Origin of the sequence: Vibrio sp. 1-1(7) (assembly GCF_013048485.1) — a bacterium.
Taxonomy (GTDB): Bacteria; Pseudomonadota; Gammaproteobacteria; order Enterobacterales; family Vibrionaceae; genus Vibrio; species Vibrio fujianensis.
The window spans coordinates 1,557,132-1,614,802 of the sequence record NZ_VHSP01000001.1 but is presented as its reverse complement, the minus strand read 5'-3'; the positions used below and the strand labels follow the sequence as shown (position 1 = coordinate 1,614,802).

Sequence of the window (57,671 nt, the reverse complement as noted above, 5' to 3'; positions counted from 1 at the left end):
TCATTTAATTTTACCGTCTGCTATCCTCGGTTGGGCAGATCAGGGGTTAGCCTTTGATGTGGCCGTCCATGTGGGGACTTTAGCGGCTGTGGTGATTTATTTTCGCCATGAAGTGGTGACACTGCTTCATGCTTTTTTTGCCTCTATTTTTAAGGGGGAGCGTGGTAAAGAGGCAAAATTGGCATGGTTAATTATTTTAGCAACCATTCCGGCCTGTGTTTTTGGTTTGCTTATGAAAGATATCGTGGAGTTTTATCTGCGCAGCGCATGGGTGATTGCCAGTACCACGATTATTTTTGGTTTACTGCTGTGGTATGTTGATAAGCGTGCTCGTTTAGTCAGTGATGAATATCAAGCCGGCTGGAAACAAGCTCTGTTTGTTGGGGTGGCCCAAGCTTTTGCCATTATTCCTGGCACCTCCCGCTCGGGAGCGACCATGACCGCGGCACTTTATCTAGGTTTTACTCGTGAAGCGGCGGCTCGTTTTTCTTTTTTGATGTCGATTCCAATCATTACACTTGCTGGTGGTTATTTAGGGGTGCAATTAATCTCGAGTAGTGAGCCTGTTGCGGTGAATTTTTTACTCACAGGAATAATCACTTCTTTTGTGAGTGCTTATCTGTGTATTTTCTTTTTCTTAAAGCTGATTTCACGCATGGGAATGACTCCTTTTGTTATTTACCGACTTATTTTAGGCGGCGGCTTGTTTCTCTTCTTGCTGAGTCAGTAAATGGGGTTACCACTGCGAGCGATAGGGATCGCTCACTCGCCTGAGTTTTTGGCTTATGGTATAAGTGAGCTTTTGCTAGTCGAACAATCGTGACTGTGTTGTCGAACATGGCGCAGTCATGGGTCATAAGTGTGGATGTGATGCGAGTATTTGCAATAACGTTATTATTGTTATTTGGGTGGCTCCAATACCATTTGTGGTGGGGAAAAAACGGTATTGTCGACTATCGGTTAGTGGCGAGTGAAATTGCCGTGCAGGAGCAAGTAAATCACAATTTACAACTGAGAAATCAAGAAATGTTTGCTGAAATTGATGATTTACGCCAAGGGTTAGATGCCATTGAAGAGCGAGCGAGGCACGAGCTGGGGATGGTCAAAGAGGGCGAAACGTTTTTCCGAGTTGTTGGTGAGGAGGCTCGCCCATGATGCCATTGATCACCGCGATTGTCCCGGCTGCAGGCGTTGGTAAGCGTATGCAGGCAGCTTGCCCGAAACAATACCTCCGGCTAGGAGAGCAAACCGTGCTTGAGCACACTGTTGCGGCTCTATTTGCTCACCCAAAGGTCGATAAAGTTGTGATTGCGATCAGTGCTGACGACCCTTATTTTGACTCACTTCCGCTTGCGCATCATCCAAAGGTGATATGTGTTCGTGGTGGTAAAGAGAGAGCCGATTCAGTGCTCAATGCGTTGCGTTTGGTGAGTCAAGCAAAGTTGAGCCATTGGGTAATGGTGCATGATGCCGCTCGTCCTTGCATTACTCAAAGTGATATAACTCGGCTAATTGCTGGTGCAACGGAGCATTCTGTCGGTGCTATTTTAGCCTCTCCGGTACGTGACACGATGAAGCGAGGAGACGCGGGAAATCGTATTGTTCATACGGTTGAACGTGAGGCGCTCTGGCATGCGTTAACACCGCAAATGTTTCCGGTCGAACGACTACTGACCGCATTAGAAAAAGCTTTAGCAGAGCAAGCTACCGTAACCGATGAAGCGTCTGCATTAGAGTGGGTGGGGTTAAAGCCCGCTTTGGTTTGTGGGCGTGCCGATAACATCAAAATTACCCAGCCAGAAGATCTCGCGCTCGCCGAGTTCTATTTAAATCGAAATAAGGAAACAAGATGATACGTATAGGTCATGGGTTTGACGTGCATAAATTTGGCGGGAACGGCCCAATAATGATTGGTGGTGTTGCCATTCCTTATGAGCAAGGACTTATTGCTCACTCAGATGGTGATGTTGCGCTGCATGCTTTGTGTGATGCCTTGCTGGGCGCTATTGCTGCAGGAGATATCGGTCAACACTTCCCTGATACCGATGAGCGCTGGAAAGGGGCGGATAGCCGAGCTTTATTAAGAGATGTGTATCAGCGAGTGAAGCAGCAAGGTTATCGATTAGGGAATGCGGATATTACCATTTTAGCTCAAGCCCCCAAAATGGCTCCGCACATCAATGCGATGTGTCGTACCATTAGTGAAGATTTACAAACAGCGCTTGGCAATATAAATGTCAAAGCTACGACCACTGAGCGTTTGGGGTTTACTGGGCGTAAAGAAGGTATTGCTTGTGAAGCGATTGTCTTATTAGTTAAAGCAGAATAAATATTCATACTGGGCCTACGCCTAAATGACAGGATAAGTTAAATGAGCGATCTTCTCTCTTCGTTGGCCTATTTATATGGTCAGCCTATCGCAAAAGCAAAAATTAAAGCTGCCCCCGAGCACTTTAAAGTGGTTGAAGACCTAGGCTATGAGTTTTCAGGGCAAGGCGAACACGTCATGGTCTATATTCGTAAGACGGGTGAAAATACCAGTTTTGTCGCTAATGAACTGGCGAAAGCATGTGGTGTAAAATCCAAAGATGTTGGTTGGGCAGGCTTAAAAGATCGTCATGCCGTCACCGAGCAATGGTTGAGTGTGTATCTGCCGGGTGGAGGCTTTCCTAACTTAGCGACGTTTGAAGCACAATACCCTAGTATCGAAGTATTAGCGATGACGCGTCATCATAAAAAATTACGTCCAGGCGATTTGCGAGGTAATCACTTTGAGTTGTTATTGACGGACGTTACTGACCTTGATGATGTACTGCAACGCTTGCCTGCTATGGCGAAGCACGGTGTGCCTAATTATTTTGGTTCGCAGCGCTTTGGACGAGAGGGGCATAACGTCACCGAAGCGCGCCGCTGGGGACGGGATAATGTGCGGTCACGTAACCAAAATCAACGCAGTTTATATCTCTCGGCTGCTCGTTCATGGATTTTTAATCATATTATTTCTCAACGTATTAATGCGGGGTGTTTTGAACACTTTATTGAGGGCGACATTGCCTTAAAAGCGGGGCAAACGACCTTAGTCAGTTCTGAGCAATTGGCGGAATTTAATCACCAACTCGCTCAGAACCATGTACAAATTTCAGCTGCATTGGCGGGCGATAATGCTTTACCCACCGAAAAACAAGCACGACGGATTGAGCAGCAAGTGTTGGATGCGGAGCCTGAATTGATGGCTTTGATTCGAGCGAATCGTATGCGTCATGAGCGACGTGCGATTACACTGCTGCCTCAACATTTCCGTTGGGAAGCTGAGAACAATACCATTACACTTAAATTTACCTTAGATGCCGGTAGTTTTGCTACTTCGGTCATTCGAGAGTTAGTTGAAGAAATCCCAGTTGAGCGCGTCTATGAGTAGAGAAAAACTAAAAATATTATTAAGTAATGATGATGGTGTGTATGCTGAAGGGATCGATGCTCTTGCTTGTGCCTTAGCCGATTTAGCCGATATTGTGATTGTCGCTCCTGATCGTAATCGCTCTGGCGCATCAAACTCATTAACTTTAGAGCAGCCCCTAAGGGTGACGAATATTGCAGCGAATACTTATTCGGTGCAAGGCACTCCGACTGATTGCGTCCATTTTGCACTCAACGAGTTGTTGAAAGAAGATTTACCAGATTTGGTACTTAGTGGTATCAATCACGGAGCAAATCTTGGCGATGATGTATTGTATTCCGGTACAGTGGCAGCCGCAATGGAGGGGCATTTTTTGGGGGTTCAATCGATCGCTTTTTCATTAGTGGGCCAACGGCATTTTGCGACGGCGGGGAAAATCGCTCGTCAATTAGTTTTACAGCATTTAGCCTCTCCCATCCCGACCAATCGATTGATTAATGTGAATATTCCCGATCTGCCCTTTGAACAAGTTCAGGGAATCAAAGTCACTCGTCTTGGTGCTCGCCACCACGCTGAGAACATGGTTAAACAAAAAGATCCTCGTGGTCACGACATTTATTGGCTTGGGCCTCCGGGGCGAGAGCAAGATGCAGGTCAAGGAACTGATTTTCATGCCGTGGAGCATAAATTTGTCTCCGTCACGCCTATTTTGGTTGACCTAACCGCGCATGAGTCTCTTACCGCGATGGCAGAATGGGTGAAGGAATAAATCAATGGCAAACCCGAAAGCGGATAAATTGGTTGAATTTTTAATCCATCAGGGCATTGATGATCATCACGTCTTATCGGCGATACATACATTGCCTCGCGAACGCTTTGTTTCTCAGGCAATGATGCATCAAGCGTATGATAATAACGCATTACCTATTGGCTTAGGGCAAACGATTTCTCAGCCTTATATTGTGGCAAAAATGACCCAAATGTTAGCACTAACGCCCTCTAGCCGTGTGTTAGAAGTCGGAACGGGATCAGGGTATCAAACGGCAGTGTTGGCGCAACTTGTTGAGCATGTTTTTTCCATTGAGCGGATTAAAAGCTTGCAGTGGGAAGCGAAGCGGCGTTTGAAGCAACTGGATATTTATAATGTTTCTACTAAGCATGGTGATGGATGGCAAGGTTGGCCAGCCAAAGCGCCCTTTGATGCCATTATTGTGACTGCCGCGGCGCAAGAAATTCCACAAGCGCTACTTGAGCAACTCAATGATGGTGGACGTTTAGTGATCCCTGTTGGCAATGATGAACAACAACTACTAAAAATTGTTCGGCAAGGAGATACTTGGGTGAGTCAGGTGGTCGAAATGGTACGTTTTGTTCCTTTAATTGCCGGTGAATTGGCGTAATGTGGAGCCAGTTCAGGTTCGGTTGGGTCATTGCACTGTGTAGCTTGATGTTCGGCTGCACCTCGCTGACTCCTGCTCCCGTGTCTGGACTGAATAAAGACTATCATTCAATTCCTAGAGGAAGTTATCGAGGAAGTTATTACCAAGTAAAGAAGGGGGATACACTCTACTTTATTTCTTATATTACCGACAAAGATGTGAATGATATAATTCGTTACAATCAATTACAGCCACCTTATACCATCCATCCGGGGCAAAAAATACGTCTTTGGCAGCCAGCTTATACGCCGCCAGCATACGGTGGTACAGGTGCTGGGGCTATTGTATCCACGGCCTCTTCAGCCTCTAATGTCAAAAAAACGGTGGTGGTTCCTCCTCCTATTCCCAGTGTGAGCAAAACCACGAATCCTGTTTCAACTTCTCAAAATCATAAAAAACCAGCATCTTCAGTGAGCAAAACTTCACCAAAATCTATTGATCAGGGAAAAACAAAAGGGTATGTTGGTGGTGAAAGTAAAGTAAATGTTAATAATAAGGTTGTCACTAAACCGAAACAATCTAATGATAAAATCGCTAAGTGGTTGTGGCCAACAAAAGGGAGGGTTATCAAAAACTTTTCGGCAGGAGATCAAGGAAATAAAGGGATAGATATTGCGGGTCAACGCGGTCAATCGATTATTTCTACTGCAGCCGGAACCGTTGTGTATTCAGGCAATGCGCTACGAGGTTATGGAAACTTGATTATTATCAAGCACAATGATCATTACTTAAGTGCTTATGCTCATAATGATCAATTGCTGGTAAAAGAAGGGCAAAGTATTAAAGCTGGACAAAAAATAGCAACGATGGGCAGTTCAGGAACCAACAGCGTCCGTCTACACTTTGAAATTCGTTATCAAGGCAAACCGGTGAATCCACAACGTTACTTACCATAAATTGATGAAGAGTATATCGCGACATTTGACGTTTTAATGTCTTGCTAGCTCGCCAGGGGAGGCGTTATGAGTATCAGCAATACAGCAGTAACTAAAGTCGAAGATTTTGATTTTGGCCCAGAGGTTCTCAATACCCTAGAGTCAGACTCTACCATTGAGCAATCACCCTCCAACACTAACCTCCGAGAAGAATATGACGCATCAAGTAAAAGCTTAGATGCGACACAAATGTACCTTAGTGAAATTGGCTTCTCACCATTACTGACTGCAGAAGAAGAAGTGCTTTATGCTCGAAGAGCATTACGAGGCGACGATGCAGCACGTCAACGTATGATTGAAAGTAACCTTCGTTTAGTCGTGAAAATTTCTCGCCGTTATAGTAATCGAGGGCTCGCTTTATTGGATTTAATCGAAGAGGGCAACTTAGGTCTGATTCGTGCGGTAGAGAAGTTTGATCCTGAACGCGGTTTTCGTTTTTCAACCTACGCCACTTGGTGGATTCGACAAACGATTGAACGAGCACTGATGAATCAAACTCGTACGATACGTTTACCGATTCATGTGGTTAAAGAACTCAATATTTATTTACGTACCGCGCGTGAACTCTCTCAGCGCTTGGATCATGAGCCCACCGCAGAAGATATTGCAGCAGAACTGGACAAATCTGTTGATGATGTTAATAAAATGCTGCGTTTAAATGAAAGAATTAACTCGGTGGACACACCAATTGGTGGCGATGGCGATAAAGCATTGCTGGATATTATTCCTGACTCTAACCATTCAGATCCTGAATTTTCAACTCAAGATGATAATATTCGAGACTCATTGATGAATTGGTTGGATGAGCTGAATCCAAAACAGAAAGAGGTATTGGCTCGTCGCTTTGGTCTATTAGGCTATGAACCATCAACCCTTGAAGAAGTGGGAAGGGAAATTAGTTTGACTCGTGAACGAGTAAGACAAATTCAAGTTGAAGGATTACGCCGGTTACGAGAAATTTTACTCAAGCAAGGGTTGAATATGGAGGCGTTGTTTAGTGTTGAAAATGACAGCTAAACCGATTCGCCCCTAACCGTAATACAGGCACTTATATGAGTGCCTGTATTGGTTGAACCATGTTATTACAGCATTTTCTTTAATCGATATAACGCTTCTAATGCTTGGCGAGGCGTTAGATCGTCAGGAACAATACTAGCTAAAGCTTGCTCTACTTCACTCGGTTCTGGAATTAAACTCAGTTGATTGGCAATATCAATATGGGCGCTTTTTTTCTCTGGTGATAAGCTAAGTTGTTCTAACTGGCTAAGTTTCGCTCTAGCTTGTGTGATCACCGCTTTAGGGACGCCAGCCAAACCAGCAACAGCTAAACCATAGGATTTACTCGCGGCACCTTCTTGCACAGCATGCATAAATGCAATGCTATCGCCGTGCTCAATGGCATCTAAATGGACGTTGGCTAAGTGAGGTAACTGGTTGGGTAATTCCGTCAACTCAAAATAATGGGTGGCAAATAAGGTTAGCGCACCGATCTTTTTTGCTAGCCATTCTGCGCTGGCCCAAGCCAGTGATAGGCCATCATAGGTACTGGTACCTCGGCCAATTTCATCCATTAACACTAAACTACGATGGGTGGCATTGTGTAAGATATTGGCTGTTTCTGTCATTTCAACCATAAAGGTTGATCGGCCCGAAGCGAGATCATCCGATGCACCAATACGCGTAAAAATACGATCAAGTATTCCGATTTTGGCTGATGCCGCTGGCACATAACTTCCGATGTGAGCCATCAGTGCAATCAAAGCAGTTTGACGCATATAGGTTGATTTTCCCCCCATATTCGGCCCTGTTATGATTAACATTTTCCGCTGTGGGTGTAGCTCTACGGGGTTGGCAATAAAAGGAGCATCCATCACTTGTTCTACAACCGGATGGCGTCCTGCTTGAATATGTAACCCTACATTTTCGCTTAAAGTCGGACGGCAGTAATCTAAATTTTCTGCTCTTTCGGCTAAATTTTGTAACACATCTAATTGAGAGAGAGCAGAGGCTAAGTTTTGCATATGTTCTAAATCGGGCAGTAGCTGATCAAATAATTCATCCCATAGCTGTTTTTCTAACGCCAATGCTTTTGATTTCGAGTTTAAAACTTTGTCTTCATGCTCTTTTAGCTCAGGAATAATGTAACGCTCGGCATTTTTTAATGTTTGACGACGCACATAATGGGGCGGCACAAGGTGGCTTTGGCCACGGCTGACTTGAATATAAAAGCCATGCACGTTGTTATAACCCACTTTTAAGGTATCAATGCCATGCCGTTCACGCTCTTCGGCTTCTAATTGGGCTAGGTATTCAGTTGCACCTGCTGCTAAGTTGCGCCATTCATCTAATTCTGCGTTATATCCGTCAGCCAGTACACCGCCATCACGGATCACTACTGGAGGGTTATCTTTGATGGCTCGCTCAAGTAATTGACATAATTCGTCCATCGGTTGCACATCTTGCCGTAGTTGCTGTAAGTAAGGCAGCGTCACAGAGGCTAAGCATTCATTGAGTTCAGGTAACTGTTGCAGTGCATGACGCAGTCGAGCGAGATCGCGTGGTCGAGCAGAACGTAAGGCGAGGCGAGCTAAAATCCGTTCAATATCACCAATCTGCTTGAGTATAGGCTGTAAATCCGCAAACAGGGCCTGCTGTTTAAGTTCGCCAATCGTATCTAATCGTTGATTTAAACGGTCGATGTTGCGCATGGGTTGATGAATCCAGCGCTTGAGCATTCGGCTGCCCATTGGCGTTGCGCAATGGTCTAAAACGTCTGCCAGTGTGTTGTCAGTGCTGCCCGATAAATTTTGTGTCAGTTCTAAATTACGGCGAGTGGCGGCATCAAGAATAACCGACTGATCTTGACTATCGAAAGTGAGTGCCCGAATGTGGGGGAGTGCGGTACGCTGGGTATCTTTGACGTATTGAATTAGGCATCCCGCAGCACAAAGCCCTAATTTTGCTTGTTCGACGCCAAATCCGACTAAGTCTCGGGTACCAAATTGTTGATTAAGTTGCTGCTTTGCGGTGTCGAGTTCAAATTCCCATATCGGACGGCGACGGTTACCTTTACGGTTGGCCATCAATTGAACGGCGGAGAAATCTTCTGGAAACAGCAATTCTCTCGGCGAGGTGCGTTGTAGCTCTGCAGCCATTGATTCTAGAGAGTCCGGTTCGCAGAGTTGAAAGCGCCCAGAGGTAATATCAAGTGTAGCGTAACCAAATTTACCCTCTTGATGATAAATCGCAGCAATCAGGTTATCACTTCGTTCTGAAAGTAAGGCTTCATCGGTAATGGTACCCGGGGTAACAATACGCACGACTTTTCTTTCGACCGGGCCTTTACTGGTGGCCGGATCGCCAATCTGCTCGCAGATAGCGACCGACTCACCAAGCTGAACCAGCTTGGCTAGGTACCCCTCAACAGCGTGGTAGGGAACACCGGCCATAGGAATGGGTTCCCCAGCTGAAGCGCCACGCTTGGTGAGCGAAATATCCAACAGTTGTGAAGCTCGTTTGGCGTCATCGTAAAATAATTCATAAAAATCCCCCATACGATAAAACAATAGGATGTCAGGATTTTCAGCTTTTAGCTTCAGATATTGTCGCATCATCGGGGTATGTTGTTGCTCTAACTCTACTGAAGAAGCCTTGGATATACTCATGTTATTTATCACTCGGTGGCCAAGTCGTGTTGCTGACAGTCAAAGCGCTTTCAGTGGGATAGAAAGTCGCTGTACTACGGCACTTTCTGATCATGCGGCCATCTTTGATCAGAACCTGAAAAGAGTTAAAGAGAATAACAAATTTCGCTATTGCTGAGCAATCAAGCGATGCATCGGAAAATCGGAGTGGTAAAAGGGTACCACTCCTTCGGTGATCAAGTGCTTAAGAAAAAAGCCCAGAAGAGAGGTAACGATCCCCGCGATCGCAGATTATCGCAACCACAACAGAGCCGGGATTGGCTTTAGCAACTTGTAGGGCAGCAAAAACTGCACCTCCAGAGCTTACGCCTGCACAAATACCTTCTTGTATGGCTAAGGCGCGTGCGGTATTGATTGCATCTTGTTCGGTAATATCTAGGATGACATCCACTCGGGACTGTTCAAAAATACCGGGGAGGTATGCTTGGGGCCAGCGACGAATTCCGGGAATCGCGCTTCCTTCGGCCGGCTGTAGTCCAACAATGGTAATGTCGGGGTTTTGTGATTTTAAGTAGCGTGAGGTGCCCATAATGGTGCCCGTTGTCCCCATGCTTGAAACAAAGTGAGTGATTTTTCCTTGGCTTTGTTGCCAGATCTCCGGCCCTGTAGAACGAAAATGCGCATCCGGATTATCGGGATTATTAAATTGATCTAATACTTTGCCTTTTCCTTCACTTTGCATTTGGAGAGCTAAGTCTCGAGCACCTTCCATTCCCTGCGCTTTACTGACAAGAATCAGTTCACAGCCATACGCTTGCATCGCATCTTTGCGCTCTTGGGTTGCATTGTCTGGCATGATTAAAATCATTTTGTAGCCTTTAATCGCAGCCGCCATTGCTAAAGCAATGCCCGTATTGCCACTGGTGGCTTCAATAAGGGTATCTCCGGGCTGAATCTCGCCGCGCTGCTCTGCTTGCACAATCATATTGAGGGCAGGACGATCTTTAACTGAACCTGCCGGGTTATTGCCTTCGAGTTTGACTAAGACTGTGCTGGAGGTGTGTGCGGTCAGCCGCTGTAAACGCACCAGAGGGGTTTGTCCAACATAGGCTTCAATAGTGGGAAAGTCAGCCACGTGCTTATCCTTAATATAAATAGTGGATGGATCCGTTATGATGATCAAATCAACAACTCGCTTTCTATATTACAAGTATGTTACTCAAAGGGGCATACAATTTATTGCTAGATTTTATTCCAAAAAGTTCTATTAGGATGCTTTTTTATAATTCAATTTCCTCATACTCTACTGATTAAGAAAGCCATGCTGGCCATCGTAATTATGGAGTAGGAAAATATGAAATTGATTAAATCAGCGCTAGCTGGTCTATTAATGCTAGGGTCATTGAATGTATCTGCTGCCGATCAAACCATTCTCAATTCGTCATACGATATTGCTCGTGAGCTGTTTTCCGCTTATAACCCATTGTTTATTCAACATTGGAAAGACAAAACAGGTCAAACGGTAGACGTTAAACAGTCGCATGGCGGCTCTTCTGCTCAAGCTCGTTCTATCTTACAAGGTCTAGCGGCTGATGTGGTGACTTTTAATCAGGTTACGGATGTGCAGATCTTACATGATCGCGGTAAGTTGATCGCGGCAAATTGGCAGGAAAAACTGCCCAATACCAGCTCACCCTATTATTCCACCACCGCTTTTTTAGTCCGTAAAGGTAACCCAAAGAATATTCAAGATTGGAACGATCTTGCACGAGAAGACGTTGCTTCTGTTTTTCCTAATCCCAAGACATCAGGCAATGCGCGCTATACCTATCTCGCCGCTTTAGGCTATGCACAAAAAACCTTTGGCCGAGATGCTCAGGCAGCACAAGATAAATTCCTTAAACAATTTTTAGCTAACGTAGCCGTGTTTGATACCGGTGGCCGCGGCGCGACAACCTCATTTGTTGAACGTGGTATCGGTGATGTTTTAATCACTTTTGAATCGGAAGTGAATAATATTCGTCAGCAATATGGCGTCGATGATTATCAAGTGGTGGTTCCCAAAACTTCGATCTTAGCCGAGTTTCCTGTCGCGGTGGTGGAAAAGACGACTCAACGCAAAGGAACCCATGCCGTAGCAACAGAATATTTGTCATATCTCTATAGTGAAAAGGCCCAGCGTTTGTTAGCCGGATTTAACTATCGGGTGCACAATGAAACGGTCAAAAGCGAATTTGCCGATCATTTTCCGGAGGTGGAATTGCTGACGGTTGAAAGTATCGCAGGCGGTTGGGATAACGCGATGAAAATGCATTTTGCGAATGGAGCAAAGCTAGACCAATTGCAACGTCGTTAATCGATCTTGCCACTTGCCAGTCGAGTGGCTCTTTTTGCTTAATAGAGTTTAAGAGGGCTTATGAGTCATACTCTTACTGCCGCTACCGTTCGGCCACGACATCAAAGAGTGCTGCCAGGTTTTGGGATCAGCCTCGGTACATCACTATTTTTTATCAGTTTGATATTACTGCTTCCGGCCAGTGGCTTGATTATGCAAACCAGTCAAATGTCATGGAGTGACTATTGGCAAGTGATTACAGACCCTCGTGTGGTGGCCAGTTATAAAGTGACGATTGGAGCGGCGCTCATGGCTTCGATTTTTAATGGGCTACTTGGTCTGCTGTTAGCTTGGGTACTGGTTCGTTATGATTTTTATGGTCAGCGAATTCTCGATGCCTTGGTCGATTTACCTTTTGCGTTGCCGACGGCCGTTGCTGGGATAACCTTAGCAACACTCTATTCATCAAACGGTTGGGTGGGAAGTATTCTGGAATCATTGGGAATTAAAATCGCTTATACCCCGCTTGGTATTGTGTTGGCAATGACATTTACCAGTATTCCGTTTGTCGTTCGCACGGTTCAACCCGTATTAGAAGACATATCTAAACAAGAAGAAGAGGCAGGGATGACTCTGGGGGCTTCAGATAGCATGGTTTTTTGGAAAGTGATTATGCCGTCGATTCGCCCTGCGCTTTTGGTCGGCGTTGCTTTATCGTTTACACGTAGTTTGGGGGAGTTTGGCGCAGTCATTTTTATTGCAGGCAATATGCCTTATGTGAGTGAAATTACCTCATTAATGATTTTTGTGCGTTTGCAAGAGTTTGATTTCCCTGCGGCCAGTGCGATTGCGTCAGTAGTGTTGATCACTTCTTTATTATTGTTGTTTGCTATCAATGTATGGCAAGGCGCTTATCTGCGTCGTATTCATGGACGTTAAGGAATAAAAAAGATGAGTGGACATCAACCCCGACGTGTCGGTGAAAGCCCTTGGGTTAAATGGAGTTTGATTACATTGGCGCTATTTTGGGTGACCTTATTATTGATTATTCCTTTGGTCAGCATTTTTCAGCAAGCCTTTGCTAGTGGTTTATCCAATTACTTAAAGAGTTTACTTGCCGCGGATACACGTCATGCGATTGGTTTAACCTTGATGGTCGCACTACTGACGGTACCGGTTAATTTAGTATTTGGTGTGTTGCTGGCTTGGGCGGTAACACGCTTTGAATTTCACGGCCGAAAAATACTAGTGACGTTAATTGATATTCCTTTTGCGGTTTCCCCTGTTGTGGCTGGGCTGTTGTATCTACTGTTGTATGGCAGCAGCGGTTGGTTAGGAGCATGGTTGTTTGAACGTGATTTACAAGTCATGTTCGCTTGGCCGGGGATTGTGTTGGTGACCATTTTTGTGACTTGTCCTTTTGTCGCGCGTGAATTAATTCCATTAATGCAGCAACAAGGACGATCTGATGAAGAGGCGGCAGTCATTTTGGGCGCATCGTGGTGGCAACTGTTTCGCCGTGTTACTTTGCCTAATATCAAGTGGGCACTCATTTATGGGGTGATTTTAACCAATGCGCGAGCGATTGGTGAATTTGGTGCGGTCGCGGTCGTTTCCGGTAATATTCGTGGCGAAACCAACACCTTGCCACTGCACGTGCAATTACTTTATGAAGATTATCAATCGGAAGCTGCATTCGCGAGTGCCTCATTATTAGCCTTTATCGCCTTATTAACCCTTATCTTTAAAGCCTATGTGGAATGGCGACAAGAATATAACCAGATAAAAAACAACAGTGAGCAAGGGACGGTATGAGTATACGTTTAGATAATATCTGCAAAAACTTTGGTCAATTTCAAGCCATTTCCCCGCTCTCTTTACATATTGATGATGGAGAGATGGTCGGTCTGCTTGGGCCATCTGGATCAGGGAAAACTACGCTATTACGGATCATTGCTGGTTTAGAAGGAGCGGATAGCGGCACGATTCACTTTGGTAATAGAAACGTGACCAATGTGCATGTTCGTGAGCGTCGCGTCGGATTTGTCTTTCAAAATTATGCGCTCTTTCGCCATATGACGGTGGCAGATAATGTCGCTTTTGGTTTACAAGTGATGGAACGACGCAAAAGGCCGCCAGCTGCAGTGATCGCTCAGCGCGTAAAACAGTTATTAGACATTGTTCAGTTAGGGCATCTCGCTGAGCGTTATCCAGAGCAACTTTCTGGAGGACAAAAACAACGTATTGCATTAGCACGCGCGTTAGCGACCCAACCTGAAGTATTGCTACTCGATGAGCCTTTTGGAGCATTAGATGCCAAGGTACGTAAAGAGTTACGCCGCTGGTTACGTAACCTACATGATGAATTGAGCTTTACCAGTGTTTTTGTTACCCATGATCAAGACGAAGCATTAGAACTGTCAGATCGTGTCGTGGTGATGAGTGATGGACGGATTGAGCAGATTGACTCTCCCGTACAGCTTTATGCTCAACCTAACAGTCGGTTTGTGTTCGATTTTTTTGGTAATGTGAATGTGTTCCAAGCCGAGTGGCAACATGAGCAGTGGGCTAATGGTCAGGCATTTATCTTGCCACCAAAACAACAAGCCATTTGTCACTCTGGCAAGCTTTATGTCCGCAGCCATGAGTTAACTTTGTCGCGCAAGCCTAACAGCCAAGCATCGTTACCATTTGAGGTTATTTCTATCAACCCGGTTGGCGCGGAAGTGCGTGTTGAATTGGCACCGTTAGGATGGCAAAGTGATGATCACTGGGAAGCGAAATTAACCCACCGAGCATTAAGCGAACAACCGTTGACTCGCGGCGATCATACCTTCGCAACACCACAAGTCGGTTATTTTTTTGGTGAGCAGCAAAGTACCCCACACGTGATCCGTTGGCCATTCTTAGATGCTGATAGTCTAATGTTTGAAATATAACTTCATGTTATATATTACAGCCTTGCATGGGTACGCTTATGTTGCCCATGGTATGTTCTCATCACTCGAACTGTGCTAAGGGTATATACCTAATCCGTATCAATGGAGAGAAACATGACAACGCTATTTTCATTAAGCCAGCAATTAGGCCAACAGCTATTACGAAGTCACCAGGTGTTAACCAGTGCCGAGTCGTGTACCGGCGGCGGGGTTGCTTTTGCCATTACCGACATTCCGGGCAGTTCGGCTTGGTTTGATCGTGCTTTTGTTACCTATAGTAATCAGGCCAAACAAGAGATGATTGGTGTGCAAAGCGAAACATTGGCTAAATTTGGCGCGGTTTCTGAGCCGGTGGTACAAGAAATGGTACAAGGGGCGCTGGCGCATTCACGTGCGACAATGGGAGTGGCGATCAGTGGAATTGCTGGCCCGGATGGTGGTAGTGAAGAGAAACCGGTTGGAACGGTTTGCTTTGCTTGGGCTGATACACAAGGTTGGCAAAAAATTGAGACAAGGCATTTTACTGGCGATCGAGCGCAAGTTCGTCAACAGGCGATGATTCATGCATTACAAACCATAGCGGATTATTTACCTGCGCTCAGTTAACTTGAGGTCAAACACAAATTTTTCTACACAGCTCTGGACACTGTATGAATCAACAGTATAATGAGTAGCAACTTGACGAATCTGTCGACACACTATCTAAGCATTCACCGCTCACCATTTAGGTGACAGTCTGGAGAAAGTAATGGACGAGAATAAACAAAAAGCATTGGCCGCCGCGCTTGGTCAAATTGAAAAGCAATTCGGTAAAGGCTCGATCATGCGCCTCGGTGATAACCGAGCCATGGATGTTGAAACCATTTCAACCGGTTCTCTTTCTCTCGATATCGCATTAGGTGCGGGTGGTTTGCCAATGGGGCGAATTGTGGAAGTGTTTGGCCCTGAATCTTCAGGTAAAACCACACTAACCCTTGAATTGATTGCTTCTGCACAGCGAGAAGGTAAAACCTGTGCTTTTATTGATGCAGAACACGCACTTGATCCTGTCTATGCACGCAAATTGGGCGTGAATATTGATGAACTTTTGGTATCCCAGCCTGATACGGGTGAACAAGCGCTGGAAATCTGTGATGCGCTAGCGCGTTCAGGAGCCGTGGATGTTATCGTTGTCGACTCTGTGGCGGCATTAACCCCAAAAGCTGAAATTGAAGGTGAAATGGGGGATAGCCACATGGGGCTTCAGGCGCGTATGCTTTCTCAAGCAATGCGTAAATTAACAGGTAACCTCAAACAGTCTAATTGTATGTGTATCTTCATCAACCAAATTCGGATGAAAATTGGTGTGATGTTTGGTAACCCAGAAACCACAACCGGTGGTAACGCACTAAAATTCTATGCTTCGGTTCGTCTTGATATTCGCCGTACCGGTGCCATAAAAGAGGGTGACGAGGTTGTTGGTAACGAAACTCGTATTAAAGTGGTTAAAAATAAAATAGCGGCACCATTTAAAGAAGCGAATACCCAAATCATGTATGGCCAAGGCTTTAACCGAGAAGGTGAACTTGTCGATCTGGGGGTCAAACATAAGCTGATTGAAAAAGCGGGCGCTTGGTATAGCTACAACGGCGATAAAATTGGTCAAGGTAAAGCCAATGCTTGTAAATTCTTACGAGAAAATCCTGAAGCTGCTAAAACGATTGATAGCAAGTTACGTGAAATGTTACTAAGTCCAGAACAAATTGCAGTTGAAGAGCCTGAGTTTGGGATTGTACCTGAGCAAGACGAATTGTAAGTGCGGTTTTATCTGGTTTATTTAGCCCTGCTTTGCAGGGTTTTTTTACAATTGGAGCATTCGATATGTCTTTTCTTCCTTACAGCGAAGGAGAACTTAAGCCCCAAAGACGTTGCCAAGAGAGTGCGCTGGGATTGTTAAGTCGGCGAGATCATAGCCAATATGAACTGATGCAAAAGCTTTTGATGAAAGGATTTTCGCACTCAGATGTTGAGCAAGCCATTTTATACTGCCAGCACTATGGTTATATCGATGATTTACGTTACGCACTTAGTGTTATTCGTCAGCATATCAGTAAAGGACATGGTGAGAGACGGATTCGTCAATCTTTACAACAAAATCGAGTCAGTGATGATCTGATCGTCATCGCCTTTTCGCAAGTAGAGATCGACTGGTTTGAACTCGCCAAGCAGGCGGCAGATAAAAAATTTAACTCTTGCGCTTCTATCGACAGAAAAACGCAAGCAAAGCGTATTCGCTTTTTACAGTATCGTGGGTTTAGTTTTGAGCAAATTCAGTACGCATTATCTGATTTGAGTGAGATTGAAAATGAGTCTGCTTGACGCTGATGATCCCACCCCAGCCTTGTTTTTGAGAGGCTATGTTTTGCAATTTTCCTCTTTTAATTAAGAAAACTAGTCGAAGCCTTATCCATGCTTTACAATAGCTCAAAATTCTAACTTGAGTCATTCAGGAAGAGCTGCATGTATATGAGCACCGATGAGGTTCGCCGCGCGTACCTCTCATTCTTTGAAAGTAAAGGGCACCAGATCGTTGATAGTTCATCATTGGTGCCTACTAATGATCCGACCCTGCTATTTACTAACGCAGGAATGAACCAATTTAAAGATTGTTTTCTTGGCCTAGAAAAACGCGCTTATACGCGAGCGACAACCGCTCAACGTTGTGTACGTGCTGGTGGTAAGCATAATGATCTAGAAAACGTTGGCTTTACTGCTCGTCACCATACTTTTTTTGAAATGTTGGGTAACTTCAGTTTTGGTGACTATTTCAAAGAAGATGCGATTCAGTATGCATGGGAATTTCTCACCGAAGTTCTTCAGTTACCTAAAGAACGCTTATTGGTTACCGTGTATCAAACGGACGATGAAGCCTTTGATATTTGGCATCAAAAAGTCGGTATTCCACAAGATCGCATTATCCGCATTGGTGACAAACCTGGAGGGAAAGCTTACGAGTCGGACAACTTCTGGCAAATGGGTGATACCGGCCCTTGCGGTCCTTGTACCGAAATATTTTATGATCATGGTGAACACATTTTGGGTGGGCCTCCAGGATCAGCAGAAGAAGATGGTGATCGTTTTATTGAAATCTGGAACGTGGTGTTTATGCAGTTTAATCGCCATGCCGATGGAAAAATGGAGCCGTTACCGAAACCGTCGGTCGATACTGGAATGGGGATTGAACGGATTTCTGCGATTGTTCAAGGCGTCCACTCTAACTATGAGATTGATGTTTTCCAAACCTTGATCAAAGCGGCCGCCGAAGTGATTGGGTATCAAGACCTGACCAATCAATCATTGCGTGTGTTAGCCGACCATATCCGTTCATGTGCTTTCTTAATTGTCGATGGTGTAATGCCGTCGAACGAAGGGCGTGGCTATGTATTACGCCGGATTATTCGCCGTGCCGTTCGTCATGGTAATAAACTGGGTGCTCAAGGCGCATTTTTCTACAAGCTGGTGACACCACTCATTGACGTTATGGGTAGTGCAGGCAAAGAGTTGCATAAACAGCAAGCGTTGGTTGAAAAAATCCTTCGTATTGAAGAAGAAAACTTTGGTCGTACTCTTGAACGAGGACTGGCGATTCTTAATGACGCGTTAGATGCCTTAACGGGTCAAGAGCTGGATGGTGAAACGGTTTTCAAACTGTATGATACTTATGGCTTTCCAGCCGATTTAACTAATGATGTAGCACGTGAACGAGGCTTTACCATTGATGAAGCGGGTTTTGAAACCGCAATGGAAGAGCAGCGTCAACGCGCTCGTGAAGCAGGGCACTTTGGTACAGACTATAATCGTTTGATTAAGGTTGAGGGCCAGTCTGAATTCTGTGGTTATAACGCAGTGCAACAGGCAAGCCCAGTATTAGCGATGTTTGTTGATGGTCAAGAGGTCAATGCGTTATCGGCGGGTGATAAGGCCATTGTGGTACTGGAGAAAACGCCGTTTTACGCTGAATCGGGTGGCCAATGTGGTGATACCGGCGTGTTAAAAACAGCGTCGGGGCTATTTCAAGTCGAAGATACTCAGAAATTAGGTCATGCCATAGCCCATTACGGCTTGTTACAAGAGGGGGTTATGGCCAAAGAAGATCAGGTTGAAGCGATCGTTGATGCCAAGCGCCGTGCTGCAATTTCACTAAACCATTCAGCCACTCACTTATTGCATGCGGCATTGCGTCAAGTGTTGGGTGAACATGTTGCCCAAAAAGGTTCACTCGTTAAAGCAGAAGGCTTGCGCTTTGACTTCTCACACCTTGAAGCGATGACCACTGATGAGCTTAAAGACGTTGAGCGCTTAGTTAATAGCCAAATTCGTCGTAATCATGTGATTGAAACGGCGATCATGGACATTGAAGCGGCGAAACAGAAAGGGGCGATGGCACTCTTTGGTGAAAAGTATGATGAGCAAGTGCGCGTTCTTTCCATGGGTGACTTTTCAACCGAATTATGTGGTGGTATTCATGCCTCACATACAGGAGACATTGGCTTATTTAAGATTCTGTCCGAAGGCGGTATCGCGGCTGGCATTCGTCGCATTGAAGCGGTTACCGGTGAAGCCGCTCTCGATGCTTTAGAGAATCAGCAACGTAAATACGAAGAAAAACTCTCTGAAACTGCCCATAAAGTGAAGCAACTTGAGAAAGAAATCCAGCAGTTGAAAGATAAATTGGCGACCCAAGCAAGCGCATCCTTAACCGATCAAGTGAAAGAGATCGCTGGGGTTAAAGTGCTTGTTGCACAACTCAATGGTGCTGATAATAAAGCACTACGTGGGATGGTTGATGAATTAAAAAATCAGCTAGGTAGCGGTATTATCATGTTAGGTAATGTCGTGGATGATAAAGTCGGCTTGATTGCAGGAGTGACCAAAGATTTGACCAGCAAAGTGAAAGCCGGAGATTTGGTTAATATGGTTGCACTACAAGTTGGTGGTAAAGGGGGCGGCCGCCCTGATATGGCACAAGCGGGAGGGAGTGACGCCAAAGCGCTTCCTTCTGCTTTAGAGTCTGTTGACGCTTGGATTGCAGAGCGTCTATAACATAGTGATAAGTTACGCTCAATCAATTATCTTTTGATTGAGCGTAATTTTATCTGGTTAACCAAGTGGTGTAATTGGCGTTGTTTTAAACAAAACCAGTTATCCACTTGGTTTTGTTGTTTATATCCCTCAATGACTCATCAAGCAATTGATTCATTGTTGGGGCCATGAGACTTTGTCTTGGGAAGGTGAATACTGGTGAAAAATCCCCTTATCGTACAAAAGTTCGGTGGAACGTCGGTCGGCTCTATTGAGAGAATATATACCGTTGCTGAACACATCATTAAAGCAAAAAATGATGGGAATCAAGTTGTTGTGGTTGTATCTGCCATGGCTGGTGAAACGAACCGTCTGTTGGGCCTTGCCCAACAAATTGAGCGTGTACCGAATGCAAGAGAGCTTGATGTTTTACTCTCTGCGGGTGAGCAAATGTCGATGGCATTACTTGCCATGGTTTTAAATAAATTGGGGTATCCCGCTTGTTCCCTTACTGGAACGCAAGCCAACATTGTCACCGATAACCAACACAACAATGCAACGATCAAGTCGATCGATACCCGAACCATTCGCGAATTATTGACTCAAGGGCTTATTGTGGTCATCGCAGGCTTCCAAGGGGTGAATGAGAAAGGGGATATCACCACATTAGGTCGAGGGGGATCGGACACGAGTGCCGTGGCGTTAGCTGGCGTACTCAACGCTGATGAATGTCAAATTTTTACGGATGTGGATGGCATATATACCTGTGATCCTCGCGTGGTGCCATCTGCGCGTAAATTGGCGGTGATCGACTTCCCTTCGATGGAAGAAATGGCCCGTAAAGGGGCGAAAGTGTTGCACTTACCTTGCGTTCAATATGCGTGGAAACATCAAGTCCCACTCAGAGTGTTATCGACCTTTGATACCAATCAAGGGAGCTTAATTAAAGGTGAGCGGGGAACACAGAACATATGTGGCATTGCGATTCAGAGGGAGATGCTACTCGTCAAGATTGAATCTGACGATGCCACCATTCTGGAAAAGCAGTGCCATATGCTGGGGATCGAACTATGGAATGTGATCGAGGAAGCAGAATGGACGGCGATAGTGATAAAACAGGACGCTTATGCGAAGTTAGAACTGGTGTTTAACGGTAAAATCCGCAATAGTGAACCTGTGAGTTTGTTAACCACCGTTGGATTGCAAGCTGCTACGTTGGTGGAGCATTCTTGTGCTTTATTGACCGAACAAGGGATAGATGTGCATTATGTCTCCACAAGCTCGCAATCATTGATGTTAACGCTTGCGCCGCATAAGGTGGATAATGCGGCTAATATTTTGCACAAGGCTTATATTTATTCGGACACTTCGCTGGCGTTTGAGGCAAAGCAGATGCTTTTAGGCTGATTTAGATGCAATAAAGTTTACTGGGAGATAACTTTTAGTAGATAATAGCGTAGTTGCAAGATAATACAGAGATTACTCAAGGAGCAAAGAATGCTAATTTTGACTCGCCGCGTTGGCGAAACACTGATGATCGGTGATGAAGTAACGGTAACAGTTTTGGGTGTAAAAGGTAATCAAGTACGGATAGGTGTTAACGCTCCCAAAGAAGTATCTGTGCACCGTGAAGAAATTTACATGCGCATTCAAGCAGAAAAAGGTAATGGTAACGTTGCTCCTAGCAACTACTAATTATCGAGATAAGGCTGGTATTAACCGGCCTTATTTATTTTTTGTTCGTTAAGAATCACGGTATTGTGCATTTGAAATAGCGTGATAAATCCTAGGCTTTGGTACTTAAGTGTAAAAAGTCAACGCTTTGGTTAAATAGCCAACGGTTAACGTTTTTTTTAAAACTTTTACCAAGAAAGTGTTTGACATATTTTTGGTAAATCGTAATATGTGCCTCCGCAAGACGGTGAGGTGGCCGAGAGGCTGAAGGCGCTCCCCTGCTAAGGGAGTATACGGTTTGTAGCCGTATCGAGGGTTCGAATCCCTCCCTCACCGCCATTCTTGCAAGGCTTATAATAATTAAGCAACCGCGCGTCCTTAGCTCAGCTGGATAGAGTACCTGGCTACGAACCAGGCGGTCGGAGGTTCGAATCCTCCAGGACGCGCCATATAATAGAGAAACATGCTTGTGGTGAGGTGGCCGAGAGGCTGAAGGCGCTCCCCTGCTAAGGGAGTATACGGTTTGTAGCCGTATCGAGGGTTCGAATCCCTCCCTCACCGCCATTTGTTGGTTTATTGCTAACAATTTTGTTTCGAAGAGATTTTAGTGTGATTTATCACATTCTGCGCGCTCATAGCTCAGCTGGATAGAGTACCTGGCTACGAACCAGGCGGTCGGAGGTTCGAATCCTCCTGAGCGCGCCATTATTTTAAGTTAGTGATATCATCACTAGCGCCGTGCGTCCTTAGCTCAGCTGGATAGAGTACCTGGCTACGAACCAGGCGGTCGGAGGTTCGAATCCTCCAGGACGCGCCATTATTTAAGGTCATAAACAACCTTGGTGATTTGACTGTTGTGTAAAGTTTAATTTCACCGAAGCCCTGCGCGCTCATAGCTCAGCTGGATAGAGTACCTGGCTACGAACCAGGCGGTCGGAGGTTCGAATCCTCCTGAGCGCGCCATTATTTCAAGTTAGTGATATCATCACTAGCACCGTGCGTCCTTAGCTCAGCTGGATAGAGTACCTGGCTACGAACCAGGCGGTCGGAGGTTCGAATCCTCCAGGACGCGCCATTATTTAAGGTCATAAACAACCTTGGTGATTTGACTGTTGTGTAAAGTTTAATTTCACCGAAGCCTTGCGCGCTCATAGCTCAGCTGGATAGAGTACCTGGCTACGAACCAGGCGGTCGGAGGTTCGAATCCTCCTGAGCGCGCCACCTTTTAAACCTCGCAATTAAGCGGGGTTTTGTTTTTTACAATCCTGTAGCATTTTTTTATTTCATTTTCACAACATACTGTTTTTATTGGTCTGTTCTCCTTTTACTAGCTGCATCTCAAATTTTATTTCAAATTCCTATTAATCTACTCATATTCACTAAAAACGTGCGAGTTTCTTAGCTCAATTACATCACGTTTTGTGATTTGTATGACGGTTCTTTCACTTGGTTACTCTGATTTGTTTAAAAATCCTAAACAAAATTGACAATTTTTCACAAGTCGAGATAATCCTGTTGGCTTTTGTCGGAATAATAATGGTTTATCGCAGACAATTGCTGTCAGGATGACACAGAAAGGAAGCAACATGACAAATATTGGAAGCCTGCTAGTTGATGCGGCTACCCTGATGGTTACAGGGATGGTCGTCGTATTTCTATTTTTAACCATTTTGGTCTATCTCGTTCGGTTCATGTCTAAATGGGTACCGCAAGAAGTACCTCAGACGATAGTCAGCCCCAAAAAATCGATTCAACCAACCTCTGCTGCAGTTCCCCCTCAGGTGGTAGCGGCTATCTCTGCCGCTGTACATCAGTACCGACACTCAGCTGCTAAGTAGTACCAATTAAAAGGAGTTAATGAGCATGTCTAAAGCACTTGCTATTACCGATGTGGTGTTAAGAGACGCCCATCAATCATTATTTGCGACGCGCATGCGTCTTGAAGATATGTTGCCTATTGCAGCAGAGTTGGACAAAATCGGCTATTGGTCGTTAGAAACTTGGGGTGGCGCTACCTTTGATGCGTGTATTCGATACTTGGGAGAAGATCCTTGGGAGCGTCTGCGTGCGCTAAAAAAAGCGATGCCCAATACCCCAATGCAGATGTTATTACGAGGGCAGAACCTGCTTGGTTATCGCCATTACGCGGATGATGTGGTTGAGAAGTTTGTCGAGCGTGCTCACGTTAATGGGATGGATGTATTCCGTATTTTTGATGCAATGAACGATGTACGCAACTTTCAGCAAGCGATCAAAGCAACGGTCAACGTTGGTGCACATGCTCAAGGAACGCTCTCTTATACCATTAGTCCAGTCCATAATACAGAAACTTGGGTTGATCTGGCGAAGCGATTAGAAGATCTTGGCTGTCACTCATTATGTATTAAAGACATGTCAGGACTTTTAAAACCTTATGAAGCGGAAGAGTTAATATCGCGGATTAAAGCATCGTGTGATGTTCCTCTTGCTTTACATTGCCATGCGACAACTGGATTATCAACGGCAACCGCAATAAAAGCGGTAGAAGCTGGGGTGGATATTCTTGATACTGCCATTTCGTCAATGAGCCAAACCTATGGACACACGCCAACGGAAACGGTGGTTGCTATGTTGCAAGGGACAGCACGAGATACCCAGCTTAATCTCGAACATCTTGCGCCTATTGCAGCGTATTTCCGTGACGTTCGTAAAAAATACGCCCAATTTGAAGGACAACTAAAAGGGGTTGACTCGCGAATTTTGATTGCTCAAGTCCCGGGTGGTATGTTGACTAATATGGAAAGCCAACTAAAAGAACAAGGCGCTGCAGAGCGGCTCGATGAGGTGTTGGAAGAAATTCCTCGTGTTCGGCAAGATCTTGGTTACATCCCTTTAGTTACACCAACATCTCAAATTGTTGGTACTCAAGCGGTGATTAATGTTTTAACGGGTGAGCGCTATAAAAGTATAACCAAAGAAACTGCCGGGGTACTGAAAGGAGAATATGGGGCAACACCTGCTGAAGTGAATCAAGATCTACAGGCGCAAGTGTTAAAAGGAAGTAAAGCCATTACTTGCCGCCCTGCTGACTTGCTTCAAGATGAAATGACACATTTAACCACGGAATTATTAGCTAAAGCTAAAGAGGATGGTATTTCATTAGCGCAAGAGACCGTGGATGATGTACTGACTTATGCTTTATTCCCTCAAGTCGGACTTAAATTTCTGAAAAACCGTCATAACCCCAATGCATTTGAACCCGCACCGGGATCTGAAACGGTCGAATCTGCCGCAGCTCCTGTAGTAAAAGATTCTGTACCGAGTATCGAAACCTATAGTGTCAAAGTTGACGGGCAAGTGTATCAAGTAGAAGTGGGTCCCCAAGGTCAAATTAGCTCGGTGACCGCTAGTCAGTCTACAGCGACAACCTCTGCTCCTGTTCCGGCCTCAGCAGCTGAAGCTGTGCCCGCTCCTCTTGCCGGAAATATTTTTAAGGTTCAAGTTCAACCTGGAAGCGAAGTGGTTGAAGGCGATGTGCTGGTTATTTTAGAAGCGATGAAGATGGAAACCGAAGTTCGGGCTGCGCGTAGTGGTGTTGTTCAAGAGCTGCATGTGAAGGAAGGGGATGCAGTGACAGTCGGTGCGCCGATCTTAAGTTTGGCATAAGGGTGTAACATGGACGGATTATTAACCCTGTGGCACGAAACAGGGATTGCTAACTTTACGCTTGGCCAAATCATGATGATTCTTATCGGCTGCGTATTGCTTTTTTTAGCCATACGTAAAGGTTTTGAACCTTTATTGCTGTTACCGATTGGGTTTGGAGCTATCTTGGCAAATATTCCTAATGCCGGTTTTACTGAGCCGGGTGGGTTGTTGTACTACGTGTACTATATTGGGATCGAATCGGGTATTTTCCCGTTGTTGATTTTTATGGGCGTGGGCGCAATGACCGACTTTGGTGCTTTGATTGCCAACCCTAAAACCTTGTGGTTAGGTGCCGCTGCGCAGTTCGGTATTTTTGCAACATTATTTGGTGCGATCATGCTTAACTATGTGCCAGGAATGGAGTTTTCGTTAGCTGATGCTTCGTCAATAGCCATTATCGGTGGCGCTGATGGTCCGACAGCTATCTTTTTAGCCAGTCAACTGTCACCGAAGTTATTAGGAGCAATCGCAGTTGCTGCGTACAGTTATATGGCATTGGTTCCTATCATTCAGCCACCGATCATGAAGGCATTAACTACACCACAAGAGCGTCAGATTAAAATGGCTCAGTTGCGTCATGTAGGGAAAACGGAAAAAATTATTTTTCCGCTGCTCGTGTTACTGATGGCCATTTTGTTCCTACCTTCGGCTACTCCATTGGTTGGAATGTTCTGCTTGGGGAATTTAATGCGTGAAGCCGGTGTGGTTGAGCGCTTATCGAAAACGGCACAAAATGAACTGATTAATATTGTTACTATCTTCTTAGGTCTTGGAGTGGGTTCAAAACTTCAATCCGATCAATTCCTTAATATTTCGACCTTAGGTATTTTAGTGCTTGGTGCTGTCGCATTTAGCATTGGTACTGCAGGGGGAGTTTTGATGGCAAAAGTGCTCAATAAATTCTCTAAAGAAGATATTAACCCATTGATAGGTGCTGCCGGAGTTTCTGCTGTACCAATGGCGGCGCGTGTTGTTAATAAAGTCGGGTTAGAAGCTAACCCACAAAACTTTTTATTGATGCATGCTATGGGGCCAAATGTTGCTGGCGTGTTAGGCTCGGCGGTTGCGGCTGGGATTTTATTAGCTTTAGTCGGCTAAATAAGGGCATTTTAGGGCTGAGCGTTAATAACGATTGACGGATAGTCTATTAAGTGATGTCGTCGTCGCGCGGTAGCGATGCTTGACTCGCTTGTCGCCTGCCTGCAATTCCAAGTTGTTTGGGTATAGTAATAAAATGATATATATTCAAAGGGATGCTTTAGCATCCCTTTTTTCATCACCAGCCACAGGGACTTAGAATATGGATAATAAGCAGATTGTCATTACCCAATTTGGTGGGCCAGAAGTGCTCGCTATTCAGTCATCACCAATTCCAGAGCCTCAGGAAGGAGAAGTGTTGGTCAAAGTCGCTTTTACCAGTATTAATCCTATTGATACTAAAACTCGAGCTGGACTGGGTTGGGCTGCTGCGCAAAATCAAGATAAATTACCTTGGGTTGCTGGATATGACATCGCAGGGCAGGTGGTGAAAGTTGGACAGGGTGTTTCAGCGCTTGAAAAAGGGATGAATGTCGCGGGGTTTGTTGGTTTTCCTCTCCGTGGGGGTGGTTATAGCCAATATCTTTGTGTTCCTGAAAGAGAGCTGAGTATCGTGCCCGATTCCGTTACGCTAGAAGCGGCTGCGGCATTACCCCTTGCAGGACAAACTGCGGCGCAGGCATTGAGTAAAGCTCAAATTCAAGAAGGTGAACGCGTGTTAATTTTAGCGGGAGCCGGTGGAGTCGGACATATTGCATTACAAGTTGCGATAGCCGCTAAAGCTGAAGTGTATACCACGTGTAGTGAAAGTAACCTTGATTACCTCGCGACGTTAGGGGCTCATGCTATTAACTATCAATTTGCTCCAGTTTCACAACGTTTGGAAGCGGTGGATGTTCTGATCGACCTTGTGGGCGGAGATGCGGCATTGGATGCGCTTAAATGCCTTAATGATCATGCTCGTGTGGTGAGTGTGCCAACATTAAGTGCGGAATTAATCTGTGAAAAGGCGAAGATGTTAGGCTTTCAGGCAACCGGTATGTTAGTTGATCCAAACCCTGAGCAGTTAGATACCTTGTTATACATGGTCAGTGTTGGTTTATTAAAAGTGGAAATTCAACACGTTTACCCAATGGATCAAGTTCGTCAAGCACATGAGCAGATGGAAACTGGGCATACGCGCGGTAAAATTTTGCTTAATATGCAGAGTTAGCATACCTTGGCGATTGACCTTACTCAGATTGCTCAGTTCTTTTCAGAATCGGCACTCTGGGTGCTGTTTTTTGTTAGTTTTCTTAGTGCCACTCTGTTACCGGGTGGTTCTGAAGCTATACTATTGGCCACTTTTTCGATTCAGACATTTTCTCCTATAACCATTATTATGATTGCCACCTTCGGGAATACGTTAGGGGGGATGACTAATTATTGGCTAGGTTGGCTGTTGCCTAATCGAACTCAACAAGAAAAACAGGGTCATAAAGCACTACGATGGTTAAATAAACATGGTTATTGGGCTCTATTGTTGAGTTGGTTACCCATTATTGGTGATCCGCTTTGTTTAGCCGCTGGATGGTTAAGAATGAAAAGCTTCCCCGTATTGAGCATGATTATGCTTGGTAAGGCTTTCCGTTATATCATGCTGGGGGCATTTTTTTATGGTTTTTTCTAAGGAGTTATGATGAAAAAACTTTGGCTAGGTTTGATTACGTGTATTGCGTTGTACGGTTGTACATCTTCAACATCACTTCCCTTTTTCTCATCTTTACCCGATGGCGTCACTTTAATCGAGCAAGTGGATACCCAGTCCGATACGGTGGGCATTCCTTATCGTAAATACCAACTTTCGAATGGGTTAACGGTCATTTTATCCCCCGATCATTCCGATCCTCTTGTGCATGTGGATATGACTTATCATGTGGGATCAGCAAGAGAAGAGGTGGGTAAATCTGGCTTTGCTCACTTTTTTGAACATATGATGTTTCAAGGCTCAAAGCATGTTGCCGATCAAGAGCACTTTCGTTTGATCACAGAGGCGGGCGGATCCTTAAATGGCACCACAAATCGAGATCGAACCAATTATTTTCAAACCGTTCCTGCGAATCAATTGGAAAAAGTACTGTGGTTAGAGTCAGATCGCATGGGCTTTTTGCTTGAAGCGATTTCACAGCGTAAATTTGAAATTCAGCGAGACACGGTTAAAAATGAGCGAGCGCAAAATTACGATAATCGTCCATATGGTTTGATTTGGGAAAAAATGTCAGAAGCGCTTTATCCAGAAGGCCATCCTTATTCTTGGCAAACGATAGGCTATGTGGAAGATTTAGATCGAATTGATGTGAATGATCTTAAGGCTTTCTTCTTACGTTGGTATGGGCCAAATAACGCGGTATTGACGATCGGGGGGGATATTGATATTGCACAAACCTTAGCCTGGGTAAACCGTTATTTTGGATCTATACCTAAAGGCCCACAGGTTGATAGTGCCCCTAAACAGCCCGTTCATTTAGAGCAAGATCGCTATATTACTCTTGAAGATCGAATTCAGCAGCCGATGGTTGTGATCGGTTGGCCAACCGCTTATCAAGGCGCAGAGCAGCAAGCTTCACTCGATACGTTAGCGCAAGTATTAGGCAGTGGTAGTAATAGCTTGCTCTATCAAAATTTAGTGAAAACCCAGCAAGCGGTTGACGCTGGGGCATTTCAAGACTGTGCAGAGTTGGCTTGTACGTTTTATGTTTACGCAATGGCTCCATCAGGTGAACCGTCGCAATTAGCACCACTATATCAAGCATTGATGGATACTTTGCAGCAGTTTTCTCGGCAAGGCGTCAGCAACTCGCGGTTAGCGCAGATCAAGGGTCAAGCAGAAGCTAATGCGATTTTTGCTTTGCAAAGTGTACAAGGGAAGGTGAGTCAGTTAGCCAGTAATCAAACATTTTATGGTCAACCGGATCGCATTGAGCAGCAGTTAAATCAGTTGCGGGCCGTTTCTTCTGATTCTATCACCAAGGTGTTTCAGCAATATATTGACCAGCATCCCAAAGTGACATTAAGCGTGGTTCCCAAAGGGAAAACAGAATGGGCCGTCCAACGCGCTACATTTGTTACCCCTAAACGACAGCTCCCTGAATATAAAAAAATAACAGAGGAGCAGTTAGCGTATCGTCATGTTAATGATTCGTTTGATCGCTCTATCATTCCCGATGCCGCTCAAGCCGTTCAAATAGAGATGCCTGTACTTTATGACTGGTATTTTGATAATGGCTCAGAGTTATTAGGAACAAAGATGACCGAGACACCAACCGTGCTAATCGACATACGGCTTCCCGCCGGAGAACGTCATGTTGAGGTTGGGAAAGAAGGACTTGCCCATTTAACGGCCGCTCTGTTAGAGCAAGACTCTGCGCAACGAAGTGTAGAAAAAATTCAAGCTGAACTCGATAAACTTGGGTCGGTGATTCGAATTAATGCTGGTTCGTATGCAACCAATGTCACTATCTCTAGCTTGAAAATGCACCTACCAGAAACCTTAGCCGTGGTTGAAGAGCGGTTATTAAGTCCAGGGTTTAATAAGCAAGATTTTTCACGTATTCAACAACAGATGATGCAAGGCATCGTCTATCAACATCAGCAACCCAGTTGGTTAGCCGCTCAAGCGACGCGTCAAGTGCTGTTTGGCCACTCGGTATTTGCGCGTTCAAGTGAGGGCACGACGGCCTCTATCGCGGCGCTTACACTTGATGATGTTAAGGATTTCTATCGTCAGCATTATACCCCTAATGGAGCGAAAATCGTTGTTGTCGGTGATATTGATCGCCAAGAGGTGGTAAAACAACTAACATTTTTTGCCCGATGGCACGGGGAGCCAGCTCCGATGATCAATCCTCAAGTCATTGCACCTTCGAGCGAACAAAAAATTTATGTGGTAGATAAACCAGGAGCACCACAAAGTGTCGTTCGTTTTGTTCGTAAAGGATTGCCTTTTGATGCGACAGGGGAACTCTACCTTAGCCAATTAGCAAATTTTAATTTAGCGGGTAACTTTAATAGCCGACTCAACCAAAACCTACGTGAGGATAAAGGCTATACCTATGGTGCTAGCGGCTATTTTACTGCTAACCGAGAAATCGGTGCAGTGGTCTTCAACGCACAAGTGCGAGCGAATGTGACCGTTGACTCAATCAAAGAGATCCAGCAAGAGTTAGCGCATTTTAGTCAACAAGGCTTAACAGATAAAGAAATGGAATTTCTACGCCTTGCGGTTGGACAGCAAGATGCTTTGAGTTATGAGACGCCCTCTCAAAAAGCTCAGCTCATCAGTCAGATTTTGACTTATAACCTCGATCGAGATTATTTACAGCAACGCAATCACTTGGTTCATCAGGTCGATAAAAGCACGTTAAATCAATTAGCGAAGAAATGGTTTCAGCCACAGGATTATCAAATTATTGTGGTTGGGGATATGAAAAAACTGAAGTCGCCATTAGAAAAGTTAGCAATTCCTATAGAAGAGCTTGAAATCATCCGTTAGAGTACGCATATATCCAAGTAATGGCACAGGGAATGGTATTTATTTGGCTGCTTGCTACTCATTTCGAGGCATTGTTGAACTCAGTGAGTTGCCGAGGAAAAGTCAGTTGCTCAACGCTAGGCCATCAAGGAATCCGGTGGTTTAGCATTTTATTTGCAAGAGACAAGTTACTTATTTGCAAGAGACAAGTTACGCTCAGCTGCATTTCAAACATAACCAATATAAGCGAATCTCATTTTGACTAATTTTGCTGCGCGACTTAAACGAGTTGCTAACCAACCTGAAATCTTTCAACAGTTCAGCCGTGGGGTTGAACGTGAAACCTTACGCTACACAGCCGACGGTACTATTGCCCAAACCCCTCATCCACAAAGTCTCGGTTCCCCATTAACACATCGCTGGATAACAACCGATTTTGCTGAATCACTGCTTGAATTTATTACGCCCGTTTCTCATGATGTTTCAACTTTAATGGCTCAGCTTGCTGACGTTCACCATTTTGCTCAGAGTCAAATGGGAAATGAAAAGTTGTGGCCGTTATCAATGCCTTGCTACGTTGGTTGTGAAGATGATATCCAACTGGCTCAGTATGGCCGTTCAAATTCAGGTCGAATGAAAACGCTCTACCGCATGGGGTTAAAGCAGCGTTATGGCAGCCTCATGCAAATTATTTCTGGGGTTCATTTTAACTTTTCATTTCCAGATACCTTTTGGGATGCCCTGTATGGCGAACAGACAGAAGAAGATCGCCAAGATAGTCAATCAGCGGCATATTTTGCAATGATTCGTAACTATTATCGTTTTGGATGGTTGATTCCTTATTTCTTTGGGGCGTCACCAGCCTTATGTTCTTCTTTTATTCAAGATCGTAAAACCGATCTACCGTTCGAATCTATTGGTAAAACTCTTTATTTACCTTATGCAACCTCATTGCGTTTGAGTGACTTAGGGTATACCAATCATGCGCAAAGTGTTTTGAAAATTGGTTTCAACCACATTGAGCAATATTTGGCAGGGTTAAACCAAGCAATCAGAACGCCTTCCGAGCAATTTGCCAAAATCGGGATTAAAGTCGATGGGGAATATCGACAATTGAATAGCAATATCCTACAAATTGAAAATGAGCTGTATGCACCTATTCGTCCTAAACGAGTGGCAAAAGCAGGTGAAAAACCGTCCGATGCTTTAGCGCGTGGTGGGGTGGAATATATCGAAGTTCGTTCGCTGGATGTGAATCCATTTAGTCCGATAGGGATTACCGAGCAGCAGATTCGCTTCCTGGATCTCTTCCTTACATGGACTGCATTGTCCGATTCTGATCCTATGGATAATTGTGAACTGGAATGCTGGCGTGATAACTGGCGCAAAGTGGTATTAGAAGGACGCAGGCCTGGTCTTGAGTTGAAAATAGGTTGTCATGGCGAAAAGTTAACGTTAGCGTCGTGGGCAAAGCGTGTATTCGCTGATCTAACCATAATTGCTGAGCAGATGGATAAAGCTAATGGTGATACTGCTTATCAAGAGGTTTGCCAACAATTAGTTGATTGGATTGATCATCCAGAAAAAACGTTATCAGCTCAAATTCTTCAGCAAACTCTCCAAATGGGGGGATTGGGTAAAGTTGGTCGTAGCTTGGGTGAGGCCTATCAACAGATAAATCTAAATCATACTTATCAGATTTATTCAGCAGCAATCATGGAGCAAGAAGCTAGACGTTCATTGGATGCTCAGTACACGATAGAACAACAAGAAACTCAGACTTTTGACCAGTTTTTATGCGCCTATTTTAGTTATTTAACAGAATAAACTTGCAAGCTAAAACCGGTTGTTAGCCAGGTTGCTACCCTTATGATCTACGAAAACAAAATAGTCTCGTTTAGGGATAGATTCAAGGAGAGAAGTATATGCCATTGCTAGATAGTTTTACGGTTGACCACACACGAATGCAAGCGCCCGCGGTACGCGTGGCTAAGACGATGCAAACACCGAAAGGCGACACAATTACGGTGTTTGATTTGCGTTTTACGTTGCCCAATAAAGCGATTTTATCTGAAAAAGGAATTCACACGCTAGAGCATTTGTATGCTGGATTTATGCGGGATCACTTAAATAGTGATGCCGTGGAAATTATCGATATTTCACCGATGGGATGTCGAACCGGCTTTTATATGAGCTTAATTGGTCGACCTAGTGAAGAGCAGGTTGCCCACGCCTGGCTGGCCGCAATGCACGACGTTCTTAAGGTTGAAAGCCAAGATAACATTCCTGAGCTGAACGAATATCAATGTGGTACGGCTGCTATGCATTCTTTATCTGAAGCTAAAGCGATTGCTAAGCAAGTTATTGATGCCGGAATCCAAGTCAATAAAAATGATGAGTTGGCTTTACCCGCAGCGATGCTTAACGCCTTAAAAATTGACTGATTGAATTGTCTCTGAGATAAAAAGGCTTGGTCTTATGTGACCAAGCCTTTTTGTTTGAAATCGTGCACGAAATCTATTGCGCTTTTTTGACTTTACGAGGAAAAACGCGCACCAGTTTAATGCGATTTTCTTCTAGCTCTATAATTTCCATGGGGTGGTTGGCAACTTTGACACTTAAATGGTTTTCTGGGATCTCTTCAAGATGTTCTAAAATCAAACCATTCAATGTTCTTGGGCCATCCGTTGGAAGGTTCCATTTCAAACTCTTATTAATATCTCGAATATTCGCACTGCCTTCAATTAAGAAACTGCCATCCCCCTGTGGTGTGATCTCTTCCGCCAGACTAGGAGACATTGAGGTGGTAAATTCACCAACGATCTCTTCTAAAATATCTTCTAATGTTACTAAGCCGATAATGTCGCCGTATTCATCAACAATAAGCCCAATGCGCTCTTTATTGCGTTGGAATTTCAGTAACTGCACATTTAACGGCGTACCTTCAGGAATGAAATAAACTTCATCAGCGGCCCGAAACAATCGTTCTTTATTGAATTCATTTTTTTCGAGCATCAAGCGGGCAGCTTCTCGCAGGCGCAGCATACCAACTGCTTCATCAATATTATCGCGGTATAGTACGACTCGCCCATGTGGGGAGTGGGTTAACTGCCGGATGATGGATTTCCAATCATCGTTAATATTGATGCCGGTGATTTCATTTCGAGGGATCATAATATCATTCACCGTGACATGTTCGAGATCGAGAATGGATAGCAACATATCTTGGTGGCGGCGAGGGATGAGTCGGCCAGCTTCATTGACTATTGTACGCAGTTCATCGGAGCTGAGTGGATCATCGCCACCATGTTTCGCTCGAACGCCAAGTAAGCGTAAAAAACCGTTAGTGATCAAATTGACAAAAATCACTAACGGTGCCATTAGCTTCATAAGTAGAGTTAGAACAATGCTGCTGGCGTAAGAAACACGCTCAGGATAAAGCGCCGCCAATGTTTTTGGGGTCACTTCAGCAAACACTAATACCACTAAGGTGAGTGCTCCGGTGGCAATGGCCACGCCAATATTGCCATACAAACGCATCCCGATAATGGTAGCGATGGCGGAAGCGAGAATATTAACTAGATTATTGCCGATTAAAATAAGACCAATTAAGCGGTCTGGGCGGCTGAGTAATCTTTCAACGCGTTGTGCTCCTTTATGTCCGGTACTTGCTAGATGCTTTAAGCGGTAACGGTTAAGAGCCATCATCCCTGTTTCTGAGCCTGAGAAGTAGGCTGAAATAACGATAAGACACGCGAGTAGCGCAAATAAGATACCCGTTGAGATGTCGTCCAAAACGCACTGTTTCCTTATATAAAATTAAAATGAACAATGATCCGTGTGATCTTATCTGAGAATAATTTCTCTGACAAAACGGCTGCCGAAATAGGCCAAGGTTAATAGTGTGGCTCCCGCAATCGCAAACCAAGTGACTTTACGTCCACGCCAACCTTTTTGATAATGTCCCCACAGTAAAACGGAATACACAATCCAAGCAATAAAAGACAAAATGCCTTTATGGGCTTTCCCTTGAGCAAACATATCTTGAACAAAAAACAATCCGGTTAATAATGTTCCCGTTAACAGTAGGTTACCAATTAGAATGATTTTAAATAAGTGACGTTCAACCATCATCAATGGAGGAAGATTTGGATTAATGGATAACCCTTTTTTCTTCTTTAATTTATGGTCAAGCCACGCCAGTTGTAGCGCATAAAGAGCCCCAATCGACAACGTTGAGTAGGAAAATAACGCAAAAGAGATATGCACCATTAATTTGGGATCATGTTCTAAATGGGTAATAAAGGTACTAGGAAGAAATGCCGCTAAGGATAAGTTGATCGCCGAGAAACTATATACCACCGGCAGTAAAAACCACAGACGAGCTTTAAACATCGCTAAACTCATTACCAAAGAAATAATAAAGCTGATCAATGAGGCGACATTAAGAATACTCAGGTTCTGACCGGAGCTGTGTAAAATTAGCCCGACGAGTAACCAGGCATGAAAAAAGAGCCCCAATGCGGCACTAATAAAAACAGTTTTTGCTTTGACGCCTGTTTGATTGACCAGTCCTGGGACAATGGCTGCAATCGACAAAAAATATAAAACAGCGGCAACGATAGCGATTAGGTTATCCATATTTGTCACAAAATTGGTTGCTCAATTAAAGAATTATACCTTGCTAAGCCTCAATGGGCTACGTTGGATCGTTATCGTTTTTAAGTGTTGAGATATTGCCGTATAACCCAATCTTATAAAGAAACCCGTTTGTTACTCCGCAATGGGTATGCCTAGCCAATAGGCTAAGGTATACTCAAGAGTATTGATCGCCTAATCGCGAAGAGAAAAAAATGTTTGAGAATTTAACAGATCGATTATCTAACACGCTGAAAAATATCAGTGGTAAAGGGCGTCTTACTGAAGACAACATCAAAGACACCTTACGTGAAGTTCGTATGGCCTTGCTTGAGGCCGATGTTGCATTGCCTGTGGTGCGAGAATTTGTCAGTCGAGTGAAAGAAAGCGCGGTTGGCGTTGAGGTTTCTAAATCCCTTACCCCTGGTCAAGAATTTATTAAGATCGTCCGTCAAGAACTCGAAGCGGTAATGGGGGCGGCTAATGAGGCTTTAAACCTAGCCGCTCAACCACCAGCGGTGATTTTAATGGCTGGCCTGCAAGGGGCAGGTAAAACCACCAGTGTCGGTAAACTTTCTAAATTACTGAAAGAGCGCGATAAGAAGAAAGTCTTGGTGGTTTCTGCTGACGTATATCGTCCGGCAGCAATTAAACAACTTGAGACACTAGCCAGTGATCTAGCGGTGGATTTCTTCCCCTCTTCAGCCGATCAAAAGCCGATTGATATCGCCACGGCAGCGGTTGAGCACGCCAAGAAAAAGTTTTATGACGTTTTGATTGTTGATACCGCAGGTCGTTTAGCGGTTGACGAACAAATGATGGGTGAAATTCAAGCATTACATCAAGCCATAAACCCTGTTGAAACCTTATTTGTGGTTGATGCCATGACAGGGCAAGATGCAGCGAACACCGCTAAAGCCTTTGGTGATGCACTACCATTGACTGGCGTCATTCTTACTAAAGTTGACGGTGATGCACGGGGTGGGGCGGCGTTATCTGTCCGTTATATCACAGGTAAACCCATTAAATTCTTAGGGGTTGGTGAAAAAACGGATGCCTTAGAACCTTTCCATCCTGATCGCGTCGCCTCTCGGATCTTAGGTATGGGCGATGTGTTGTCGCTGATCGAAGATTTACAGCGTAATGTTGACCATGAAAAAGCAGAAAAACTAGCGAAAAAATTCAAAGAGAAAAAGGGCTTTGATTTAGAAGATTTTCGTGAGCAACTTGGGCAAATGCAGAATATGGGTGGCATGATGGGCATGTTAGACAAGCTGCCGGGTATGTCTCAGCTTCCTGCCGGTGTTAAAGATAAAGTTGATGACCGGATGTTTAAACAGATGGAAGCTATCATCAATTCGATGACCATGAAAGAGAGACAAAATCCTGATTTAATCAAAGGCTCGCGCAAAAAACGCATCGCCGCAGGTTCTGGAACCCAAGTGCAAGATATAAACCGGTTGCTTAAACAGTTTACCCAAATGCAGAAAATGATGAAAAAAATGCAAAAAGGCGGCATGAAAGGCATGATGCGTAATATGCAAGGCATGATGGGAGGTGGTTTTGGTGGTGGTGGTTTCTTTGGCCGTTAAGCTTGGTGAATAAAATGAGCTTGAACAGTAGATTAAGAATCTTTTATTAAACTGCTAACACGCTCACAGTAATTGTTGTTGGGTTTTGGTGGTGAAAAATTGGCTAAAGCCCTTGCAAAGCCTCGGAATAAGAGTAAAATTCCGAGGCTTTATTTTGGCACGAGACCCCAAACTGTTTTTTAATCGAATAGTTGCTGGGGTTAATTTTATTTTTGAGAAAGCAAAGAGGACGACATGGTAACCATTCGTTTGGCACGTCACGGCGCTAAAAAGCGTCCATTTTATCAAATCGTTGTAGCAGACAGCCGCAACGCTTCTACTGGCCGTTTTATCGAAAAAGTAGGTTTCTTTAACCCTACCGCAACAGGTCAAGAAGAAGGCTTACGTGTTGATCTAGATCGCGTGAACCACTGGGTATCACAAGGTGCATCTTTATCAGATCGCGTAGCTAAACTAGTAAAAGACGCTCAAAAAGCGGCTTAATTCAATCATGACTAGTTTATGTCGATGGAAGGCAAAAAAATAATGAGCAAGCAAAGCGAAAAAATTGTTGTAGGCAAGTTTGGTGCTTCTTATGGCATTCGTGGCTGGCTTAAAGTTTTGTCCTACACAGACAACGCTGAAAGCATTTTTGATTATAGCCCTTGGTTAGTAAACCAAAAGGGCGAATGGGTAGAATACAAAGTAGAAAGTTGGAAACGCCATAACAAAGGTTTGGTGGTAAAACTTCAAGGGCTTGATGTTCGTGAAGATGCAAACCTACTGACTAACTTTGAAATTTCAATTAATCCAGCTGCATTACCTGAATTGTCAGAAGATGAGTTCTACTGGCGGGAATTGTTTGGCATGCGAGTGGTAACAACACAAGGTTATGATCTTGGTGAAGTTATCGATATGTTAGAAACTGGCTCCAACGATGTTTTGGTAGTGAAAGCAAATCTAAAAGATGCTTTTGGACAAAAGGAACGATTAATTCCGTTTCTTGAAGAGCAAGTGATCAAACACATTGATCGCACCGCTCAACGGATCGAAGTTGACTGGGATCCTGCGTTTTAACTCTGAATCGATAAGGCGAAGAACACATGTGGGTTGGGGTTATCAGCCTATTTCCTGAAATGTTCCGTAGCGTGACGGATTTTGGAGTAACAGGCCAAGCGGTAAAAAAAGGCTTATTATCTATTGAAAGTTGGAATCCTCGTGATTTTACAAGCGATAAACGTCGCACTGTAGACGATAAACCATATGGTGGTGGTCCAGGCATGTTAATGATGGTGCAACCTTTGCGTGATGCCATTCATGCCGCTAAAGCCGCTGCACCGGGTAAGACGAAAGTGATTTATCTCTCTCCCCAAGGTCGTAAACTCGATCAGCAAGGAGTCGAAGAGTTGGCTAACAATGATAATTTATTACTCATTTGTGGCCGCTATGAAGGGATAGATGAGCGCATTATAGAATCAGAAGTTGATGAAGAATGGTCGATCGGTGATTTTGTAATGACCGGGGGAGAAATCCCAGCGATGACGTTGATCGACTCGGTTTCTCGGTTTATACCGGGAGTCTTAGGCGATTTTGCGTCAGCAGAAGAAGATTCTTTTGCGAATGGCTTATTGGATTGCCCACACTATACGCGCCCTGAAGTATTGGATGGCAGAGCAGTACCAGCGGTACTGATGTCTGGCAATCATCAGGATATTCGTCATTGGCGACTTAAACAGTCGTTAGGTCGAACTTGGCTAAGAAGACCAGAGCTCCTGGAAAACCTAGCTCTGACTGACGAACAGGAACAATTATTGGCCGAGTTTATTAAAGAAACTCATCACCAGTAACCTATTAAATTTAGTATCAGTTTATTCTAGGAATTTTAAAAATGAGTAATATCATCAAGGCTCTAGAACAAGAGCAAATGAAGCAAGACCTACCTAAGTTCGCACCAGGTGATACTGTTGTGGTTCAAGTTAAGGTAAAAGAAGGTGACCGTGAGCGTCTACAGGCCTATGAAGGTGTTGTAATCGCAATCCGTAACCGTGGTCTACACTCAGCGTTTACCGTTCGTAAAATCTCTAACGGTGAAGGTGTTGAGCGTACGTTCCAAACTCACTCTCCAGTTGTTGATAGCATTGAAGTGAAACGCCGTGGTGCAGTACGTCGTGCCAAATTGTACTACCTACGCGATCGCTCTGGTAAAGCTGCTCGTATTAAAGAGAAGCTTGCTAAGAAGTAATGCTAGAACTCGCGTTCTCATAAAAAACGGAGCCATTAGGCTCCGTTTTTTTATACTAATTATCGGCTTATTAATTATCGGACGTAATGGTTATTCTCTAGTATCTTCCGCGATAGTGACGGGGACAATGATTTCTTGACCTTTACGAAGCAGAGTAAATTCAACTACGGTGCCTGGACGTAAATCCGTAACTGTATCCATCACACTTTGCCGACCATTAATTTTTTGTCCATCGATTTTCAAAATGATATCACGAACCATAAACCCTGCTTTTGCCGCAGGGCCAGTTGGATCGACACCCAAAATCACGATGCCACCAATATGTTCGCTACCCAGTAATCGCGAGGTGACGGAATTAATATCTTGCCCATCCACACCGATATAACCACGGATAACCCGTCCATCGGCAATGATTTTTTCCATAATTTTATGTGCAAGATCGAAAGGGATGGCAAATGAAATACCGTAGGTTTCAAGATCTGTTGCTTGTTGAAAAGAAGCGGTATTAATTCCAACTAACTCACCTTGGGTATTAACCAAAGCTCCGCCTGAATTGCCCTCATTAATAGCCGCATCGGTTTGAATAAAGGCTTGTCTGCCATCTGCGCTAATCGATGAACGTCCCGTTGCAGAAATAATACCAAAGGTAGTCGTTTGCCCTAAGTTATAAGGATTTCCAATGGCTAAAACGACGTCGCCGACTTTAGCTTGGTAGTGAGGGTTTTGTGGAATAACGGGTAAGTTATTGCCTTCTATTTGTAAAATTGCAATATCTGTGCGGCGATCTTGCCCGACTAACTGAGCCGCTGCGATACGACCATCTTGCAAGGCGACGATAATTTGATCCGCTTGAGCGATGACATGATAATTGGTAATAAGGTAGCCTTTTTCATTCACAATAACTCCGGAACCTAACCCTTGGGTGGATAGCTTACTTCGGTCACTTTCTGAATATTTTCGGCTATAGATATTGACGACGGCAGGAGCGGCTCGTCGCACGGCCTCATTAAAGGAAAGTTGCAATGAACCTATGTGTGTTGGAACTTCACTTGCTTGAGGAAAAATAGGGGCACGTAAAGAGGGAACGGCGAGAATCACCACAATGGCAGCAAGCAAGCCAAATCCAACAGAACGAACCAGAAATTTCAGCATGTTTTCCCCAAATCAATAAAGTGTTATAAGACGAGTTTAACCCATATAGATAGGTTATATTAGTCAAAAAGTCTGTTGGTAGTAATACGCTTTGGTTGCGCATCAATAGCTATTTTCCCACCAATACAGTGTGACAGAGTTAATGGGCCGGTATTAAACATGAAGAATAACATTGCTTAGAAAAATCACAAAAGGGCAGTATAACCCTGCCCTTTGCTGTATGTTATTTATCCACTTTTTTACCGAACAACAAGATAGATAGTCCGATCACCTCGCTGAATATTAAGCGCTAATATTGAGGGAGATTTATCTAAAATTGCACGCAACTCTGCAATGTTTCTGACTCGTTGACGGTTGACTCCTATAATAATGTCGTCTTTTTGAATTTGATAAGCTTCCGCCGGAGATCCTTTTTCGACTTGAGTAACTTTCACCCCTTGGATGACATCATTTTCTGTCGTATTAGTGAGTTCTGCACCGGACAGCCCTTGGTGTAGGTTATCAGCTTTGGTTTTACTATTAGCTTGCTCACCAAGCGTGACATGGTAGGTCTTTTCTTTACCGTCACGAATGACACCGAGTTTAACCTGCTTACCTGCGCCTAATGTTGCAATCGTGGCTCTCAGTTCTGAAAAAGTATCCACTTTTCGACCGTTAATTGAAACGATAATATCACCGGCTTTTAAACCAGCTTTGTCTGCGGCGCTGTCTGGTACCACTTGGCTGACAAAAGCGCCTTTACTGGATTCGTAACCTAAAGCATCGGCTAATTCCGAAGATACCTCTCCACCTTGAACCCCTAGCATGCCACGTTTTACTTCACCAAATTCTAAAATTTGGTCGGTGAGGTTCTTCATCATATTGGCTGGAATGGCAAAACCAATTCCAACATTCCCGCCATTCGGACCAAGAATGGCGGTGTTAATACCAATTAATTCACCGTTTAGGTTGACTAATGCTCCGCCAGAGTTGCCGCTGTTGATCGCCGCATCGGTTTGAATGAAGTTTTCAAAGTTTTCAATGTTTAATCCGCTGCGACCCAGAGCAGATATAATGCCGGAAGTGACCGTTTGCCCTAGACCAAAAGGGTTACCGATTGCAACGGCAAAATCACCGACCCGTAGTGCGTCTGAGTCTGCAATCGGCATTTGAGTGAGTGATTTAGCCTTATTGAGTTTTAGCAGCGCGATATCTGCCATTTGATCGCCACCAACCAGTTCCGCATCAAACTCTCGGCCATCATGCAGTTGGACTCGAATTTTTTCCGCACCATTAATCACATGATAATTGGTCACGACATGACCTTGTTTAGCATCAATAATAACGCCGGAGCCCAACCCTCGGAAAGGGCGCTCACGGAACTGTTCGGTAGGGAAATCTGGGCCAAAGAAAAAGCGAAATTGATCGGGAATACGCTGGCGAGAAACCTGAGTTCCTTCAACTGCGATACTAACCACTGCGGGGGTGATTTTTTCTAGCATCGGGGCTAGGCTTGGTAATTGCTCACCTTGTACAGAGAGAGGCAACGCAGCACTGACTTGTAACGGGGTGATGAGGGAACTTAAACTTAAGGTTAATGCTGTGAAAACAAGCAAAGGTTTTTTCATCGTAACACTCCTCAATGAATTAAAGCCTGATGTCGTTTATATGTGTCTTTTTATAAAAACTTCAACAGACAGAATGAGAGTTATGACTTAAAAACCTTTGCAAAGTTCATTACTTTTTACTGCGCTTTGGCCGTACTTTAATTAAAGCAAGGCTAGTTCGTTTTACTGTTGATCACCTCTGAAGAGTGAAGGATGGCTTTTTCTTCATTTTTTAATAAGCCTGTTGCACCTAATGCATAATCCTTAGGGGGCTGTTCTAGATTTTCCTCGTTATCTTCTGATATTGCTGTGTCTTTATTTTGCTGCGCAATTTTTTTTAAAAATGGATTATCTTGCTCTGGGAGATTAGAAAGCAGCTCTGAAGAGGATTTTGTCATATGCTGATAGAGTTTGGTGTAATCTTTTCCCAGTATATCGAGCATTTCTGCCGTATGAGCAAAATGATCCGCTAGCTCTTGACGTTGCTGTTCCATGGCAAACTTTGTGTTATCTAATTCTTTTTGTAGAGATTTCTGATTTTTATAGTGTGGTGTGGTAAGACGAGCAATGACAATCCCAACCACCATCCCCACTAATAGCCCGACAACGGCATAGATCCAAGGCATAACGACTCCTTATTGTTGTTATTTAACATGTTTTTTACTAGCTGGTTACACATGCTTGTGAGACATGTTACTATGAGAGCTCTGTTGGATAAAGCAAAATGCATGTGCGCTAGATGGCAGTTTCTGCCCTTTATAGATGTAGTAGACAGTCATGACACCGAAACAACGATATGAACAAGATCTAAAACGCTCCGGTTTTCAACAAGATGATTCGCAAGCTCGTGCGATTGATGCACTGGATTCTCTCTATCATCAATTGATGGAATTTTTCTCCCAGTCAGTGATAAAACCATCCTTTTGGCAGCAATGGTTTGGAAAAAAAACAGCAACGCTACCCGCTCCAAAAGGGCTTTATTTTTGGGGGGGCGTAGGGCGTGGCAAAACCTATTTGATGGACACCTTTTTTGATGCGTTACCCAGTGAACACAAAATGCGAGTTCATTTTCATCGTTTTATGTATCGAGTACATGATGAACTGAAACAACTGCAAGAGGTCAGTGATCCGCTGGAGCGGGTTGCTGATAAATTTAGTCAGGAAGCCACAGTGATCTGCTTCGATGAATTTTTTGTGTCAGATATTACTGATGCAATGATCTTGGCAACGTTATTACAAGCCTTATTTAAACGAGGGGTTGTGTTAGTGGCAACGTCTAATATTCCTCCTCATGAATTGTATCGTAATGGCCTACAGCGAGCTCGTTTTCTCCCCGCGATAGATTTAATTGAAGAGTATTGCTTGGTGTTTAATATTGATAATGGTATCGATTACCGATTAAGAACATTAACTCAAGCTGAAATTTATCACTATCCTCTTGATCAAAAAGCACAAGACAACCTGAATAATTACTACAAGCAATTAACCGGTAGAGATAAAAACACAGGCAATGAAATTGAGGTTAACCACCGCCAGATATCGGTTCTCCAAGCTAGTGATGGGGTTCTTTTTGCCACTTTTGCGCAACTATGCCAAACGGCTCGTAGTGCAAATGATTATATTGAGCTATCACGCCTTTATCATACGGTATTATTGGCTGAGGTGAAGCAAATGGGAGCATTATCTGACGATGCTGCTCGACGTTTTATCGCTTTGGTAGATGAGTTTTACGAACGCCACGTTAAATTGATTATTTCTGCGCAAGTGTCATTAGATAAATTGTACACAGAAGGGCGACTCAATTTTGAATTTAAACGTTGTCAATCTCGATTAATTGAAATGCAAAGCTATGATTATTTAGCAAAACCACATCTACCATAACAAAGAAATAAAAAGCAGCTGAGGAAGAATTTTTTGTGTTTTTACACAAAAAAAGGTGATTTTTTCTGCGCTCTTCTCTATAATCCTGCGACCCACCGTTACTGCAGGTCTTTTTAGGCCGAGAGTGCCATCCACTCGAAGGGGTGATGTCTGGGCTCTTAGACAGTGGGAGCAAATGTGCTCCTTTAAGTGTAAATTTTAATTAACGGGTTATTATTAGCATGAAAACTTTCGTTGCTAAACCAGAAACTGTAAAACGCGACTGGTATATTGTAGACGCTGAAGGTAAAACTCTTGGTCGTCTAGCAAGTGAAATTGCATCTCGTCTACGTGGCAAACACAAAGCTGAGTATACTCCACACGTTGACACTGGTGATTACATCATCGTGGTTAATGCGGAGAAAGTTACTGTAACTGGTAACAAGGCTAAAGACAAAATGTACTACCGTCACTCTGAGTTCCCAGGTGGCCTAAAATCTTTCAGCTTTGAAAAGCTGATCGAACGTAAGCCTGAAATGGTACTTGAGCTAGCGGTTAAAGGTATGCTTCCACGTGGTCCTCTAGGCCGAGCTATGTACCGTAAGCTAAAAGTTTACGCTGGCGCTGAGCACAACCATGCTGCTCAACAACCAAAAGTACTAGACATCTAATTGGGGATTTCGGAAATGGCAGAGAATCAATACTACGGCACTGGCCGTCGCAAAAGCTCAGCTGCGCGTGTTTTCATTAAACCAGGCAGCGGCAACATCGTAATCAACAAGCGTAGCCTTGATGAATACTTCGGTCGTCCAACTTCTCGTATGGTTGTGAAACAACCTCTAGAGTTAGTTGAAATGACAGAGAAACTTGATCTATACATCACTGTTAAAGGTGGTGGTATTTCTGGTCAAGCAGGTGCTATCCGTCACGGTATCACTCGCGCTCTGATGGAATACGATGAATCTCTACGTCCTGCTCTACGTGCAGCTGGCTATGTGACTCGCGATGCTCGTCGCGTTGAACGTAAGAAAGTTGGTCTACGTAAAGCACGTCGTCGTCCACAATTCTCTAAACGTTAATCTTTTCAAGATTATTGTTTTTCAACTTCGGTTGAATTGTGGTTGCAAAGCTCGGTTTTATACCGAGCTTTTTGTTTTTTAATTTCCTCTATATTCCTTTCCAGTATGCTAGCCTTCGTGGATATTGCTCCACGTTCCTTTGTTATCCATTCCTTTGGTTATTAAACTCGCCGTATTCTTTTGAGTCGGGCCTCTTTATGTGACTTCACATACGAATTATTCGATGAATGTTAATAAAAGGTAGCTTTATCTTGTCAAAAAGTGGGGTTTTATTTATCATTTGCTATCAAATAAATACAACTAATTAGTATTTTTGTTAGCCATGCTCTTAAACGGAATAGCAGCAATCCATAAGGAGCAAGTGGGAGAATGTCTGGATGAGCAATGCGCCTTTAAATCATGGTCGCAGACGGTTCTTAACTGCAACAACAGCCGTTGTCGGTGGTTTAGGAGCAGTCGCAGTGGCTGTACCCTTTATTAAATCTTGGAATCCAAGTGCAAAAGCGAAAGCAGCAGGGGCTCCTGTTGAAGTCGATGTGAGTAAACTCGAAGAAGGGCAAATGGTTCGTGTCGAGTGGCGAGGCAATCCAGTATGGGTCGTTCGGCGTTCGCAAACGGTTGTCGATAGCCTTAAAAATCATGATACACAGTTGCGAGATCCAAACTCTCAGGAACAGCAGCAGCCAGATTACGCACAAAATACTTACCGTTCGATTAAACCAGAATATTTTGTTGCAGTAGGAATTTGTACTCATTTAGGTTGCTCACCCACTTATTTACCTGATTCATTTAATGAGCAAGTTAAAGGGGTAAGAGCTGGTTTTTTCTGCCCTTGCCATGGCTCTAAGTTTGATATGGCAGGCCGTGTATTCCAAAGTGTACCTGCACCACTCAATTTGGTTGTCCCTAAACACATGTATCTTAGTGAGACTCAAATAATTATCGGCCTAGATGAAAGTGGGGAGGCATAATGCAAGCGCTACTTGATTGGGTGGAAAAACGCATACCGGCTATGAATGCGTATAAAAAACACCTTTCTGAATACCCAATGCCAAAGAACTTTAACTTTTGGTATTTATTTGGCTCTTTAGCGATGTTGGTGTTGGTTAACCAGCTTTTAACCGGCATCTGGCTCACTATGAATTATGTTCCTTCCGGTGATGGTGCCTTTGCATCGGTTGAATATATTATGCGAGATGTTGAGTATGGTTGGTTGTTGCGCTATATGCACTCAACAGGAGCTTCGGCTTTTTTTGTCGTGATTTATCTGCATATGTATCGCGGTCTGATTTATGGTTCGTACCAAAAACCACGAGAATTATTGTGGATTTTTGGCATGCTGATCTTCCTTGTGTTGATGGCAGAAGCTTTTATGGGCTATTTATTACCTTGGGGGCAAATGTCGTATTGGGGCGCTCAGGTGATTATTTCACTATTCGGCGCAATACCTGTGATTGGCGATGATCTTACCTTGTGGATTCGCGGAGATTATGTGATCTCTGGAGCAACACTTAACCGCTTTTTTGCCTTACATGTGATAGCGTTACCGATTGTACTATTATTGCTTATTGTGTTGCACATCTTGGCGTTGCATGAGGTTGGTTCAAATAACCCTGATGGCATTGAGACCAAATTGCCTAAAGGGGCAATGGGCGAGCATTATCAGTCACAGTTTAAATTCCACGAATATTATACCAAGAAATACGACATCATTGATTCAATTCCTTTTCACCCTTATGGTACGGTGAAAGATCTTATTGGTGTCGCGGGTTTCCTATTTCTATTTTGTTACGTTCTGTTTTTTAATCCGGAGATGGGGGGATATTTTCTTGAGCCGCCTAACTTCGAAGCTGCTAATCCATTAAAAACCCCCGAACATATTGCTCCTGTTTGGTATTTCACGCCCTTTTATGCCATTTTGCGTGCTGTTCCTGATAAGTTGCTTGGTGTCATTGCAATGGGGGCATCCATCATTATGCTGTTTTTATTACCATGGCTGGATCGCTGCAAAGTCCGTTCGTACCGCTACCGTAGTAAATTTCATTTAATTAATATTATTCAATTCACCATCAGTTTTATTGCCTTAGGGATATTAGGCGCTTTACCTGCAACACCAACCTATACATTGCTAGCTCAGCTGTTTAGCTTAGGCTACTTTATGTTCTTTGTTTTGTTGTTCTTCTACAGCAAAAATGAGGCAACGAAGCCGCTACCAACGAGGGTGACATTCAAATGAAAAAATGGATTGTAATGTTGTTTGCACTGTTACCTTCATTAGCCATAGCTGCTGGAGTTAATGTCGTGTTGGATAAAGCGAACAATGATTTACGCGATAAAGCTTCATTGCAAAATGGTGCCAAGTTGTTTATGAATTACTGCTTTGGTTGCCATGCAACACAATATCAGCGTTATGAACGCGTGGCGGACGATCTTGGTATCCCGCATGATCTAATGAAAGAAAACTTGATTTTTGATCCACAAACAAAAATTGGTGAGTTGATGATTAATGCGATCCCTGAAAAGTCGGCCGCACAATGGTTTGGAGCACCACCACCAGATTTAACCTTGGTTGCTCGAGTTCGAGGGGTAGATTGGCTGTACACTTACCTACGTTCTTTTTATGTCGATCCAAGTCGACCTTTTGGCGTGAATAATATTGTCTTTCCTAGTGTCGGAATGCCTCATGTGCTTGAAGAGCTGCAAGGAACGCCAGAACCCATTTTTGCTACTCATAGCGTAGATGGCGAAGTAGTGAAAACTGTCGTTGGGATTAAGTCGAAAGGTAATGGTGAGTTGAATGCGGAAGAGTATGATAATGCGGTTCGTGATTTGGTGAATTTTTTGGAGTACTCCGGTGAGCCGGTCAAATTAGAAAGACAAACATTAGGTTGGTGGGTAATGGGGTTTCTGGTGTTATTCGCGATAGTTGTGATTGCCTTGAAGAAAGAGTATTGGCGTGATGTGCACTAATTGTGCTATTATGCCATGCTAATTTTTGATTCATCGAATCATCAATGGAGGCTAAGCCTCCATTGTTTTTTATATTTGTAAGTGTGTGCTGGAGGGCTCCATGGCTGTAGCTGCCAATAAACGTTCTGTGATGACTCTATTTTCAAGTGCGTCTGATATGTATAGCCATCAGGTACGTATTGTGCTGGCCGAAAAAGGTGTCAGTGTTGAAGTTGAACTGGTTGATGAAGATAACCTACCAGGTGAACTGATTGAACTGAATCCATACAAGTCGGTCCCTACTCTAGTTGACCGTGAGCTTGCGCTTTATGACTCAAAAATCATTATGGAATATTTGGATGAGCGTTTTCCTCATCCACCCCTGATGCCAGTTTATCCCGTGGCTCGTGGTAATAGCCGTCTTATGATCTATCGTGTAGAAAGAAACTGGTATTCACTGGCGGAAAAAATTGTTAATGGTAATGCGAGTGAAGCGGAAGCAGCACGTAACAAATTACGCAATGATCTTCTTACTCTAGCTCCCGTATTCGCCGAGTATGAGTATTTTATGAGTGAAGAATTTAGCCTTATTGACTGTTATTTAGCGCCGCTGCTATGGCGTTTACCTGTCTTAGGGATTGAATTAATTGGTCCGGGCTCAAAAGAGCTGAAAGTTTATATGAATCGCGTATTCGAACGTGACTCATTCCTTGCTTCGCTAACCGAAGCAGAGCGTGAGATGCGCCTGTCTCGTTAATAGGTGTGTGATGAATATTGAACAAATGACACCTCGTCGACCATTTATACTTCGTGCCTTTTACGATTGGTTACTCGAAAATGAATTAACCCCTCATTTGGTTGTCGATGCGACCTTAAATGGTGTTCGAGTGCCGATGGAATACGTGCAAGATGGGCAAATCATTTTGAATGTGGCTCCTCGTGCTGTAGGCAATTTGGAGTTGGGTAATGATGAGGTCACCTTCAGTGCTCGATTTGGTGGTCGACCTCAGTTGGTGATTGTGCCCTTGTATGCGGTACAAGCGATCTATGCACGTGAAAACGGCGCTGGAACAATGTTTGATCCTGAACCTGCTTACCAACAGGTGCTTGATGAGATCAATCATGATAATTCCGCTGAAGACGTTGACCGTTCTGAACACTCATCGATTGATGAATCTCCTAAGCCTCAAGGTAGGCCGAGTCTTCGGGTGATTAAGTGATTGAAATAAAAAAGCAGCAATGACGCTGCTTTTTTATTTGGTTGAGCTAATTATAACCTGATCGAAACGAGCACCCATTTAATCAGCATATTCAAACGCTTTAATGACCTGTTTAACTCCAGATACGTGGCGCGCAACATCGGTAGCAATCTCTGCATGCTCTCGAGTGATATAACCAAATAAGAATACTTCGCGATCTTCCGTGATAACGGAAACTTTTACCCCATTGAGTTCGGATTTTGCTAATAAAGCGGATTTGACTTTGGTTGTTACCCAGCTGTCGTTACTAATTTTAGCAAAAGAAAGAGGCTCTGTTATTCTGACTTGATCGTGTAATTTATTCACCCCTTTTATTTGCTTGGCTTGCTGGATAAATTGATTGAGTAATTCAGTATTGAGCGATTGGCCGATTAGCACGACTGATCCTCGAAATGCATAAGCCGTAATACGCATTTCTCCTCGATATGGTGGTTTGTTACTTAGCCCGGTGATCTCGAGCGCGAGATTCTGATCCTGCCAGATTTCAGTTGTTGTACGAGGATCGGTTGCGATATTAACGGTGGTCGCTGCTCCTGCGACAAAGAGTCCGGCACAGCCAGACAGGATCGGAAGGATTAATAGTATTGGCAATAGATATAAGTGGAAAAACCGTAAATTTTTCATGATTTACTCTTCATGAGCTGGAAATAAAACTTGGTCAATGAGATCACATAAACAGTGTAATGTGACCATATGTACTTCATGGATACGCGCTGTTCGATGGGACGGAATCCGAATTTCGACGTCATTTTCGCCTAACAACCCTGCCATTTCGCCTCCATCTTTACCGGTTAACGCGATAATCGTCATGTCACGCGTAACGGCTGCTTCCATCGCTTTGATGATATTCTTGCTGTTACCGCTAGTCGATATCGCGAGTAGAATGTCACCAGTTTGTCCAAATGCTCTCACTTGTTTAGAAAATATTTCTTGATAGTGATAGTCATTGGCTACTGCAGTTAAGGTGGTGTTGTCTGCGGTGAGTGCCATTGCTGGAAGGCTAGGACGCTCTGTTTCAAAACGATTAAGCAGGCAAGAGGCAAATTGTTGGGCATTTGCTGCTGAGCCGCCATTGCCACAGCACAGAATTTTTTGGCCATTAAGCAAGCTAGCAACCATAATTTGGGCGGCATGCATAATGGCATCCGGGAGAGCTTCTGCTGCGGCGATTTGAATTTGAATACTTTCGGTAAAACTATCTTTTATGCTGTCGAGCATGGATTATCCTTGGGTAATTGCGTTTTTTATCCACTCAATGTGTTGGCCATGTTGATGGATGGCAACCACATCAAAGCGAAAGTCAGTGTTTTCGATGTGGCAACCACGCTTGAGCATCCACCAATTTGCGGTTTTAATCAAGCGAGCTTGTTTGCGGGGAGTGACGGTTTCTGCAGCATGGCCATGATGTTGATTTTTACGATATTTGACTTCAATAAAGACCAAACAGGCTCCATCTTGCATGATCAAATCCAATTCACCGCTTCGTGCGTGGAAATTTTGTTCTAAAATCTTTAGCCCTTGGCGGCTTAAATATTCTGCCGCCAATTGCTCGTAATGTTGTCCGGTTTCTCGGTGGCTAAAGAGCCCCATGTTCAGCCCAACTAATTTCTCGTTGTACAACACACTGCTCATCGATACCAAGTAGGCCGGTTTGGCCTTGAATCGTGTAACCTTCGACTACTTTCATCTGTGGAAGTTCCACCATTAATCGATAGGCATCCATACCCAGGGCTTGTAAGCGGCGATCCGCATTCGACGATTTGGGCCATAACTGTTCAACCTGCTTGGCGATGCTTTGTGTGGGCTGGATCAGTAATGGAATATCACTGTAAGTGATGCCAGAAAGGTCTTCAAACTGACGACCGCTAGCATGACTGGTTGAATTAGAAAATAGTTTCGGTGGCCGAGTATCTGGGTTTATAGCGACCTCAATAAAAGGTTTAATTAGAATAAGATCTGAACTACTGGCGGCAATATATACGGCATCAATGTCTCTACGACTACGCGGTTGGCTCTCAAAACTCATGCCTAATAATGCATTCATTTGTGCTATATTTTGCTGGCTGTCCTGTAGACCAAAAACACGGTTAATATTGCGTTGTAACTGCCGTTTGTCTCCGAATAGGTTACTGGTTACGGCATTTTTGCTGAACTTACGCCACTCTTGTGTAAATGCATCAACCACACGTTCGCCATAGCTGCCTTGTGGCGCGAGAACTAATGGATATTGGTAGCCTTGACTAAATAAGTATTTCGCAGCTTGCGCAACTTCTTGCTCGGGAGATAGCGTTAAATAACAAGTGTTGGCTTGTTCATCCATTTGTTCTGGAATATTTAAGGCTAAGGTCGGAATGCTTTGCCCGCGTTGTTTCTGGAATGATTGCAATTTTTCTATATTATCTTTGACCAATGGCCCGACAATAAAGTCTATTTTCTTTTGTGTCAGGATAGTATCAATCGATTCTAATGTTTCTGCATTGGTATCTAAAATGGTCAATGTGGCATCAGGCTGACGTTGTGAGTCATTCATCATTGCCATAATAAACCCGTCACGAATTAATTGAGCTTGCTTAGCAAAGCGGCCTGTTAACGGTAATAAAAGAGCGGTATGAGTCGGTTGAACCAGATCAAGCGCTAAAATATCTTGGATGGCCTGAGGCGTATATTGTGCTGCGGGATGCTGAGGGTTTTCGTTTAACCACTTTTCTAAGGTATTTTTTAGTTGAGGTAAATCGTTAGCCAATGTTTTGACATAAATAGTGAGTTGTAACCAGCCGTCTAAGATCTCTTCATCAGGTTGTGCTGAAAATTTAGTAATGGCGTAACTAGAATAATGATTGAGGTTTAGCCAAATTTGATCCGCAATCGCTTCTTGCTGCTCGACGGGAGTAAGATCATAAAGGGCCACCAGTTCTCGGCTAGAGTCAAACGCTCGATTAAGCGTAGTAAAAATATCGGCTCTTAATTGATGGTAAGTTTGCCACTGTTGAGGGGCCACTGACCAGTTTGCTTTGAAATTCAGCTGAGCTAAGGCTTGCTGATACTGCTCATGGTTAACCAATAACTGGGCTCTGGCCAATTGCCACTCGGCTTGCTGTGATGTGGTTAAGTGCTGTTTAGAAAGCCGACGAATCAGTAATTCTGCTTGTGTGCTTTCTCCTTCAGCAACCGCAGATTTTAATGCCATGATTAACCAGTCATTTTGCAATTGACCTTGGCTGCTATCCGCCCGCATGAGATACGTTTGTGTTGCCAGTTCAGGTTGGCTGGTAATATCGACCGATTCAGGAATCGAAGAGGTCGTTGAACAAGCTGCAAGCATGATCGCCAATGCAACAGGAGTAAGTAAGCGTGTTACACTGCGTCTCTGATGGTTCTTCATAGCCATGAGTTCTTTCATTATTCCGTGTAAGATGGTCTCTATATTAATCGTTGAAGTGATGGTAAACAAATGACAGATAACAAAACCTTGCTTGCTGAGGTCCCAACGCTCTATATCGTTCCCACGCCGATTGGCAATTTAGGCGATATAACTCAGCGAGCACTCGATGTACTTTCCCGTGTTGATGTTATCGCAGCGGAAGATACGCGTCATACTGGTAAATTATTGGCTCACTTCAATATTCAAACGAAGACGTTTGCCTTGCATGATCACAACGAACAGCAAAAAGCTCAAGTGTTAGTTGATAAATTATTGTCAGGTTTTTCTATTGCGCTCGTTTCCGATGCAGGGACGCCTCTGATTAGTGATCCAGGTTATCATTTAGTCACGCAATGTCGTCAAGCGGGTGTAAAAGTTGTCCCTCTTCCTGGCGCTTGTGCCGTGATTACCGCATTAAGTGCCTCTGGTTTACCTTCTGATAGGTTTAGCTTTGAAGGTTTTCTTCCGGCTAAAAGCAAAGGTCGTAAAGATAAATTGTTAGAGATCGCTAAAGCAGAGCGAACCTGTATTTTTTATGAGTCGCCACATCGTATTAGTGAATCTTTGCGAGATATGTTAGAAATCCTTGGGCCAGATCGTCAGGTGGTGCTCGCTCGTGAACTGACTAAAACCTTTGAAACGATTCAAGGCTTACCACTTAGTGAATTGATCACCTGGATAGAAGAAGATGAAAATCGTAAACGTGGCGAGATGGTATTGCTTATTCATGGTCATCGAGAAGAAAAAAATAACGCATTGCCGGATCAAGCCTTAAGAGCATTAGCCATCTTAACGAAAGAGTTACCACTGAAAAAAGCAGCAGCCTTAGCGGCAGAAATTTATAATTTGAAAAAAAACGCCTTATATAAATGGGGGTTGGATCATTTATCATCGTGATGTTTTTTTGAACGGTTAATCTGATTTCTGTCTGATGTTTGGATTGTTGCTAGACAGCCTCTGTGGTTATCTATAGAATCCGTGCTCGGAGTTGACTGGGTAGTCGCTGCCTTATTGACGTCCCTTAACCGTGTGTTAGGGAGACTGATAAGGGGGAGGAAAGTCCGGGCTCCATAGAGCAGGGTGCCAGGTAACGCCTGGGGGGCGCAAGCCTACGACAAGTGCAGCAGAGAGAAGACCGCCGATGGCCCTTCGGGGATCAGGTAAGGGTGAAAGGGTGCGGTAAGAGCGCACCGTGCGTCTGGCAACAGTTCGTAGCAAGGTAAACTCCACCCGGAGCAAGACCAAATAGGCTTCCACATAGCGTTGCTCGCGTTAGGAGGCGGGTAGGTTGCTTGAGCCAGTGAGTGATTGCTGGCCTAGAGGAATGGCTACTACCGCGCAAGCGGAACAGAACCCGGCTTATACGTCGACTCCACCTATTCAGACCCATTATAGCCCTCGGTTATAATGGGTTTTTTGCTTTTTATTGACTTAGTCGATGGTAAAACCATTAAACTTAGCGCAATGTCACGTCCTATCTATGTTTATGGGTAGCGATGAAGTGGAAAATCGGTACACTAACTTAATCACCAAGGCCGCTTAACTGAGCGAAACGAGAATCTTATGACTGAATCTTTCCAACATATTTCGGTGCTGCTTCATGAATCTATCGAAGGGCTTGCTATTAAACCGGATGGAATTTACATCGATGGAACTTTTGGCCGGGGAGGGCATAGCCGGACTATTTTATCTCAACTTGGTGAAAATGGGCGCTTATATAGTATTGACCGCGATCCACAGGCGATTGCAGAAGCAAAAAAAATAGACGATCCGCGTTTTACCATTATTCATGGTCCTTTTTCTGGCATTGCTCAATATGCGATCCAATATGGGTTACAAGGCAAAGTGGATGGTGTGCTGTTTGATTTGGGGGTTTCCTCACCACAGCTTGATGATGCTGAGCGTGGATTTAGCTTTATGAAGGATGGTCCACTGGATATGCGCATGGATCCCAGTTCAGGTATTCCTGTTTCGCAATGGTTATTGGAAGCTGATCTTGACGATATCACTTGGGTTATTCGGGAATTTGGTGAAGATAAACATGCTAGGCGCATTGCCAAAGCCATCATCGCCTATCAAGAAAATCCAGAGAATGCACCACTGACCCGAACCAGTCAGTTAGCGAAGTTGATTTCAGAAGCTGCGCCTAAGAGTTTTAAAGAGAAAAAACATCCCGCGACTCGCGCATTTCAAGCATTCCGAATTTATATCAACAGTGAATTGGAAGAGATTGATACCGCTTTACAAGGTGCAGCCAATATTCTGGCTCCCCAAGGTCGGCTTTCTGTTATTAGCTTTCACTCATTGGAAGATAGAATGGTCAAACGCTTTATCCGTAAAGAGAGTAAAGGCCCTGAAGTTCCACATGGTATTCCACTGACTGAAGCTCAAATTAGCGCACTTGGGCGAGCGAAATTGAAAACGATCGGCAAAGCGATTAAACCTTCTGAGCATGAAGTATCACTGAATCCACGTTCACGAAGTTCAGTGTTACGTGTAGCCGAAAAACTTTAACGTTACTATGTCGTCATCTCAACCGAATCTCACTAAATTAATTGCCCTCGACCTATTGACGGTAGGTCGACTACCGCTTCTGCTCATGATGACTATCTTCGTGAGCGCCATGGCCATTGTCTTTACTACACATCATACTCGTCAATCGATCACCGAGAAAAACACTGCGTTGCAACAGCGAGATCATCTAGACAATGAATGGCGAAATTTAATTTTAGAAGAAACCGCTTTATCTGAGCACAGCCGAGTACAGGACTTAGCAAGCAAGGAACTAATGATGAAGCGACCGGATGCTGATAAAGAGGTTGTGATTGAGTTGAAATGAGTAAAACGCCATCAAAGAAAAAAGCCCAATCAAATTTGAAGGCGAAGACAACAGAAAAATCGTCTCCGGTATTTATCCGCTGGCGATTTTTTCTCATTATTTTTTTTGTGTTGTTGGCCTTTGGTGCTCTGGTAAGTCGACTTGCGTTTATTCAAATCATTGAGCCGGATAACTTGATTCGTGAAGGTGATCTACGTTCTGTTCGAGCGGAAACTTTACATTCAGCTCGCGGCATTATTTCTGATCGGAATGGTGAAGCCTTAGCCGTTAGTGTTCCTGTTGAAGCTGTGTGGGCTGATCCGGTAACAATCTTTAAACAAGGCGGTTTGGTTGAGAAAGATAGGTGGCATGCCTTAGCGGATGTACTTGGGCTGGATCGACAAGAAATGCTAAAAAAAATCGAAACCAACCAAACTCGTCGCTTTGTTTATTTACAGCGTCAAGTCAGTCCCGCGATGGCGAAATACATTCGTGAGCTTAAGCTCACGGGCGTTGGGCTAAAATCAGAATCTCGTCGCTATTATCCTGCTGGAGAAGTTAGTGCTCACTTGATCGGCGTGACTGGTATTGATGGTCATGGTTTAGAAGGGGTAGAGCGCAGTTATGACAAATGGCTTACTGGAGAAGCTGGCAAGAGCATTATTCGCAAAGATCGTTATGGTCGTGTGGTTGAAAATATTGCCTTAGAAGAACGAGAAGAAGGTAAACCATTACCATTAACCATTGATCAACGCTTACAAGCGATTGCTTTTCGTGCGGTAAAGCAAGCCATGGCCGATTATCGGGCGACCTCTGCCTCTGCGGTGATGCTTGATGTCAAAACGGGCGCGGTGTTAGCTATGGTCAATGCGCCTTCCTATAACCCGAATAATCGTAGTGATTGGCAAAGTTTTAAAATGCGTAACCGAGTGATTACCGATGCATTTGAACCTGGATCAACCGTCAAACCGTTTGTGGTTTTGACGGCATTAGCCAACGGTACGGCTGATGAGACCACGATTATTGATACTGGTGATGGGGTTATGCAGGTCGGTGGGAGTCGAGTCAGAGACACATCTAAGGTTGGCAAAGCAAACTTACAGCTGATCTTGAAAAAATCGAGCAATGTAGGCGTTGCGAAATTAGCGTTAGGTATGCCACTTGAGGACTTACTCGCAATGTACAGTGCGGTTGGGCTTGGTGAAGTGTCAGGGTTAAATCTCGTCGGTGAAAGCAGCGGTATTTTTCCTAATCGTCGGCGTTGGTCTCCCTTTGAAATTGCCACGTTAGCATTTGGTTATGGCATTTCCATTACCCCCATTCAACTTGCTCATGCTTATGCCACATTAGGTAATTTAGGTGTTTATCAGCCGGTGCATATTATTGATAGTAATCAACAAAATTTGGCGCAGCGAGTGGTTGAAGAGCAATATGCCAAGCAGGTGCTCACCATGTTAGAAACCGTCACTCAACCGGGAGGGACAGCCACTCAAGCTGCTGTTCCTGGTTATCGTATTGCCGCTAAGTCTGGCACATCACGGAAAGCCGTTGCTGGTGGTTATAGTGACGAATATTTTGCTTATACCGCAGGGGTTGCTCCGGTGAGTGACCCTCGCATTTCGTTAGTGGTGATGGTGAATGAACCGCAAGGGGATTCTTACTATGGTGGTGCAGTGGCTGGCCCTGTATTTTCTGAAATCATGCAAGGAGCGTTACAAATTTTAAATATCGCCCCTGATGAAAACCGCTTTCAATCATCAAATTAGCCAGTCAATTATGCGCACGATATGGAATAACGGATGAATACTTCCCTCTCTTTAGCTCAATTACTTGCTCCTTGGCTTTGCGTCAATGATTCACGTTTAGATGCTTTACGTATCCAGCACTTAAAGTTGGACAGCCGTCATATCAGGTTAGGTGATACTTTTATTGCGATTCAAGGACACTCTGTTGATGGGCGGCAATTTATCGATAAAGCGATTGCGCAAGGCGCACAGTTAGTTTTAGCCCAAGCGAGTGAAGAGGCTGCGCATGGCTTATTACAATTGAGAGATTCGGTGCCCGTTCTTTTTCTTGAGGCATTACCTGATATGTTATCTGAACTGGCTGGGCGAGTGTATGGCGGCCATCACAATCAAGTCATTGCAGTGACAGGCACCAATGGTAAAACGACCATTAGCCAGTTAATCGCTCAATGGCTTGAGGCGATTGGACAAAAATCGGCCGTGATGGGTACGACTGGCAATGGTTTTTTATCATCATTACAAGCGAGCCAAAATACCACAGGCAATGCTATAGACGTACAAGCGACATTACGTGAATTCGCTGATGCCGGCGCAACTTATACTGCGATGGAGGTATCATCTCATGGTTTAATCCAGGGACGGGTAAGGGCTGTTCCTTTTGTGGCTGGTGTCTTTTCTAACCTAAGCCGTGA

General features: G+C 44.1%; 56 protein-coding genes, 8 tRNA genes and 1 other RNA gene (2 of these 65 cut by a window edge). 54 read left to right on the top strand and 11 right to left on the bottom strand.

What is annotated here, in order from left to right; genetic code table 11:
* The 9 genes from FKN05_RS07405 to rpoS form a co-directional block, all read left to right on the top strand.
* A protein-coding gene (locus FKN05_RS07405; RefSeq protein WP_161427327.1) for an undecaprenyl-diphosphate phosphatase crosses the window boundary here: on the top strand, positions 1–730 show its 3' portion. Its footprint begins 74 nt before the window's first position; the window shows 730 of its 804 coding nt (coding positions 75–804); the start codon falls outside the window, past its left edge; the stop codon is at positions 728–730.
* A 140-nt stretch (positions 731–870) separates the two neighbouring features.
* Complete coding sequence (gene ftsB, locus FKN05_RS07400; protein ID WP_099612023.1) at positions 871–1,155, top strand: cell division protein FtsB; 285 nt, start codon at positions 871–873, stop codon at positions 1,153–1,155.
* The gene (ispD, locus tag FKN05_RS07395) at positions 1,155–1,853 is read left to right on the top strand and encodes a 2-C-methyl-D-erythritol 4-phosphate cytidylyltransferase (RefSeq protein ID WP_099612024.1); all 699 of its coding nucleotides are present in this window, start codon (positions 1,155–1,157) and stop codon (positions 1,851–1,853) included. Before ftsB ends, ispD begins: the two co-directional genes overlap by 1 nt.
* Entirely contained in the window at positions 1,850–2,329 is a 480-nt protein-coding gene (gene ispF / locus FKN05_RS07390; protein WP_170887177.1) for a 2-C-methyl-D-erythritol 2,4-cyclodiphosphate synthase, read from the top strand. Before ispD ends, ispF begins: the two co-directional genes overlap by 4 nt.
* 42 nt (positions 2,330–2,371) lie before the next feature.
* Entirely contained in the window at positions 2,372–3,418 is a 1,047-nt protein-coding gene (gene truD / locus FKN05_RS07385; protein WP_170887176.1) for a tRNA pseudouridine(13) synthase TruD, read from the top strand.
* Complete coding sequence (surE, locus tag FKN05_RS07380) at positions 3,411–4,166, top strand: 5'/3'-nucleotidase SurE (protein ID WP_099611775.1); 756 nt, start codon at positions 3,411–3,413, stop codon at positions 4,164–4,166. The genes truD and surE overlap by 8 nt, the downstream gene beginning before the upstream one ends.
* A 4-nt stretch (positions 4,167–4,170) precedes the next feature.
* A complete protein-coding gene (locus tag FKN05_RS07375) occupies positions 4,171–4,797 on the top strand; it encodes a protein-L-isoaspartate(D-aspartate) O-methyltransferase (protein WP_170887175.1) in 627 nt (208 codons plus the stop codon).
* Positions 4,797–5,732 (top strand): murein hydrolase activator NlpD, encoded by a 936-nt coding sequence (nlpD, locus tag FKN05_RS07370; protein WP_170887174.1) that lies wholly within the window; start codon positions 4,797–4,799, stop codon positions 5,730–5,732. Before FKN05_RS07375 ends, nlpD begins: the two co-directional genes overlap by 1 nt.
* Positions 5,733–5,798: 66 nt before the next feature.
* Positions 5,799–6,788, top strand: coding sequence for an RNA polymerase sigma factor RpoS (rpoS, locus tag FKN05_RS07365; protein WP_161427323.1), 990 nt, complete (start codon positions 5,799–5,801; stop codon positions 6,786–6,788).
* Positions 6,789–6,853: 65 nt separating this feature from the next.
* Here the strand turns inward: rpoS and mutS are convergent, their stop codons facing one another.
* The gene (gene mutS / locus FKN05_RS07360) at positions 6,854–9,436 is read right to left on the bottom strand and encodes a DNA mismatch repair protein MutS (RefSeq protein ID WP_170887173.1); all 2,583 of its coding nucleotides are present in this window, start codon (positions 9,434–9,436) and stop codon (positions 6,854–6,856) included.
* Positions 9,437–9,659: 223 nt separating this feature from the next.
* The gene (gene cysM, locus FKN05_RS07355; protein ID WP_099611780.1) at positions 9,660–10,550 is read right to left on the bottom strand and encodes a cysteine synthase CysM; all 891 of its coding nucleotides are present in this window, start codon (positions 10,548–10,550) and stop codon (positions 9,660–9,662) included.
* 219 nt (positions 10,551–10,769) lie between these two features.
* Here cysM and cysP point away from each other — a divergent pair, with 219 nt between their 5' ends.
* The 26 genes from cysP to luxS all read left to right on the top strand — a co-directional run bounded on the left by cysP (position 10,770) and on the right by luxS (position 33,103).
* Positions 10,770–11,771, top strand: coding sequence for a thiosulfate ABC transporter substrate-binding protein CysP (gene cysP, locus FKN05_RS07350; RefSeq protein WP_170887172.1), 1,002 nt, complete (start codon positions 10,770–10,772; stop codon positions 11,769–11,771).
* Between the two features lie 60 nt (positions 11,772–11,831).
* On the top strand, positions 11,832–12,689 hold the full coding sequence (cysT, locus tag FKN05_RS07345; protein WP_170887171.1) for a sulfate/thiosulfate ABC transporter permease CysT: 858 nt from the start codon (positions 11,832–11,834) through the stop codon (positions 12,687–12,689).
* Positions 12,690–12,701: 12 nt separating this feature from the next.
* The gene (gene cysW / locus FKN05_RS07340) at positions 12,702–13,565 is read left to right on the top strand and encodes a sulfate ABC transporter permease subunit CysW (protein ID WP_099611782.1); all 864 of its coding nucleotides are present in this window, start codon (positions 12,702–12,704) and stop codon (positions 13,563–13,565) included.
* The gene (locus FKN05_RS07335; protein ID WP_099611783.1) at positions 13,562–14,689 is read left to right on the top strand and encodes a sulfate/molybdate ABC transporter ATP-binding protein; all 1,128 of its coding nucleotides are present in this window, start codon (positions 13,562–13,564) and stop codon (positions 14,687–14,689) included. Before cysW ends, FKN05_RS07335 begins: the two co-directional genes overlap by 4 nt.
* A 114-nt stretch (positions 14,690–14,803) precedes the next feature.
* Positions 14,804–15,295, top strand: coding sequence for a nicotinamide-nucleotide amidase (gene pncC / locus FKN05_RS07330; RefSeq protein WP_099611784.1), 492 nt, complete (start codon positions 14,804–14,806; stop codon positions 15,293–15,295).
* A 142-nt stretch (positions 15,296–15,437) separates the two neighbouring features.
* A complete protein-coding gene (gene recA / locus FKN05_RS07325) occupies positions 15,438–16,484 on the top strand; it encodes a recombinase RecA (RefSeq protein WP_099611785.1) in 1,047 nt (348 codons plus the stop codon).
* A gap of 65 nt (positions 16,485–16,549) precedes the next feature.
* Positions 16,550–17,047, top strand: coding sequence for a recombination regulator RecX (gene recX / locus FKN05_RS07320; protein WP_170887170.1), 498 nt, complete (start codon positions 16,550–16,552; stop codon positions 17,045–17,047).
* A 141-nt stretch (positions 17,048–17,188) separates the two neighbouring features.
* A complete protein-coding gene (gene alaS / locus FKN05_RS07315) occupies positions 17,189–19,771 on the top strand; it encodes an alanine--tRNA ligase (protein ID WP_170887169.1) in 2,583 nt (860 codons plus the stop codon).
* Between the two features lie 198 nt (positions 19,772–19,969).
* Positions 19,970–21,157, top strand: a complete 1,188-nt coding sequence (locus FKN05_RS07310; protein ID WP_170887168.1) for an aspartate kinase — start codon at positions 19,970–19,972, stop codon at positions 21,155–21,157.
* 90 nt (positions 21,158–21,247) lie between these two features.
* Positions 21,248–21,445 (top strand): carbon storage regulator CsrA, encoded by a 198-nt coding sequence (gene csrA, locus FKN05_RS07305; protein WP_099611788.1) that lies wholly within the window; start codon positions 21,248–21,250, stop codon positions 21,443–21,445.
* A 225-nt stretch (positions 21,446–21,670) separates the two neighbouring features.
* Positions 21,671–21,763: transfer RNA gene (locus FKN05_RS07300), tRNA-Ser, on the top strand.
* A gap of 33 nt (positions 21,764–21,796) precedes the next feature.
* Positions 21,797–21,873 (top strand) — tRNA-Arg (locus tag FKN05_RS07295).
* Between the two features lie 22 nt (positions 21,874–21,895).
* Positions 21,896–21,988 (top strand) — tRNA-Ser (locus FKN05_RS07290).
* A gap of 64 nt (positions 21,989–22,052) precedes the next feature.
* Positions 22,053–22,129, top strand: a tRNA-Arg gene (locus FKN05_RS07285).
* A 35-nt stretch (positions 22,130–22,164) separates the two neighbouring features.
* A tRNA-Arg gene (locus FKN05_RS07280) sits at positions 22,165–22,241 on the top strand.
* Positions 22,242–22,310: 69 nt separating this feature from the next.
* Positions 22,311–22,387: transfer RNA gene (locus FKN05_RS07275), tRNA-Arg, on the top strand.
* A gap of 35 nt (positions 22,388–22,422) precedes the next feature.
* Positions 22,423–22,499, top strand: a tRNA-Arg gene (locus tag FKN05_RS07270).
* A 69-nt stretch (positions 22,500–22,568) separates the two neighbouring features.
* Positions 22,569–22,645, top strand: a tRNA-Arg gene (locus FKN05_RS07265).
* A 365-nt stretch (positions 22,646–23,010) separates the two neighbouring features.
* The gene (locus tag FKN05_RS07260; RefSeq protein WP_099611789.1) at positions 23,011–23,262 is read left to right on the top strand and encodes an oxaloacetate decarboxylase subunit gamma; all 252 of its coding nucleotides are present in this window, start codon (positions 23,011–23,013) and stop codon (positions 23,260–23,262) included.
* A gap of 25 nt (positions 23,263–23,287) precedes the next feature.
* Positions 23,288–25,069 carry a sodium-extruding oxaloacetate decarboxylase subunit alpha gene (gene oadA, locus FKN05_RS07255; RefSeq protein WP_161426863.1) on the top strand — a complete coding sequence of 594 codons (1,782 nt, stop codon included), beginning with the start codon at positions 23,288–23,290 and terminating at the stop codon, positions 25,067–25,069.
* 9 nt (positions 25,070–25,078) lie between these two features.
* Positions 25,079–26,209, top strand: coding sequence for a sodium ion-translocating decarboxylase subunit beta (locus FKN05_RS07250; protein ID WP_099611790.1), 1,131 nt, complete (start codon positions 25,079–25,081; stop codon positions 26,207–26,209).
* A 202-nt stretch (positions 26,210–26,411) separates the two neighbouring features.
* Positions 26,412–27,362: an NADP-dependent oxidoreductase gene (locus tag FKN05_RS07245; RefSeq protein WP_099611791.1), complete on the top strand. Its 951-nt coding sequence runs from the start codon at positions 26,412–26,414 to the stop codon at positions 27,360–27,362.
* Between the two features lie 6 nt (positions 27,363–27,368).
* Positions 27,369–27,818, top strand: coding sequence for a YqaA family protein (locus tag FKN05_RS07240; RefSeq protein WP_099611792.1), 450 nt, complete (start codon positions 27,369–27,371; stop codon positions 27,816–27,818).
* Between the two features lie 9 nt (positions 27,819–27,827).
* On the top strand, positions 27,828–30,680 hold the full coding sequence (locus FKN05_RS07235) for a M16 family metallopeptidase (protein WP_170887256.1): 2,853 nt from the start codon (positions 27,828–27,830) through the stop codon (positions 30,678–30,680).
* A gap of 237 nt (positions 30,681–30,917) precedes the next feature.
* Positions 30,918–32,486, top strand: coding sequence for a glutamate--cysteine ligase (gene gshA, locus FKN05_RS07230; protein WP_099611794.1), 1,569 nt, complete (start codon positions 30,918–30,920; stop codon positions 32,484–32,486).
* Positions 32,487–32,584: 98 nt separating this feature from the next.
* The gene (gene luxS / locus FKN05_RS07225) at positions 32,585–33,103 is read left to right on the top strand and encodes an S-ribosylhomocysteine lyase (RefSeq protein ID WP_099611795.1); all 519 of its coding nucleotides are present in this window, start codon (positions 32,585–32,587) and stop codon (positions 33,101–33,103) included.
* 73 nt (positions 33,104–33,176) lie between these two features.
* Here luxS and FKN05_RS07220 read toward each other — a convergent pair whose 3' ends face one another.
* Together FKN05_RS07220 and FKN05_RS07215 are read right to left on the bottom strand one after the other, a co-directional pair.
* Positions 33,177–34,454 carry an HlyC/CorC family transporter gene (locus FKN05_RS07220; protein WP_161427576.1) on the bottom strand — a complete coding sequence of 426 codons (1,278 nt, stop codon included), beginning with the start codon at positions 34,452–34,454 and terminating at the stop codon, positions 33,177–33,179.
* 51 nt (positions 34,455–34,505) lie between these two features.
* Complete coding sequence (locus FKN05_RS07215; RefSeq protein ID WP_170887166.1) at positions 34,506–35,300, bottom strand: cytochrome C assembly family protein; 795 nt, start codon at positions 35,298–35,300, stop codon at positions 34,506–34,508.
* A 212-nt stretch (positions 35,301–35,512) separates the two neighbouring features.
* On the opposite strand from FKN05_RS07215, the gene ffh reads away from it, so the two are divergent.
* The 5 genes from ffh to rplS all read left to right on the top strand — a co-directional run bounded on the left by ffh (position 35,513) and on the right by rplS (position 39,110).
* Positions 35,513–36,889, top strand: a complete 1,377-nt coding sequence (ffh, locus tag FKN05_RS07210) for a signal recognition particle protein (protein ID WP_161427177.1) — start codon at positions 35,513–35,515, stop codon at positions 36,887–36,889.
* Between the two features lie 234 nt (positions 36,890–37,123).
* Positions 37,124–37,372 (top strand): 30S ribosomal protein S16, encoded by a 249-nt coding sequence (rpsP, locus tag FKN05_RS07205; RefSeq protein ID WP_099611797.1) that lies wholly within the window; start codon positions 37,124–37,126, stop codon positions 37,370–37,372.
* A gap of 18 nt (positions 37,373–37,390) precedes the next feature.
* Entirely contained in the window at positions 37,391–37,945 is a 555-nt protein-coding gene (rimM, locus tag FKN05_RS07200) for a ribosome maturation factor RimM (protein ID WP_099611798.1), read from the top strand.
* Between the two features lie 26 nt (positions 37,946–37,971).
* On the top strand, positions 37,972–38,715 hold the full coding sequence (gene trmD / locus FKN05_RS07195) for a tRNA (guanosine(37)-N1)-methyltransferase TrmD (protein WP_099611799.1): 744 nt from the start codon (positions 37,972–37,974) through the stop codon (positions 38,713–38,715).
* Between the two features lie 41 nt (positions 38,716–38,756).
* Positions 38,757–39,110 (top strand): 50S ribosomal protein L19, encoded by a 354-nt coding sequence (gene rplS, locus FKN05_RS07190; protein WP_099611800.1) that lies wholly within the window; start codon positions 38,757–38,759, stop codon positions 39,108–39,110.
* Between the two features lie 90 nt (positions 39,111–39,200).
* On the opposite strand, the gene degS is transcribed toward rplS, so the two are convergent.
* The 3 genes from degS to zapG all read right to left on the bottom strand — a co-directional run bounded on the left by degS (position 39,201) and on the right by zapG (position 42,474).
* On the bottom strand, positions 39,201–40,262 hold the full coding sequence (degS, locus tag FKN05_RS07185) for an outer membrane-stress sensor serine endopeptidase DegS (RefSeq protein WP_170887165.1): 1,062 nt from the start codon (positions 40,260–40,262) through the stop codon (positions 39,201–39,203).
* A 239-nt stretch (positions 40,263–40,501) separates the two neighbouring features.
* Positions 40,502–41,869, bottom strand: a complete 1,368-nt coding sequence (locus FKN05_RS07180) for a Do family serine endopeptidase (protein WP_099611801.1) — start codon at positions 41,867–41,869, stop codon at positions 40,502–40,504.
* Positions 41,870–42,021: 152 nt separating this feature from the next.
* Positions 42,022–42,474 carry a Z-ring associated protein ZapG gene (gene zapG, locus FKN05_RS07175; RefSeq protein WP_099611802.1) on the bottom strand — a complete coding sequence of 151 codons (453 nt, stop codon included), beginning with the start codon at positions 42,472–42,474 and terminating at the stop codon, positions 42,022–42,024.
* A 151-nt stretch (positions 42,475–42,625) separates the two neighbouring features.
* Here zapG and zapE point away from each other — a divergent pair, with 151 nt between their 5' ends.
* The 8 genes from zapE (at position 42,626) to sspB (ending at position 48,956) form a co-directional block, all read left to right on the top strand.
* Complete coding sequence (gene zapE / locus FKN05_RS07170) at positions 42,626–43,729, top strand: cell division protein ZapE (protein WP_099611803.1); 1,104 nt, start codon at positions 42,626–42,628, stop codon at positions 43,727–43,729.
* Positions 43,730–43,950: 221 nt separating this feature from the next.
* Positions 43,951–44,379: a 50S ribosomal protein L13 gene (gene rplM / locus FKN05_RS07165; RefSeq protein WP_099611805.1), complete on the top strand. Its 429-nt coding sequence runs from the start codon at positions 43,951–43,953 to the stop codon at positions 44,377–44,379.
* 15 nt (positions 44,380–44,394) lie between these two features.
* On the top strand, positions 44,395–44,787 hold the full coding sequence (gene rpsI, locus FKN05_RS07160; protein WP_078925572.1) for a 30S ribosomal protein S9: 393 nt from the start codon (positions 44,395–44,397) through the stop codon (positions 44,785–44,787).
* Positions 44,788–45,164: 377 nt separating this feature from the next.
* The gene (gene petA, locus FKN05_RS07155; RefSeq protein ID WP_099611806.1) at positions 45,165–45,758 is read left to right on the top strand and encodes a ubiquinol-cytochrome c reductase iron-sulfur subunit; all 594 of its coding nucleotides are present in this window, start codon (positions 45,165–45,167) and stop codon (positions 45,756–45,758) included.
* Positions 45,758–47,023 (top strand): cytochrome b, encoded by a 1,266-nt coding sequence (locus FKN05_RS07150; RefSeq protein WP_170887164.1) that lies wholly within the window; start codon positions 45,758–45,760, stop codon positions 47,021–47,023. The genes petA and FKN05_RS07150 overlap by 1 nt, the downstream gene beginning before the upstream one ends.
* Positions 47,020–47,757: a cytochrome c1 gene (locus FKN05_RS07145; RefSeq protein WP_099611808.1), complete on the top strand. Its 738-nt coding sequence runs from the start codon at positions 47,020–47,022 to the stop codon at positions 47,755–47,757. Before FKN05_RS07150 ends, FKN05_RS07145 begins: the two co-directional genes overlap by 4 nt.
* Before the next feature lie 100 nt (positions 47,758–47,857).
* Complete coding sequence (sspA, locus tag FKN05_RS07140; protein WP_099611809.1) at positions 47,858–48,493, top strand: stringent starvation protein SspA; 636 nt, start codon at positions 47,858–47,860, stop codon at positions 48,491–48,493.
* Positions 48,494–48,503: 10 nt separating this feature from the next.
* A complete protein-coding gene (gene sspB, locus FKN05_RS07135) occupies positions 48,504–48,956 on the top strand; it encodes a ClpXP protease specificity-enhancing factor (RefSeq protein WP_099611810.1) in 453 nt (150 codons plus the stop codon).
* Between the two features lie 78 nt (positions 48,957–49,034).
* Here the strand turns inward: sspB and FKN05_RS07130 are convergent, their stop codons facing one another.
* Genes FKN05_RS07130 through FKN05_RS07115 form a run of 4 tightly spaced genes read right to left on the bottom strand, consistent with a single transcriptional unit; the run spans position 49,035 to position 52,377 of the window.
* Complete coding sequence (locus FKN05_RS07130) at positions 49,035–49,619, bottom strand: BON domain-containing protein (protein ID WP_099611811.1); 585 nt, start codon at positions 49,617–49,619, stop codon at positions 49,035–49,037.
* Between the two features lie 3 nt (positions 49,620–49,622).
* Positions 49,623–50,213, bottom strand: a complete 591-nt coding sequence (locus FKN05_RS07125) for a phosphoheptose isomerase (RefSeq protein WP_099611812.1) — start codon at positions 50,211–50,213, stop codon at positions 49,623–49,625.
* Between the two features lie 3 nt (positions 50,214–50,216).
* Entirely contained in the window at positions 50,217–50,585 is a 369-nt protein-coding gene (locus FKN05_RS07120) for a YraN family protein (protein ID WP_099611813.1), read from the bottom strand.
* Positions 50,572–52,377, bottom strand: a complete 1,806-nt coding sequence (locus FKN05_RS07115) for a penicillin-binding protein activator (RefSeq protein ID WP_161427235.1) — start codon at positions 52,375–52,377, stop codon at positions 50,572–50,574. The genes FKN05_RS07120 and FKN05_RS07115 overlap by 14 nt, the downstream gene beginning before the upstream one ends.
* Before the next feature lie 69 nt (positions 52,378–52,446).
* Here FKN05_RS07115 and rsmI point away from each other — a divergent pair, with 69 nt between their 5' ends.
* The 6 genes from rsmI to murE all read left to right on the top strand — a co-directional run.
* Positions 52,447–53,313 carry a 16S rRNA (cytidine(1402)-2'-O)-methyltransferase gene (gene rsmI / locus FKN05_RS07110; RefSeq protein ID WP_170887163.1) on the top strand — a complete coding sequence of 289 codons (867 nt, stop codon included), beginning with the start codon at positions 52,447–52,449 and terminating at the stop codon, positions 53,311–53,313.
* 87 nt (positions 53,314–53,400) lie between these two features.
* Positions 53,401–53,794: RNase P RNA component class A (rnpB, locus tag FKN05_RS07105), an RNA gene on the top strand.
* A 185-nt stretch (positions 53,795–53,979) separates the two neighbouring features.
* Positions 53,980–54,930 (top strand): 16S rRNA (cytosine(1402)-N(4))-methyltransferase RsmH, encoded by a 951-nt coding sequence (rsmH, locus tag FKN05_RS07100; RefSeq protein ID WP_170887162.1) that lies wholly within the window; start codon positions 53,980–53,982, stop codon positions 54,928–54,930.
* A 7-nt stretch (positions 54,931–54,937) separates the two neighbouring features.
* The gene (ftsL, locus tag FKN05_RS07095; protein ID WP_170887161.1) at positions 54,938–55,255 is read left to right on the top strand and encodes a cell division protein FtsL; all 318 of its coding nucleotides are present in this window, start codon (positions 54,938–54,940) and stop codon (positions 55,253–55,255) included.
* On the top strand, positions 55,252–57,000 hold the full coding sequence (locus FKN05_RS07090; RefSeq protein ID WP_161427225.1) for a penicillin-binding transpeptidase domain-containing protein: 1,749 nt from the start codon (positions 55,252–55,254) through the stop codon (positions 56,998–57,000). The genes ftsL and FKN05_RS07090 overlap by 4 nt, the downstream gene beginning before the upstream one ends.
* 33 nt (positions 57,001–57,033) lie before the next feature.
* Positions 57,034–57,671: the 5' portion of a UDP-N-acetylmuramoyl-L-alanyl-D-glutamate--2,6-diaminopimelate ligase gene (murE, locus tag FKN05_RS07085; protein WP_170887160.1), read on the top strand. It continues 847 nt past the right edge of the window; only the first 638 of its 1,485 coding nucleotides appear in the window; its start codon is at positions 57,034–57,036; its stop codon lies beyond the right edge, outside the window.

Excerpts from the sequence above, each read along its gene's own strand:
- rpoS (WP_161427323.1), top strand. The coding sequence starts at position 5,799 with ATGAGTATCAGCAATACAGCAGTAACTAAAGTCGAAGATTTTGATTTT.
- FKN05_RS07090 (WP_161427225.1), top strand. The coding sequence starts at position 55,252 with ATGAGTAAAACGCCATCAAAGAAAAAAGCCCAATCAAATTTGAAGGCG.
- rsmI (WP_170887163.1), top strand. The coding sequence starts at position 52,447 with ATGACAGATAACAAAACCTTGCTTGCTGAGGTCCCAACGCTCTATATC.
- cysP (WP_170887172.1), top strand. The coding sequence starts at position 10,770 with ATGAAATTGATTAAATCAGCGCTAGCTGGTCTATTAATGCTAGGGTCA.
- trmD (WP_099611799.1), top strand. The coding sequence starts at position 37,972 with ATGTGGGTTGGGGTTATCAGCCTATTTCCTGAAATGTTCCGTAGCGTG.
- luxS (WP_099611795.1), top strand. The coding sequence starts at position 32,585 with ATGCCATTGCTAGATAGTTTTACGGTTGACCACACACGAATGCAAGCG.
- ftsB (WP_099612023.1), top strand. The coding sequence starts at position 871 with ATGCGAGTATTTGCAATAACGTTATTATTGTTATTTGGGTGGCTCCAA.
- FKN05_RS07260 (WP_099611789.1), top strand. The coding sequence starts at position 23,011 with ATGACAAATATTGGAAGCCTGCTAGTTGATGCGGCTACCCTGATGGTT.
- alaS (WP_170887169.1), top strand. The coding sequence starts at position 17,189 with ATGTATATGAGCACCGATGAGGTTCGCCGCGCGTACCTCTCATTCTTT.
- ftsL (WP_170887161.1), top strand. The coding sequence starts at position 54,938 with ATGTCGTCATCTCAACCGAATCTCACTAAATTAATTGCCCTCGACCTA.
- zapG (WP_099611802.1), bottom strand. The coding sequence starts at position 42,474 with ATGCCTTGGATCTATGCCGTTGTCGGGCTATTAGTGGGGATGGTGGTT.
- pncC (WP_099611784.1), top strand. The coding sequence starts at position 14,804 with ATGACAACGCTATTTTCATTAAGCCAGCAATTAGGCCAACAGCTATTA.
- cysT (WP_170887171.1), top strand. The coding sequence starts at position 11,832 with ATGAGTCATACTCTTACTGCCGCTACCGTTCGGCCACGACATCAAAGA.
- csrA (WP_099611788.1), top strand. The coding sequence starts at position 21,248 with ATGCTAATTTTGACTCGCCGCGTTGGCGAAACACTGATGATCGGTGAT.
- zapE (WP_099611803.1), top strand. The coding sequence starts at position 42,626 with ATGACACCGAAACAACGATATGAACAAGATCTAAAACGCTCCGGTTTT.
- rplM (WP_099611805.1), top strand. The coding sequence starts at position 43,951 with ATGAAAACTTTCGTTGCTAAACCAGAAACTGTAAAACGCGACTGGTAT.
- FKN05_RS07150 (WP_170887164.1), top strand. The coding sequence starts at position 45,758 with ATGCAAGCGCTACTTGATTGGGTGGAAAAACGCATACCGGCTATGAAT.
- FKN05_RS07215 (WP_170887166.1), bottom strand. The coding sequence starts at position 35,300 with ATGGATAACCTAATCGCTATCGTTGCCGCTGTTTTATATTTTTTGTCG.
- FKN05_RS07115 (WP_161427235.1), bottom strand. The coding sequence starts at position 52,377 with ATGAAGAACCATCAGAGACGCAGTGTAACACGCTTACTTACTCCTGTT.
- FKN05_RS07375 (WP_170887175.1), top strand. The coding sequence starts at position 4,171 with ATGGCAAACCCGAAAGCGGATAAATTGGTTGAATTTTTAATCCATCAG.
- FKN05_RS07250 (WP_099611790.1), top strand. The coding sequence starts at position 25,079 with ATGGACGGATTATTAACCCTGTGGCACGAAACAGGGATTGCTAACTTT.
- recX (WP_170887170.1), top strand. The coding sequence starts at position 16,550 with ATGTCTTTTCTTCCTTACAGCGAAGGAGAACTTAAGCCCCAAAGACGT.
- rsmH (WP_170887162.1), top strand. The coding sequence starts at position 53,980 with ATGACTGAATCTTTCCAACATATTTCGGTGCTGCTTCATGAATCTATC.
- ispD (WP_099612024.1), top strand. The coding sequence starts at position 1,155 with ATGCCATTGATCACCGCGATTGTCCCGGCTGCAGGCGTTGGTAAGCGT.
- surE (WP_099611775.1), top strand. The coding sequence starts at position 3,411 with ATGAGTAGAGAAAAACTAAAAATATTATTAAGTAATGATGATGGTGTG.
- cysW (WP_099611782.1), top strand. The coding sequence starts at position 12,702 with ATGAGTGGACATCAACCCCGACGTGTCGGTGAAAGCCCTTGGGTTAAA.
- rplS (WP_099611800.1), top strand. The coding sequence starts at position 38,757 with ATGAGTAATATCATCAAGGCTCTAGAACAAGAGCAAATGAAGCAAGAC.
- FKN05_RS07245 (WP_099611791.1), top strand. The coding sequence starts at position 26,412 with ATGGATAATAAGCAGATTGTCATTACCCAATTTGGTGGGCCAGAAGTG.
- sspA (WP_099611809.1), top strand. The coding sequence starts at position 47,858 with ATGGCTGTAGCTGCCAATAAACGTTCTGTGATGACTCTATTTTCAAGT.
- petA (WP_099611806.1), top strand. The coding sequence starts at position 45,165 with ATGAGCAATGCGCCTTTAAATCATGGTCGCAGACGGTTCTTAACTGCA.
- ffh (WP_161427177.1), top strand. The coding sequence starts at position 35,513 with ATGTTTGAGAATTTAACAGATCGATTATCTAACACGCTGAAAAATATC.
- rimM (WP_099611798.1), top strand. The coding sequence starts at position 37,391 with ATGTCGATGGAAGGCAAAAAAATAATGAGCAAGCAAAGCGAAAAAATT.
- degS (WP_170887165.1), bottom strand. The coding sequence starts at position 40,262 with ATGCTGAAATTTCTGGTTCGTTCTGTTGGATTTGGCTTGCTTGCTGCC.
- rpsP (WP_099611797.1), top strand. The coding sequence starts at position 37,124 with ATGGTAACCATTCGTTTGGCACGTCACGGCGCTAAAAAGCGTCCATTT.
- FKN05_RS07180 (WP_099611801.1), bottom strand. The coding sequence starts at position 41,869 with ATGAAAAAACCTTTGCTTGTTTTCACAGCATTAACCTTAAGTTTAAGT.
- recA (WP_099611785.1), top strand. The coding sequence starts at position 15,438 with ATGGACGAGAATAAACAAAAAGCATTGGCCGCCGCGCTTGGTCAAATT.
- FKN05_RS07335 (WP_099611783.1), top strand. The coding sequence starts at position 13,562 with ATGAGTATACGTTTAGATAATATCTGCAAAAACTTTGGTCAATTTCAA.
- FKN05_RS07120 (WP_099611813.1), bottom strand. The coding sequence starts at position 50,585 with ATGGGGCTCTTTAGCCACCGAGAAACCGGACAACATTACGAGCAATTG.
- FKN05_RS07145 (WP_099611808.1), top strand. The coding sequence starts at position 47,020 with ATGAAAAAATGGATTGTAATGTTGTTTGCACTGTTACCTTCATTAGCC.
- oadA (WP_161426863.1), top strand. The coding sequence starts at position 23,288 with ATGTCTAAAGCACTTGCTATTACCGATGTGGTGTTAAGAGACGCCCAT.
- FKN05_RS07125 (WP_099611812.1), bottom strand. The coding sequence starts at position 50,213 with ATGCTCGACAGCATAAAAGATAGTTTTACCGAAAGTATTCAAATTCAA.
- rpsI (WP_078925572.1), top strand. The coding sequence starts at position 44,395 with ATGGCAGAGAATCAATACTACGGCACTGGCCGTCGCAAAAGCTCAGCT.
- sspB (WP_099611810.1), top strand. The coding sequence starts at position 48,504 with ATGAATATTGAACAAATGACACCTCGTCGACCATTTATACTTCGTGCC.
- mutS (WP_170887173.1), bottom strand. The coding sequence starts at position 9,436 with ATGAGTATATCCAAGGCTTCTTCAGTAGAGTTAGAGCAACAACATACC.
- FKN05_RS07130 (WP_099611811.1), bottom strand. The coding sequence starts at position 49,619 with ATGAAAAATTTACGGTTTTTCCACTTATATCTATTGCCAATACTATTA.
- nlpD (WP_170887174.1), top strand. The coding sequence starts at position 4,797 with ATGTGGAGCCAGTTCAGGTTCGGTTGGGTCATTGCACTGTGTAGCTTG.
- ispF (WP_170887177.1), top strand. The coding sequence starts at position 1,850 with ATGATACGTATAGGTCATGGGTTTGACGTGCATAAATTTGGCGGGAAC.
- FKN05_RS07235 (WP_170887256.1), top strand. The coding sequence starts at position 27,828 with ATGAAAAAACTTTGGCTAGGTTTGATTACGTGTATTGCGTTGTACGGT.
- truD (WP_170887176.1), top strand. The coding sequence starts at position 2,372 with ATGAGCGATCTTCTCTCTTCGTTGGCCTATTTATATGGTCAGCCTATC.